This window comes from Acinetobacter sp. SwsAc2, assembly GCF_013391465.1.
Taxonomy (GTDB): Bacteria; Pseudomonadota; Gammaproteobacteria; order Pseudomonadales; family Moraxellaceae; genus Acinetobacter; species Acinetobacter johnsonii.
Map to the genome: position 1 here is coordinate 1 of NZ_JACBEZ010000009.1, position 57,671 is coordinate 57,671.

47 protein-coding genes and 3 pseudogenes (1 of these 50 running past the window's edge) are annotated in these 57,671 nt (G+C 41.2%); 38 read left to right on the forward strand and 12 right to left on the reverse strand.

Translation table 11 applies throughout. The features are described 5' to 3' along the window. The first annotated feature begins 223 nt into the window (after positions 1–223). Complete coding sequence (locus tag HYI04_RS05720) at positions 224–403, forward strand: hypothetical protein (protein ID WP_004693646.1); 180 nt, start codon at positions 224–226, stop codon at positions 401–403. Positions 404–445: 42 nt separating this feature from the next. Here HYI04_RS05720 and HYI04_RS05725 read toward each other — a convergent pair whose 3' ends face one another. The 3 genes from HYI04_RS05725 to HYI04_RS05735 all read right to left on the reverse strand — a co-directional run bounded on the left by HYI04_RS05725 (position 446) and on the right by HYI04_RS05735 (position 3,886). Beyond that, on the reverse strand, positions 446–1,912 hold the full coding sequence (locus tag HYI04_RS05725; RefSeq protein WP_010326449.1) for a sensor domain-containing diguanylate cyclase: 1,467 nt from the start codon (positions 1,910–1,912) through the stop codon (positions 446–448). A 206-nt stretch (positions 1,913–2,118) separates the two neighbouring features. Further along, positions 2,119–2,826: a hypothetical protein gene (locus HYI04_RS05730; protein WP_171056717.1), complete on the reverse strand. Its 708-nt coding sequence runs from the start codon at positions 2,824–2,826 to the stop codon at positions 2,119–2,121. 268 nt (positions 2,827–3,094) lie between these two features. Then, positions 3,095–3,886, reverse strand: coding sequence for a hypothetical protein (locus HYI04_RS05735; RefSeq protein WP_178895987.1), 792 nt, complete (start codon positions 3,884–3,886; stop codon positions 3,095–3,097). Positions 3,887–4,061: 175 nt separating this feature from the next. On the opposite strand from HYI04_RS05735, the gene uvrB reads away from it, so the two are divergent. The 6 genes and pseudogenes from uvrB to HYI04_RS05765 all read left to right on the forward strand — a co-directional run bounded on the left by uvrB (position 4,062) and on the right by HYI04_RS05765 (position 11,328). Further along, the gene (uvrB, locus tag HYI04_RS05740) at positions 4,062–6,083 is read left to right on the forward strand and encodes an excinuclease ABC subunit UvrB (RefSeq protein WP_178895988.1); all 2,022 of its coding nucleotides are present in this window, start codon (positions 4,062–4,064) and stop codon (positions 6,081–6,083) included. 103 nt (positions 6,084–6,186) lie between these two features. Next, positions 6,187–6,771 (forward strand): lipocalin family protein, encoded by a 585-nt coding sequence (locus HYI04_RS05745; protein WP_005399678.1) that lies wholly within the window; start codon positions 6,187–6,189, stop codon positions 6,769–6,771. 149 nt (positions 6,772–6,920) lie between these two features. Continuing rightward, positions 6,921–7,856 (forward strand): EamA family transporter RarD, encoded by a 936-nt coding sequence (gene rarD, locus HYI04_RS05750; protein WP_178895989.1) that lies wholly within the window; start codon positions 6,921–6,923, stop codon positions 7,854–7,856. Positions 7,857–8,179: 323 nt separating this feature from the next. After that, a complete protein-coding gene (locus tag HYI04_RS05755) occupies positions 8,180–9,637 on the forward strand; it encodes a glyceraldehyde-3-phosphate dehydrogenase (RefSeq protein WP_004980374.1) in 1,458 nt (485 codons plus the stop codon). 286 nt (positions 9,638–9,923) lie between these two features. Next, positions 9,924–10,640 (forward strand): MFS transporter, encoded by a 717-nt coding sequence (locus HYI04_RS05760; RefSeq protein ID WP_178895990.1) that lies wholly within the window; start codon positions 9,924–9,926, stop codon positions 10,638–10,640. A gap of 8 nt (positions 10,641–10,648) precedes the next feature. Continuing rightward, positions 10,649–11,328, forward strand: a pseudogene (locus HYI04_RS05765) (hypothetical protein). Positions 11,329–11,380: 52 nt separating this feature from the next. Here HYI04_RS05765 and HYI04_RS05770 read toward each other — a convergent pair. Beyond that, positions 11,381–12,232: an SDR family oxidoreductase gene (locus HYI04_RS05770; RefSeq protein ID WP_178895991.1), complete on the reverse strand. Its 852-nt coding sequence runs from the start codon at positions 12,230–12,232 to the stop codon at positions 11,381–11,383. 112 nt (positions 12,233–12,344) lie between these two features. Here HYI04_RS05770 and HYI04_RS05775 point away from each other — a divergent pair, with 112 nt between their 5' ends. The 15 genes and pseudogenes from HYI04_RS05775 to ssb form a co-directional block, all read left to right on the forward strand. Beyond that, positions 12,345–12,725: a helix-turn-helix domain-containing protein gene (locus HYI04_RS05775; RefSeq protein WP_004980366.1), complete on the forward strand. Its 381-nt coding sequence runs from the start codon at positions 12,345–12,347 to the stop codon at positions 12,723–12,725. 402 nt (positions 12,726–13,127) lie between these two features. Then, complete coding sequence (gene cgtA / locus HYI04_RS05780; RefSeq protein WP_004980365.1) at positions 13,128–14,342, forward strand: Obg family GTPase CgtA; 1,215 nt, start codon at positions 13,128–13,130, stop codon at positions 14,340–14,342. Between the two features lie 26 nt (positions 14,343–14,368). Continuing rightward, positions 14,369–15,502 (forward strand): glutamate 5-kinase, encoded by a 1,134-nt coding sequence (gene proB, locus HYI04_RS05785; protein ID WP_005399671.1) that lies wholly within the window; start codon positions 14,369–14,371, stop codon positions 15,500–15,502. A gap of 192 nt (positions 15,503–15,694) precedes the next feature. After that, on the forward strand, positions 15,695–16,885 hold the full coding sequence (locus HYI04_RS05790) for a site-specific integrase (protein ID WP_178895992.1): 1,191 nt from the start codon (positions 15,695–15,697) through the stop codon (positions 16,883–16,885). A gap of 150 nt (positions 16,886–17,035) precedes the next feature. Next, on the forward strand, positions 17,036–17,767 hold the full coding sequence (locus HYI04_RS05795) for a hypothetical protein (protein WP_178895993.1): 732 nt from the start codon (positions 17,036–17,038) through the stop codon (positions 17,765–17,767). 271 nt (positions 17,768–18,038) lie between these two features. Continuing rightward, a complete protein-coding gene (locus HYI04_RS05800; protein ID WP_256732929.1) occupies positions 18,039–18,233 on the forward strand; it encodes an AlpA family transcriptional regulator in 195 nt (64 codons plus the stop codon). 2 nt (positions 18,234–18,235) lie between these two features. Next, the gene (locus tag HYI04_RS05805) at positions 18,236–18,454 is read left to right on the forward strand and encodes a helix-turn-helix domain-containing protein (RefSeq protein WP_178895995.1); all 219 of its coding nucleotides are present in this window, start codon (positions 18,236–18,238) and stop codon (positions 18,452–18,454) included. Then, complete coding sequence (locus HYI04_RS05810; RefSeq protein ID WP_178895996.1) at positions 18,451–18,648, forward strand: hypothetical protein; 198 nt, start codon at positions 18,451–18,453, stop codon at positions 18,646–18,648. Before HYI04_RS05805 ends, HYI04_RS05810 begins: the two co-directional genes overlap by 4 nt. Positions 18,649–18,650: 2 nt before the next feature. Then, on the forward strand, positions 18,651–18,902 hold the full coding sequence (locus tag HYI04_RS05815; RefSeq protein ID WP_178895997.1) for a hypothetical protein: 252 nt from the start codon (positions 18,651–18,653) through the stop codon (positions 18,900–18,902). After that, positions 18,899–19,267 carry a hypothetical protein gene (locus HYI04_RS05820; protein WP_178895998.1) on the forward strand — a complete coding sequence of 123 codons (369 nt, stop codon included), beginning with the start codon at positions 18,899–18,901 and terminating at the stop codon, positions 19,265–19,267. Before HYI04_RS05815 ends, HYI04_RS05820 begins: the two co-directional genes overlap by 4 nt. Before the next feature lie 8 nt (positions 19,268–19,275). Next, on the forward strand, positions 19,276–19,662 hold the full coding sequence (locus HYI04_RS05825; protein WP_256732930.1) for a hypothetical protein: 387 nt from the start codon (positions 19,276–19,278) through the stop codon (positions 19,660–19,662). Continuing rightward, a complete protein-coding gene (locus HYI04_RS05830) occupies positions 19,655–20,065 on the forward strand; it encodes a hypothetical protein (protein ID WP_178895999.1) in 411 nt (136 codons plus the stop codon). The genes HYI04_RS05825 and HYI04_RS05830 overlap by 8 nt, the downstream gene beginning before the upstream one ends. Continuing rightward, entirely contained in the window at positions 20,049–22,256 is a 2,208-nt protein-coding gene (locus HYI04_RS05835; RefSeq protein ID WP_178896000.1) for a DUF3631 domain-containing protein, read from the forward strand. Before HYI04_RS05830 ends, HYI04_RS05835 begins: the two co-directional genes overlap by 17 nt. Positions 22,257–22,354: 98 nt before the next feature. Continuing rightward, positions 22,355–22,771, forward strand: coding sequence for a hypothetical protein (locus HYI04_RS05840; RefSeq protein ID WP_178896001.1), 417 nt, complete (start codon positions 22,355–22,357; stop codon positions 22,769–22,771). Between the two features lie 10 nt (positions 22,772–22,781). Beyond that, positions 22,782–23,105: pseudogene (gene ssb, locus HYI04_RS05845) on the forward strand (single-stranded DNA-binding protein); the annotation flags it as partial. A gap of 1,793 nt (positions 23,106–24,898) precedes the next feature. Here the strand turns inward: ssb and HYI04_RS05850 are convergent. The 3 genes from HYI04_RS05850 to HYI04_RS05860 form a co-directional block, all read right to left on the reverse strand. Beyond that, positions 24,899–25,495: a phosphatase PAP2 family protein gene (locus HYI04_RS05850; RefSeq protein ID WP_010326458.1), complete on the reverse strand. Its 597-nt coding sequence runs from the start codon at positions 25,493–25,495 to the stop codon at positions 24,899–24,901. 128 nt (positions 25,496–25,623) lie between these two features. After that, a complete protein-coding gene (locus tag HYI04_RS05855; RefSeq protein ID WP_178896003.1) occupies positions 25,624–27,819 on the reverse strand; it encodes a TonB-dependent siderophore receptor in 2,196 nt (731 codons plus the stop codon). Between the two features lie 192 nt (positions 27,820–28,011). Beyond that, positions 28,012–28,713 (reverse strand): SIMPL domain-containing protein, encoded by a 702-nt coding sequence (locus HYI04_RS05860; protein ID WP_010326459.1) that lies wholly within the window; start codon positions 28,711–28,713, stop codon positions 28,012–28,014. A 474-nt stretch (positions 28,714–29,187) separates the two neighbouring features. Here HYI04_RS05860 and HYI04_RS05865 point away from each other — a divergent pair, with 474 nt between their 5' ends. The 7 genes from HYI04_RS05865 (at position 29,188) to sohB (ending at position 39,275) form a co-directional block, all read left to right on the forward strand. Further along, positions 29,188–30,561, forward strand: a complete 1,374-nt coding sequence (locus tag HYI04_RS05865; protein ID WP_010326460.1) for a diaminobutyrate--2-oxoglutarate transaminase — start codon at positions 29,188–29,190, stop codon at positions 30,559–30,561. A gap of 2 nt (positions 30,562–30,563) precedes the next feature. Further along, positions 30,564–32,096 (forward strand): aspartate aminotransferase family protein, encoded by a 1,533-nt coding sequence (locus HYI04_RS05870; RefSeq protein WP_058952076.1) that lies wholly within the window; start codon positions 30,564–30,566, stop codon positions 32,094–32,096. A 1,096-nt stretch (positions 32,097–33,192) separates the two neighbouring features. Next, on the forward strand, positions 33,193–34,218 hold the full coding sequence (locus HYI04_RS05875) for a substrate-binding domain-containing protein (RefSeq protein ID WP_004693599.1): 1,026 nt from the start codon (positions 33,193–33,195) through the stop codon (positions 34,216–34,218). 104 nt (positions 34,219–34,322) lie between these two features. Further along, positions 34,323–35,702 (forward strand): phosphate ABC transporter permease subunit PstC, encoded by a 1,380-nt coding sequence (pstC, locus tag HYI04_RS05880; RefSeq protein WP_058952075.1) that lies wholly within the window; start codon positions 34,323–34,325, stop codon positions 35,700–35,702. After that, a complete protein-coding gene (pstA, locus tag HYI04_RS05885; protein ID WP_178896004.1) occupies positions 35,702–37,090 on the forward strand; it encodes a phosphate ABC transporter permease PstA in 1,389 nt (462 codons plus the stop codon). Before pstC ends, pstA begins: the two co-directional genes overlap by 1 nt. Positions 37,091–37,103: 13 nt before the next feature. Further along, positions 37,104–38,018: a phosphate ABC transporter ATP-binding protein PstB gene (gene pstB / locus HYI04_RS05890; RefSeq protein WP_058952073.1), complete on the forward strand. Its 915-nt coding sequence runs from the start codon at positions 37,104–37,106 to the stop codon at positions 38,016–38,018. A gap of 285 nt (positions 38,019–38,303) precedes the next feature. After that, complete coding sequence (gene sohB, locus HYI04_RS05895) at positions 38,304–39,275, forward strand: protease SohB (RefSeq protein WP_372239161.1); 972 nt, start codon at positions 38,304–38,306, stop codon at positions 39,273–39,275. A 79-nt stretch (positions 39,276–39,354) separates the two neighbouring features. On the opposite strand, the gene HYI04_RS05900 is transcribed toward sohB, so the two are convergent. Continuing rightward, positions 39,355–40,566: an aspartate aminotransferase family protein gene (locus tag HYI04_RS05900; protein WP_178896006.1), complete on the reverse strand. Its 1,212-nt coding sequence runs from the start codon at positions 40,564–40,566 to the stop codon at positions 39,355–39,357. A 162-nt stretch (positions 40,567–40,728) separates the two neighbouring features. Here HYI04_RS05900 and grxD point away from each other — a divergent pair, with 162 nt between their 5' ends. Then, positions 40,729–41,070 carry a Grx4 family monothiol glutaredoxin gene (grxD, locus tag HYI04_RS05905; RefSeq protein ID WP_004693588.1) on the forward strand — a complete coding sequence of 114 codons (342 nt, stop codon included), beginning with the start codon at positions 40,729–40,731 and terminating at the stop codon, positions 41,068–41,070. 55 nt (positions 41,071–41,125) lie between these two features. Here the strand turns inward: grxD and HYI04_RS05910 are convergent, their stop codons facing one another. Next, positions 41,126–43,759: a Lon protease family protein gene (locus tag HYI04_RS05910; protein WP_087528552.1), complete on the reverse strand. Its 2,634-nt coding sequence runs from the start codon at positions 43,757–43,759 to the stop codon at positions 41,126–41,128. 181 nt (positions 43,760–43,940) lie between these two features. On the opposite strand from HYI04_RS05910, the gene HYI04_RS05915 reads away from it, so the two are divergent. The 4 genes from HYI04_RS05915 (at position 43,941) to rpmE (ending at position 48,186) form a co-directional block, all read left to right on the forward strand. Then, positions 43,941–46,082: an MFS transporter gene (locus HYI04_RS05915; RefSeq protein WP_178896007.1), complete on the forward strand. Its 2,142-nt coding sequence runs from the start codon at positions 43,941–43,943 to the stop codon at positions 46,080–46,082. A gap of 121 nt (positions 46,083–46,203) precedes the next feature. Beyond that, positions 46,204–46,605 (forward strand): lactoylglutathione lyase, encoded by a 402-nt coding sequence (gene gloA / locus HYI04_RS05920; RefSeq protein ID WP_010326466.1) that lies wholly within the window; start codon positions 46,204–46,206, stop codon positions 46,603–46,605. Positions 46,606–46,772: 167 nt separating this feature from the next. After that, positions 46,773–47,753 (forward strand): bile acid:sodium symporter family protein, encoded by a 981-nt coding sequence (locus tag HYI04_RS05925; protein WP_010326467.1) that lies wholly within the window; start codon positions 46,773–46,775, stop codon positions 47,751–47,753. A gap of 205 nt (positions 47,754–47,958) precedes the next feature. Further along, a complete protein-coding gene (gene rpmE / locus HYI04_RS05930) occupies positions 47,959–48,186 on the forward strand; it encodes a 50S ribosomal protein L31 (protein ID WP_004693579.1) in 228 nt (75 codons plus the stop codon). A gap of 147 nt (positions 48,187–48,333) precedes the next feature. Here the strand turns inward: rpmE and HYI04_RS05935 are convergent, their stop codons facing one another. From HYI04_RS05935 to epmB, 3 genes are read right to left on the reverse strand one after another with little or no spacing between them, the layout of a single operon-like run. After that, the gene (locus tag HYI04_RS05935) at positions 48,334–50,460 is read right to left on the reverse strand and encodes an EAL domain-containing protein (RefSeq protein WP_058952069.1); all 2,127 of its coding nucleotides are present in this window, start codon (positions 50,458–50,460) and stop codon (positions 48,334–48,336) included. Further along, positions 50,442–52,187 (reverse strand): hypothetical protein, encoded by a 1,746-nt coding sequence (locus tag HYI04_RS05940; protein ID WP_029574994.1) that lies wholly within the window; start codon positions 52,185–52,187, stop codon positions 50,442–50,444. The genes HYI04_RS05935 and HYI04_RS05940 overlap by 19 nt, the downstream gene beginning before the upstream one ends. Positions 52,188–52,204: 17 nt before the next feature. Next, positions 52,205–53,221, reverse strand: a complete 1,017-nt coding sequence (epmB, locus tag HYI04_RS05945; RefSeq protein WP_062034582.1) for an EF-P beta-lysylation protein EpmB — start codon at positions 53,219–53,221, stop codon at positions 52,205–52,207. A gap of 309 nt (positions 53,222–53,530) precedes the next feature. On the opposite strand from epmB, the gene efp reads away from it, so the two are divergent. From efp to HYI04_RS05965, 4 genes and pseudogenes are all read left to right on the forward strand, one after another. Beyond that, the gene (gene efp, locus HYI04_RS05950; protein ID WP_004693574.1) at positions 53,531–54,100 is read left to right on the forward strand and encodes an elongation factor P; all 570 of its coding nucleotides are present in this window, start codon (positions 53,531–53,533) and stop codon (positions 54,098–54,100) included. A 168-nt stretch (positions 54,101–54,268) separates the two neighbouring features. Then, a complete protein-coding gene (locus tag HYI04_RS05955) occupies positions 54,269–56,371 on the forward strand; it encodes a carbon starvation CstA family protein (RefSeq protein ID WP_010326470.1) in 2,103 nt (700 codons plus the stop codon). Between the two features lie 10 nt (positions 56,372–56,381). Next, positions 56,382–56,684, forward strand: coding sequence for a YbdD/YjiX family protein (locus HYI04_RS05960; protein WP_004693572.1), 303 nt, complete (start codon positions 56,382–56,384; stop codon positions 56,682–56,684). Positions 56,685–56,925: 241 nt separating this feature from the next. Further along, positions 56,926–57,671 (forward strand): annotated as a pseudogene (locus tag HYI04_RS05965) (2-dehydropantoate 2-reductase); it runs 273 nt beyond the window's last position.

Sequence of the window (57,671 nt, forward strand, 5' to 3'; positions counted from 1 at the left end):
AGAATAACTTTCAACTTTTGCCAGTGTTGATCTGTCAGCATGGTACGAGGCATAGCGAATAGTAAAATTGGGTTTGGCGATTTGATTTTACTACTTCGCTATTTTTTTAAGCTAAAAGTGTCAACACACCCTAATGATTTCAAAAATGTACAGAATTAGGAAGTTTCTCGCATCTTTATGAAAAAAACTTTAAAATAAGCGCAATTTGATGAGAGTGATGGTCATGAGTAAGCAACAGCCTACTTCAAAAAAACCTTTGGTGAATCTCCCATTCCCAATGCCAAATGCAGAACAAAGTGCTGACGATGTTGCACATAATCAGGTTCGTCCAAAACCTGAACAATATGCAGATCGTACTTGGATGCCACCACGTGGCACCCGTCGTTCAATGGGTAAACGTTAATTCGCCATTGAAATAAAAAAGCGCCCTGGTTAGGGCGCTTTTTTATTGATCATTCGCTGGGTTGTAATTGCTAACCCGTCGATCATTTTGTGCATAGTAGGTTTTTTTGTGTTCATACATCGCAGTGTCGGCACGTTTAAGTATATCTTCAACCCGCTCATTTGGCTGGCTGGTAGCAGTGCCAATCGACACACTAATCGGTTGATGATTATTAAATTGGTTATCTACCATTAAAAGCTCATGCAAACTTTCAATACAATGGTTCAATGCGGCTTCATCGGCGGCAGGTAATAGCACCACGAATTCATCACCACCGATCCTTGAAGCAGAGTATTGGGTATTTTCAATTAACTGATTCAGGGTATTACCCATACGGCGTAATAAGCTATCGCCTTGATCATGACCAAGGTTATCATTGATAGCTTTTAAGCCATTCATATCTAGGAAAATACAAGACACAGGACGTAGGTTGTTGCGCTCAAGTCTGTTGATTTCGGTGCTGTAGAAAGAGCGGTTATAAAGTTTGGTTAAGACATCATGCTTGGCCAAATACTCAAGATAATTTTCGGCTTTTTTGCGCGCAGTAATATCAGTGAGCGCCAGTTGTACCATACCCCAATCGTCTTCGAAGCCTGGAAACACGGCAAAATGCAACAACACATGGCGAATACTTCCATCGAGTGCATAATTGACTGCTTCGCAGTTATGTTGAATATTGCCATCCCACAGTTCGAGCAGCTGATGTCGAAAGGTCTGTTGGGTTGCGTTCTGAAAGACTTTATGCAAATTTTTAAGTAAATGGTCTTTGTCACGTGCAGCAAACAAATCGAGTGTAGCTTGGTTGACATCGGTAACCATGATGTCTCTGAGACATTCATTAATAAAGTCATTGTGGACATCAAGGAAAGTTTTAAAGTCACTGATCCCCAAACGACGTAAATGATCTAAACGTGCTTTGACTCGGCTAAAGTCCTCAACCCAAAGCGAAGTAGGCGAGTATTGAAAACGTGCTTCAGCAATTAAACGACTTTTTTCTTCTAAGCGTTGTGCATTGGCATAAGGCGTGATGTCTTCCGTGCTGATCAGAACCAATGAAAGATCGTGTTCATGACCAGGAAGTACTGTCCCGCGCAGGCGAATGTCAAGGCGATGACCTGTAAGCGTATAGTTTACGGCAGTGTTTTCAAATAAGGTCTCACCATTCCAAAGCGCGACCAGCTCATTTAAATGAGTGCTTGACATATCTGCTTTAAAAATTTGCGCAAGGTTCGCAGTTAAATCTTCAAAACTTTCGGCTTCAAATTGTTTTAAGGTTTGCGGGTTGACATGCAGGACTTTAATTTTATGCGCACAACTTAAAATACGTGATTTGTCTTCCAACAGAAAAGACGCAATATCTTCAACACCTTCACTCCGCCAAAGATCAAATTGTTTTTGTACTTCACTAAAGTCTTCTAACCACATGGCAATGGGAGATAATTCAAAAATAGGAGAGTCCAATAATTGCATTTATATCTCGTTTTTATGTTGGAATTTAAAGCAGTATAAGCGCTAAAAAAACTTTTTAAAATAATGTGATAAAAAAAGTTATTTTTAAAATTTATGTGAGTTTATGGGGGATTTAGTCAAAAAATGCATATTGATTGCGCATAGAAAGTGCATAAGCTCCAATGGTTTTGGAGCTTAAAGAGCGTTTATGCTGATAGCGATAAGCGCTAAATGCTTTGAGGTCGATAGCGAAAAGTTTGTGATTGTTGATATTGATGGTCGCGCCAAAATAAATTGATTACCAATAGGTTTGGAATCAATACCATGAAGAATAAATAAATCAAAAAATTCTTTCGTTGTTGTTGATAGATCTGCATGAAGTCTTGGCTGCTGATGGTTGTGTTGTCTGCTGTGACCGATAACACTAAAACTTCTGGGTAGATAAACTGACGGTTGTCTGTGTAATAACGGATACTAACCTTTTGTTGTTGAAGGTCTTCTAATAGCGGGCAGCTTTTAAAGCGATCCATGAAATTACAAACCAGTCTTAGTGGTTGCTGCTGAGAAGCTTCATTTAATACAATATCTTCATAGTGTGATTTATTACGCCCAGAGCCCACAGTGTAGCTATTTAACCGAATTTGGCCCTCGATGTGTTGTGGGTTAGGTATATGTTTTGCAATACGTACAGCCGAATAGTCAGTAAATTTGCTGAGACTGGAAAGTGCAAAAACATTAATGATGAAGAAGGGTGCCGTCATGAATAAAATATTTAAGAGGAGGTTGTTCTTTTTCGGTTGTTCGTTCTTTGTCTTTTTGAGGAAGGATAAGCATACAATGAAGATAAAGTAGACTGGGGATAGATTTATAAAACTAAAATCCTGAAATTGAGGCAGTTGATAAAATGCAATCAGCATGACAACGGCAATAGCCATACTGAAAAGTGCATGCTTGTTTCTTTTGGATTTTAAGGCTTCAAGTTGTCTATTTGTTTTCATGATTTATTTAAGTTTTTGAAAAGTATGATTATGATTCAGAGTGTAAGTGAACCTTTAAAAGTTAAAAAGGGAAAAGCAGGAACAATACCGTCACATTTTTTGTAGTAGTTGGCGATTGGGGGGTAGGGAAGATTTCAACAACTCTATTATTTTTAACTAAAAAGCCAACTCATAGAGTTGGCTTTTGGGGTTTGAAAGATGGGTTTCAACGAGAGGCTTTCCGCGCACGATGTTCGGGCTTCGGTGGTGCGATTTCTCGTGTGCCTTGCCAAACCTCAATGAAGTCTTGTTCATTGATATTATAAAGTTCCAACAGCGCTAGAATGGCACCACCAAAAAGCATGCGTCCCTCAGCATTGGTCTCAAAATCAAATATTTTCCCAGACAGCGCATGTAAAATATCTTCAATTTCAAACACACGATCACGGCCATTACTGTCGGTTGGATACATGCGTGTGTTGAGAATAATTTTGGCTAAACTTTTTTCATTATCGGTTAAGGCCAAATGTTGAATCAGCATGTCATCATTTTGAGTGCTGAAAATCACGGCATCATTAAAAATGGTATGCAAAAACTTTTTATTTAGACGTGGTAGTGTCCTTTCCACAAATGGGCGAAATGATGCGGGGAAAATAACATTATGAGAAATGCCTTTAAACATAGGAGCAATTTCTTCAACTTTATACCCCGCAATACCGCAGCCAATAGAGGTTAGAAAGTAAGTCATTTTAGGATGATTTTTGGTATAGATTTTAAAGTCATCAATATAGTGTTGAATTTGCGAGAGCGGCATTTGTTGTAAGTGTTCGTTCATAGTGGGAATGGCATAACTTTGCCCTGACCATCCACGTCCGACGCCTTTTATTGCGCCAAAGTGCTCAAGTGCAGTTCGGGCAGCGCCATCCGCATGTTGACCTGCCATGTTACTACCAAACACAAATACGGTATGTTCATCTAGGTTTTTGACGATGCTTTCGTCATGATATTGGTAAGTCATAGGCTCTGATTTTTCGCTCTTCTTCACTTCATGTTGCCCTTGAAATACGGGGGGGTCAAGTGAAAAATCTTTGTAATATTTTCAGTAAATTACATTAAAAATCTAAAAGCAAGAATTGCTCGGGATTGAATCTGTTAAAATAGTCGGTTGAAGAAGCAAATCTTGGGATATGTCTGTGAGTGAGAAACAACCTTTTGATTTAGTCACCAATTACCAACCCGCAGGTGATCAGCCGCAAGCCATCGAAAAGCTTGTTGCTGGAATAGAAAAGGGCTATCACGACCAGTTGTTACTTGGGGTTACGGGTTCAGGTAAAACCTATACCATGGCCAACGTGATTGCGCGGACGCAACGTCCGACCATTGTCATGGCACATAATAAAACCTTAGCCGCACAGCTTTATGGTGAGTTCAAATCTTTCTTTCCGAACAATGCCGTCGAATATTTTGTCAGTTATTATGACTATTACCAACCCGAAGCCTATGTGCCATCTTCAGACACATTTATTGAAAAAGATTCAGCGATCAATGACCACATTGACCAAATGCGTTTATCTGCAACACGGTCGCTCTTAGAACGTCGCGATGCAATTATTGTTGCTTCAGTTTCTGCTATTTATGGTTTGGGTGATCCCAATGCCTATATGAGCATGTTGCTACATATTGTACAGGGTGATCGTATTGCGCGTGATGACATCATTCGTCGTTTGGTGGAAATGCAGTATAGCCGTAATGAGCTTGAGTTTTTACGCGGTACCTATCGTATTCGTGGGGAAATTATTGATATTTTCCCTGCGGAATCGGACCAGCACGCAATTCGGATTGAGTTGTTTGATGATGAAGTCGATTCGATTCGTTGGTTTGATCCACTGACAGGCAAACTGGTACGTAAAGTTCCGCGTGTAACCATTTATCCAAAAAGTCACTATGTAACACCGAAAGATAATTTAGAACGCGCTATTGGGACGATTCGTGAAGAGTTAAAAGATCGTTTAGGATTCTTCCGTGCACATGACAAATTGCTTGAAGCACAGCGAATTGAACAACGTACCCGTTATGATTTGGAAATGATGCAGCAGTTGGGCTATACCAACGGTATTGAAAACTATTCACGTCATTTGTCAGGTCGTCCTGCGGGCGAAGCGCCGCCAACCTTATTTGATTATGTTCCTGACGATGCCTTACTGATTATTGATGAGTCACACGTGACTGTGCCGCAAATTGGCGCGATGTATAAAGGTGACCGTTCGCGTAAAGAAAACTTGGTGAATTATGGTTTCCGTCTCCCTAGTGCTCTAGATAACCGTCCAATGCAGTTTGAAGAGTGGGAGCGGATTACCCCAGCTACAATTTATGTCAGTGCCACACCAGCCAAATACGAGCTTGAAAAAGCCGAACAAGTGGCCGAGCAGGTGGTTCGTCCTACAGGGTTGATTGACCCCGAAATTGAAGTGCGTCCGGTATTGACTCAAGTTGATGATGTCTTGTCTGAGATCAATATCCGTAAAGATCTAGATGAGCGCGTTTTGGTTACCACCTTAACCAAACGTATGGCAGAAGATTTAAGTTCGTACTTAAAAGAATATGGCGTCAAGGTTGCCTATCTGCACTCAGATATTGATACCGTTGAACGGGTGAAAATTATTCATGACTTACGTTCGGGTGTCTATGATGTCCTCGTCGGGATTAACTTACTGCGTGAAGGCTTGGACATGCCTGAAGTGTCTTTGGTGGCGATTTTGGATGCGGACAAAGAGGGTTTCTTGCGTTCTGAGCGCTCTTTGATTCAAACCATTGGTCGTGCAGCGCGTAATGTAAAAGGCAAAGCGATTTTATATGGTGATCGGATTACCGATTCGATGCAAAAAGCCATCGATGAAACTGCCCGCCGTCGTGAAAAACAAATGGCTTTTAATGAGCTGCATGGCATTATTCCGCGTAGCACCATCAGACAAAATAAAAAGGATATTGATACAGGTGAAGTGCTTACAGACGATCAAGTTGAAAGTGGTATCACAGATCAACACCAAACGCTCAGTGCAGATGAGCAGCATTTGCTGTCCGATCCGAAACTTCTTGCCAAGCACTTAAGCAAGCTGGAAAAAGAAATGTTAAAAGCTTCTAAAGAGCTACAGTTTGAGCAAGCTGCACGTCTGCGAGATGAAATTTTGCGCTTAAAAGCACAACTTCTAACCTAAGTTGCATTTACATAACGCTACAGTAATTTGGGCAGAAAGCATTATTTTTTAAAGAGATGTTTATTTTTAGATCATAAATTCTGAAATATTAAAGGTACAGTTTATGTCTGCAAATCTTCCAAAGGCGGGTTTTACGCTTGCCAAAATTGCTGTAGGTGGTGCTGTTTTAGTCGGGTTAGGCATGGCAACCATGGCTTATGCCCAGAGCAAACCCTTAGCCGTGGTGGATAAGGTTGAATTAGACCGTTATTTGGGTGTTTGGTACGAAATTGCACGTAAGCCCATGTACTTCCAAAATAAATGCGGAAGTAATGTCTCGGCTACCTATACCCTGAATGAAAATGGCAATGTGACAGTAGATAACCGCTGTTATGCTCAAGATGGCAAGCTGATGCAGTCCATAGGTGAAGCATTTGTACAAAACCCACCTTTTAATAGTAAGTTGAAAGTGAGTTTTTTACCCGAGGTGGTGCGTTGGTTACCTGTGGCACGCGGGGATTATTGGATTTTAAAAATTGATGATGACTATCAAACGGTTTTAGTGGGTGAGCCACGCCGTAAATATATGTGGGTGCTTTCTCGTTCGCCTCAACCAGACCAAAAAGTCATTAATGAATACTTAGAATATGCAAAGTCAGTGGGTTATGATTTGAATGATCTGATTCATACCAAGCAATTGCAAAAGTAAAATCTATTAAGCCTTGAAAGCCATGCTGAAGCATGGCTTTTTTAGTTTCATATACGTATTTTAAAACTTGAATAATAAAGCTTTATACAGTCGAACGCTTTATAATTGGAGCCTATCAAAAAATCGTGTAAATCAATGTGGAGTGAAGGATGTATAAAGGTGTTGCACTATCGGTTTTAGCATCCGTCACTTTTGGAGTTTTGTATTTTTATACCTTTTTTTTAAAGCCCTTAGATAGTGAGCAAACTTTTGCTTGGCGTATGCTTTCGACCTTACCCTTTTTAACCGCATTCATGTGGTGGAGTGGCGATTTAAAACTCATTTCGGAGTTGTTTAAGCGTATGTTTAAACAACCTTGGATGATTGCTTGGTTATTGTTTAGTTCGGTTTTATGTACCACGCAGTTGTGGCTATTTTTATGGGGGCCCATGAATGGTCGTGGTCTACAAGTATCACTCGGCTATTTTTTACTGCCTTTGGTCATGGTGTTGGTTGGTTGCATCCTTTACAAGGAAAAACTATCCCGCTGGCAAATGGCCGCGGTAGCCTTTGCTGTGCTTGGGGTGGGACATGAAATTTGGCGTATTGGTAGCATGGCATGGGAAACGGTTTATATCGCTTTGGCTTATCCTTTGTATTTCTTCCTGCGCCGTGTTTGTAAAACGGATCATTTGGGTGGCTTCTGGTGGGATCTGTTTTTAATTTTACCTGTCGCGTTTTATTTGGGCTTTGTGCATAGCGATAGTTTGGCTTTGATACAACAGTTTCCACATCTGATTTTGGCGGTCATCGGACTGGGTTTCTTAAGTGCAATGGGACTCGGAAGTTATATACTCGCGAGTCGTTATTTACCTTTTGTGATCTTTGGTTTGCTGAGTTATTTGGAGCCTGTTTTATTAGCAGGAGCATCAGTTGCCATGGGAGAGCGTATAGAGGCAGGTGAGTGGTTTACCTATATTCCAATTTGGTTCGCAGTCTTATTGCTTATTATTGAAGGTGTGTTGCATTTATATAAACAGCAACAAAATAAAAAACAGCTCGAACGAAATATTGAGCATTTTGAAAAAAAGCAACATTCAGACTAATTTGATGATGTTCGGAGCTGTCATTGCGCTGCAATTTGGGCAATAAGCAAGTTCCTGATTTGTTTCTTGCCCTTTTAGAATAGTTGACTGTTTGATAAAAGATCATTTGCGTAACTGTTTATTTTTTATCTAAAAAAATATTTTTTTAATTTTTATACTGCAAAATCATAAGACTAAATGCAATCATTTCTTAAATTAATAATGAATATACGACAAAAAACATCATGCATTTACAGCTTTCGATTCAAACTTGGCGCTAAATCCTTTACAATTGTTGGGTTTTAAAATTTATGCTTAGATTAAATTAATTAGAGGACGTATCTGTGAGCAAAGAGACTATCATCGCCCTACACGCAGAACACCAAGGTCGCTGGAAAAACCGTGAAGAAATCGCGGAACAAATGATCGCTTTGATCGGTCAGCTTTACCGTGAAAAAAATATTGTGGTTTCAGTGTTTGGACGTTCTTTAGTTAACCGTTCAGTTATCCAAATTTTAAAAGCGCACCGTTTCACTCGTATGATGGACGTTGAGCTTTCAGTTGTACACACGTTCCCAATTCTTGAAGCGTTGGCTAAAATTGAAAATATCGGTACTGCTGAAATTGATCTAGGCAAATTAGCCGTTGCATTTAAAGAGCAAGGTGGCGATGTTGATGCATTTGTTGCAGCCGCTGTTAAATCTGTAGAAGGTCGTGCGACTTCAGTAGAAGGTCGTGACGTTGTCCTTTACGGTTTTGGTCGTATCGGTCGTATTCTTGCACGTTTAATGATTGGTCAGTCTGGTCTTGGTCGTGGTTTGAACCTAAAAGCGATTGTGGTTCGTAAGTCATCTGATGGTGATTTGGAAAAACGTGCGTCTTTATTACGCCGTGACTCAATCCATGGTCCATTCTCTGGTACGATTTCTGTTGATGAAGAAAACGAAGCAATCATTGCCAACGGTCAATTCATCAAAGTGATTTATGCGTCGAACCCAACTGAAGTTGATTATACCGATTATGGTATTAGCAATGCGTTAGTGATCGACAACACGGGTAAATGGCGTGATGCTGAAGGTCTTGCTCAACACCTTAAGTGCCCAGGCGCTGCACGTGTGATCTTGACTGCACCAGGTAAAGGCGACATGAAGAACGTGGTGTTTGGTGTGAACCAAGCAGACATTCTTGATGAAGATACCATTATCTCTGCTGCAAGCTGTACAACCAACGCAATTACACCAACACTTAAAGTATTGCATGACAAATACACAGTGTTGAATGGTCACGTTGAAACAGTTCACTCGTTTACAAACGACCAGAACTTAATCGACAACTACCATAAAGCAGACCGTCGTGGTCGTGCTGCAACGTTAAACATGGTAATTACTGAAACTGGTGCGGCGAAAGCAGTTGCGAAAGCACTTCCAGCACTTCAAGGTAAACTGACAGGTAACTCTGTACGTGTTCCAACACCAAACGTTTCACTTGCGATTTTGAACTTAACTTTAGATAAAGAAGTTGATCGTGATGAAGTGAACGAATACATTCGTAAAATTTCAATCAGCTCTAGCCTTCAAGGTCAGATCGGTTATACCAACTCGACTGAAGTTGTATCATCTGATTTTATCGGTTCGCGTACAGCAGGTGTATTTGACGCGCAAGCAACAATCACTTCGGGCAACCGTTTAACTGCATATGTTTGGTACGATAACGAAGTAGGTTATAGCTGCCAAGTTTTACGTATTGCAGAGCAAATGGGCGGCGTAAGCTATCCAAAAATTCCAGCTGAAACAAATGCATAATTTGTAATAGCGACTAAAAAGAGCCTCAATTGAGGCTCTTTTTTTTGCGCTGTTGTTGTGGATGAGGCCAATCAGGTGCGTTGGGGTGACATAAGTATTAGCTTGAGTGCTAAGAGTTGCCAATGTTTAATCCCTACTAATTTACTTAGAATAATTAGAATACTGTGTAGAATAGGGTGATAAAAATTATAGAGTCTGGTTGGTATACCGCCCCCAATGACTTTCTAAGCTGACAACCGGATGATATTTGTCAGATAAAAGAAAATAAAACAAAAGGAATTTGAATTTGCAAGTGAAGCATGTGCTAAGTGGATTGGCATTCATTGTGTTGGCATCTGTATGCGGTGTGCTTATCGCTATTTGGATGTTTAAACACTTTAATATTTATATTCCCTTAGAAAATCAAAAAGTCAGTATTGATCTGCAAGAGCCTTTACAAGCTGAGGTTAAAATTCATGATGCCTTAGATGTTGATATCACAGGGCGCGTCAATGCAGAAATTCCGATCCGTGAAAACCTGAATATTCCACTGACCCAAACGCTAATTCCACGAGTGTATTTTGATAATCAGGTTCCGATTAAAACCACCATTCCAGTGCGTGAAACCTTGAAAATTAATCAGAACATGCCTGTAGATACCAAGGTACAGGTGAAAGTCATGGGGCGAGATGTGACTTTGCCTTTAAAAGGCAATATTCCTATTCAGCTGGATGTGCCGATTCATATCGATGTGCCGCTTGAACAGCAGGTACACCTCAAGTTTGATGCACCTGTGAAAACTGTACTGAAAGAAAACCTACATATTCCAGTAAATACAGTGGTTAAGACCAATATTCCAATACAGGGACATTTAAACGTTCCCATTAAAACGGCGTTGAACGCTTCGGTGGATGTGCAAAATACATTACCAATTGAAATCAAGCAGGGTGAGTTGAAAATTCCACTTAATAGCTTGCAATTACTGCGTGAAAAACCTCTACCTCAAGAACACGTGAAGCCATAGGGGGGAGTATGTGGATATTCCAGTCTGCGAAGCGGCTTGTACTGAGTTTTGTGTGCGTTGTAATTTTAGTGGGTGCGCTGTTTTGGTTGTACCTGAATATTCAAGCAGTATGCAAGTGTCTGCGAGTGAAGCCCAAATTCAACTATCAGACTCCTTACCGACAAAAATCCAAATGGGTAATTATTTAGAAACCCAATCCGTTGGGACTTTAGATACACAACTGAAAATCGATCAGAAAATCAACCTACCTTTGACAGGGAAATATTTGGCAAATTTAGAGTTTGAAGTAGAAGTACCCGTTTCAGTATCTGTTGATTATCAAACCGAGGTACTCATTGATGAGAACATGCCGTTGGAGACAACTACAGATCTAATTTATCAAAATAAACTGTTGCCTAAGTTTCCACTCACTTTGGATATTCCGATTAAACTGGCTGTGCCATTTCATTTAAAGCAAGACTATCAGATTCCGATCAAAATTATGTTTAATGGCTTGGTCTATTTTGAGTTCAATGAGCAAGTACGACTGTATGTGTTGCATCAGTTTGCGCCACAGCTTAATTTGAATGATCCAATGACTATGCGAAAAATAGCAAGCTTCAATGCCACCATGTATAACACGGAGCGGAGTACGACAGCGAACTTGGAGATGAATATGACACTACCTGTGAAGAACATTCATCCATAAAAAACGCCACCAATGATTGGTAGTGTTTGAATGCGGAGATTAAATGAGTGGCTTAAAGTGCTGCTTTGATTGCATCTTGAATGCTGGTGGTCTTATGTCCAATCAATTGTTCTAAGTCTTTACTGTTGCTGTACATCGCGCCTTTGGCGGTCTGCACATCGGCATCCACAATCACATCAATCAAGTGTGCTGGGAGGCTGGCTTGAATTAAGCCTTGACGCAGGTCATCGGCAGACAAATTTTGATAGATGACTGGCTTATGTGTTGCCTGACTGATGAATTGAGCCAAATGAGCTTTAGTCAAACTTTCAGAGCCTGCCAATTCATAGGTTTTATTCTCATGACCTGTTGAAGTTAAGACTTTGGCTGCAGCTTCAGCATAATCTATACGTGATGCTGAGCTAATTCGACCATCTTGAGCTGCGCCAAAAAGCGTCCCAATTTCAATGGTGTGAGCAACACCTGCAAGGTAGTTTTCGCTATACCAGTTATTTCTTAAGAAGGTATAAGTGATTCCACTGTCTTGAATTAGTTTTTCGGTTTCACGGTGTTCTTGGGCTAAGCCGAGCGGGGATGTGTCTGTACGTAGTAAGCTGGTATAAGCAAGATAAGGTACGCCTGCTACTTTCGCAGCATCAATCACTGCTTGGTGTTGAGGTGTACGGCGACCAATTTCATTGGCTGAAATGAGTAATAACTTATCTATTCCCGATAGAGCAGGAACTAATGTTTCAGGGCGGTCATAATCAAACTCACGAAGCTCAAGACCTTTGGCTTTGAAATGTTCAGCTTTATCTACATTACGAACCAGCGCAACAATATTCTGGGCAGCAGTCAACTGCAAAAGTTGCTCTATAACGAGGTTACCAAGTTGTCCTGTTGCGCCTGTGATTGCAATTTTCATAATTCACCTATGTTGGTTGTTTTCTATACTTGATGGTTCTATCTTAATCTGTTAACTTACTAAATGTAAGTACATACCAAAAAGTAAGTAATAAACCAAATGGAGAGAAATGATGCACACCTATGCGACAAGCAAATTGTTAGGTCAAGTTTTATCCACGGAGTGTCCGTCTCGTGAAATTTTGGAGCATCTTACGAGTAAATGGTCGGTACTGGTGTTGCGCTGTTTAAGTGATGGCGTACATCGTTTTAGTGAGCTCAAGCAGCGTATAGAAGGGGTGAGTGAGAAAATGCTTTCTCAGACGCTTAAAACTCTTGAGCATGATGGCTTTATTCTACGGACGGTCTATCCTGTGGTGCCGCCCAAAGTAGAGTACCAATTGACGATCTTGGGTTCTCAAGCCGCTGAGAAAACCATGTATTTGATTGGGTGGATTGAAAAAAGTTTGCCTGAAATTCTAGAAAGCAAGGAGCGAGTAGCAGCTTTAAAATAAAAGATGACAAGTATTGTGGATTGATTGTGATAATCCTTAATTGCGCTTTAATAGTGAATTCCTCAGGAGTGCGGAAGTGGATTAGAGCTGATTCGAATTTCTGGCTGTGAAAAAGTCTTGTGATCAAACAATCTACTTTTTTAGTGCGCTATTTTGATGTGAAAATCCTTTTTGAAAGTAAAAGTTGAGTAGGATTGAATAAAATGAGTCGAAGAGTGACCTAACAACTAAGTGGTCAGCACATTTAAATTAAAAATGAAGAAAATCAGGTGAAAAGTGTCAAAAAATTAGATTTTGGTATTTTTGTGACTAAATTTCATGTTTCGCTGAATAATTCTATTCGAGAAATTTTGTAAAATATGGCAGAATATGCGGTTTTAAAGTATTTAGAGGATTGGCAGCATGCGCTTTGTTGATGAAGCAGTCATTACCGTAGAGGCTGGCGACGGTGGCAATGGCGTAGCCAGTTTTCGCCGTGAAAAATTCGTACCTTTTGGTGGTCCAGACGGTGGTGATGGTGGTCGTGGTGGTAGCGTATTTATCGAAGCTGATGATAATACCAGTACCCTTGTAGACTTTCGTTATACTCGCCGCTTCCGTGCGGAGCGAGCTAAAAATGGTCGTGGCGCGAACTGCGCAGGCCGTGGTGGTGAAGACACCGTATTAAAGGTTCCTGTAGGTACAACCATTGTTGATACTGACTCAGGTGACATTATTGGCGACTTAGTTGAAAGTGGTCAGCGTGTGCTTGTCGCAGCGGGTGGTGATGGTGGTTTGGGTAATACTCACTTTAAATCATCGACGAATCGTTCGCCACGTAAGTGTACCCATGGTTTTAAAGGCGAATTCCGTGAAATTCGCTTAGAGCTAAAAGTACTGGCCGATGTTGGCTTACTAGGTATGCCAAACGCAGGTAAATCGACGTTTATTCGTGCCGTATCAGCAGCAAAACCTAAGGTTGCAGACTATCCGTTTACTACGATGGTTCCAAACCTTGGTGTGGTTGATGCAGACAGTCACCGTTCATTTGTAATGGCGGATATTCCTGGCTTGATCGAAGGGGCTTCTGAAGGTGCGGGTCTTGGTATTCGTTTCTTAAAGCACTTGGCGCGTACGCGTATTTTGCTTCACATTGTGGATGTTCAGCCGATTGATGGTTCTGATCCTGCATACAATGCAAAAGCGATCTTGGGTGAATTAGAGAAATTCTCTCCGACACTTTCAAAGTTACCTATCGTTCTAGTGTTAAACAAAGTTGACCAACTTGCAGACGATACGCGTGATGAATGGTGTCAGCATATCTTAGATGAAATGCAGTGGGATGGCCCTGTATTTAAAACTTCAGGTTTGATGTCTGAAGGGACAAAACCAGTTGTTTATTACCTGATGGATCAAATTGAGCAACAACGTGAACGTGAGCTTGAAGATCCTGACTATGCAGCAGAAGTGAAAGCATTCCGTGAGCAGCTTGAAGCTGAAACACGCGAACAAACTATTGCCGCTAAAGAAGCATATCGTGAAATGCGTCGCCAACAACGTCTTGCAGGCCTGTTGGCTGATGATGATGAAGACGATGATGAAGATGACGGCGAAATGGAAGTGTTTTACGTACGTTAAGCTCGTAATGAGTAACTGAGGACAAGATGATAGAAGTGGTAGATGGGCAACGTAAGCTCGAAGCTTGTAAACGAATCGTTGTTAAAATCGGATCATCTTTACTCACAGCAAATGGGCAAGGTCTAGATATAGATGCAATTTCGCATTGGGCGAAACAAATTGCAGATCTACACAATGCAGGACATGAGATTATTCTGGTGTCGTCAGGAGCTGTGGCTGAAGGTATGGTTCGTATGAAGCTAGACAGCCGACCCACCGATCTACCCAGTCTTCAGGCGTGTGCTGCCATTGGTCAGATGGGCCTTATTCATACGTGGTCAAGTGTGCTTGAAAAACATCATATTCAGACCGCGCAAGTGTTATTAACCCATGATGATTTGGCAGACCGTCGTCGTTATTTGAACTCGTGTGACGCTTTACAGAACTTGATTGAATGGCATGTCATTCCTGTAATCAACGAGAATGACACGGTTTCGACCGATGAAATTCGCTTTGGTGACAATGACACGCTTGCTGCGATGGTTGCAGGTCAAGTCCATGCAGATTTGTTAATTATTTTGACTGATCAGCAAGGTATGTTCGACTCAGATCCACGTTCAAATCCAGACGCTAAACTGTTCCATACTGTGCGTGCTCTAGATGAGAGTTTGTTTGATATGGCTGGCGGTGGCGGCAAGTTTGGTCGTGGTGGTATGTTGACCAAAGTCCGTGCTGCACGCTTAGCTGCAAAGTCTGGCTGTCCAACGCTGATTGCCAGTGGTGAAAGCGACAATGTGCTTGCGCGTTTGATGGATGGTGAAATGCTCGGGACATTGTTTATTACAGATAATGACCGCATTACCGCTCATCAACAGTGGTTGGCGGCTCACTTACAAACTGCGGGTCGTTTAGTGTTGGATGATGGTGCTGTCAAAGCCATTAAAGATAATCATCGTAGTTTACTTCCAGTTGGTGTGAAAGCTGTGGAAGGGCATTTTGAACGCGGTGACGTGGTTGAATGTGTTGATATCCAAGGTGGCCGTGTTGCGGTCGGGCGTGTCAACTTTAGTTCGCGCTCTGCGGAGCTGGTAAAGGGCTTGGCGTCAGATAAAGTTCACCAAGTTCTAGGTGAAGCACGTTCACTTGAGATGATTCATCGCAACCACATGGCAATATACTAGCAAAAACTCACCATAACCAAACATAACGCTAAGGCTTGATTCTGTAAGGGATTGAGCCTTTTTGTTGTATAGTGCAATAACATGCAATAGACTACGATGAGAGGTTAAACGGAGGTTAAATGGGAGGTTAAAAAAATTAATCGCCATAAATTCTAAAGCCTCTTAATTGTATGAATTATTGAGGAAATAATAATGCTGTCTAAATTGCAGATAGATGCTATTAAGCCATCGAGTAAATTACAGAAAATCAATGACAGCGAGATGCTGTACTTGTTTGTTTCCCCAACAGGTCGCAAAACTTGGAAAGTGCTATATACGCTCGATGGAAAGAAAAACACCATCACACTAGGCGAATATCCAAAGGTACTGAATGCTAAAGATGCACGTTTAAGACGTGATGAGATAAAAAAACAAATATCAGAGGGCATTAACCCGACTGAGCAAAAACGACAAGAAAAGATTAAAGATTTATCAGAGATGAGTTTTGCCGACTTGATAAGGCTTTACATGGAAAAGGTCACACCACACAAAAGGGGTGGACGTGTGGAAACCATTATCTTGAGTAACTATATAAAATCATTTCCCCGATTGATGAAAAAACCAGTAAACCAACTGGGGCAGCTAGATATGATTCAATTTAGGGATGAACGGCTGAAAAAGGTTAAGGGCGCAACAGTAGCTAGAGATTTAGGCTTATTGAGTGCTGTATTTAAGTATGCACGACAAGAACTAAGAATTATGACCAACTCCCCACTGGACGACATAGCCAAGCCGAAGCAGTCACCTAGTAGAAACAGACGTATCTCTCAAGATGAAATAGACCAAATTTTGCAGGCATTCAAATATGATGGACGTTCTCAACCAGTCACCAAAAAACAGCAGACCGCATGGGCATTTCTCTTTGCAATTGAAACGGCGATGCGAGCAGGCGAGATAACAGGCTTAAAGTGGGCAGACGTTTACGACAAGCATGTTGAGCTTGAACTCACAAAGAACGGTACAGCTAGAAAAGTCCCTCTATCTAAGCGAGCCATTGAGCTTCTAAGTTATATGCGAGGTATAGATGAAACTGATGTATGTACCGTTAAAAGCAAGGTGGGGGATGGTGAAGTGGGTAGAGGTGGATTGTCAGCATATTTTAATCAAGTGGTGAAAGGTAAATTAAAAATTAATGACTTAACTTTCCATGACACCCGACATGAAGCTATTTCACGGATGGTTAAAAATGCAAAACTCCCAGTAGAGGTACTGGCAAAAATCACAGGTCATAAAACCATTGGTATTTTAATTAATACCTATTACAACCCCGACATTGAAGAACTAGCCGACCACCTACACAAAGAGGATGACCCCGACATTATTTTATTTAAAAAGACAGTGTAAGCGACAAGCTAGGACGTTCAATGATTGGCAGTAACTTGTCATTTCGCTTATATTCAGATTGCTAAGTCTAGGTTAGCTCCCGAAAGTCGGACACCCAATCCGATTGGCTTAGCAGCTTTTTTGGGGATGCTGTGGGAGGTATGAATAACAATGACAACATTAAAAGAATTGCATCATTTAAGAGGAAACCCTGATTTTTCACACTGGAACACTGTTAAATTATTTTCGATTGCTGAGGCTAGCTTACTCACGGCAGGATTAGAGCCTTGCGAATACAACCATCTGCATGATTACCAATTGCGGGAAAAACTGATTAGCGAAAAGCCTATAAATTGGCAACATTCATTAATGCTCATAAGATCAATTATCGAGGCTATATGCACTCAAGAAATAAAATCACCATATATAAAAATTGACCGCAGCGACTATAACAATCAATGGGATGAAGTTGTTGAACAGGCAAGAGTGAGCATAGAAGATGTTGGCTCGATTATTGCGAGTGAAACAAAAATACATAGAGATGAATTGTATAAATGGCTGAAAAAGAATGGCTATCTTGAGCCACATCTGCAAAATATTATTATTGTTGAATCTCAACCAGTCACATACAAACAACATGAATCAGTGCAACAAAACAATGTAGGCTTATTGCCTGAGCCTACCTACACAACGCCTTTGTTGGAAATTGTTGACGCCGTTATTGATAGGTTTTGGAGTGGCTATAAACCTGATGAAAATATGGTATTTGAAAAACAACTAGAAATAGAAAGATGGATTAAAGAAAATTACCCCGATATTGCCAACCCATATATAGCAAAAGCTATTGATCGGATATGCCGTCACCCCACTGCTAAGCTAGGCGGAAATAAGAAAATTAAGTGATATTTATAAACAAAGTAGTTACTGGAATAAAACAATAATAATCAATAGGTTAAAATGGAGTGATGGCAATTAACTTATCTTGCTGTCACTCCTTTTACGTTTGACGGCACTCTATCAGCTTTTGTTCTCATGCACCCAAGCAATAACGCTTTACAACTTGCAAGGGTGCAATATGTCAGCACATGAAAAATACGCTCGAATCAAACAATTAGCGAGCGCACCATCTACCCCCGAAAAAATCTACACCATTAAGACAGGCGAGAACGCAGGCATGAAGCGCAAAGTTAATGCCAAGCCTGAGCGTGTCGGATTGTTACCAGTGACCGAGAAAACAATATGGACTTGGGTGCGTGAGGGGAAATTTCCGAAGCCTCTAAAACTCTCAAGCAACGTCACTGTATGGCGCATGTCAGAGGTTGAGGCATGGATTGAAGAACAAGCCGACATTGCTGTATTGGAGGCTTGACCATGAACAAAGTTACTCAAGACCAAACCATTTTAAACCACCTTAAAAGCGGTAGAAGCATCACCGCCGTTGAAGCTGTGCGTTTGTATAACTGTTACCGTCTAAGTGCGAATATCGAGCGTTTACGCAGACAAGGGCATGACATTGTGACCCATCACGAAAAGAACAGTCGCAGCACTGGCAGACATGCACGTTATGAACTTAAAGGGGTGGCAGCATGAGCGAAATTATAGATTTTAAATCTGCAAGCGGTGTGGATGACCTCCCTTTTACAGATGATGAATTACGGCTTGCCAACATTTACGACATTGCAGTTGGCTTAATTATTGACATTGAGGAGGGCAAAACTTTTTCAATGTCAGAACTCAAGGCACGTATGGCGGAAGTCCTAGAGATTATTCAGGATGAGCTATAAGCATGAAAGATTTATATACCTACGTCCTTGCTTCATTCTCCCCAACAGATCAAGCCGACATTGAAGCAGATTTAATCCTGAATGATGAACCTATGAAATTCTTAAAAGTCACTGGCATGGACGGCGATATTTCAGACGTTATCGAGGCAAGAAAGCAGCTTTTAAGTGATGGAAATGCAAAGGATGTTTTGATTCTACATTTAGGCAGCCTTGCCACCTTGAATGATGCACTTTTTAAGGAGGTGGCAGCATGACTGAATATGTAAACCCTGAATTTCACAAAGCCTTTGACCACTACAAAGCAATGGTGAAGCAATACGGAGATGACCACCCCATCACCGAGCAGGCACTCATTTTAACAATGCACTACACGCCTGAGCATATCAAAGAGGAGATGCACCAAAAGGCTAAGGAATTAAACCTATTGCCACCGCCAAGCGGTTACACGGATGACGGCGAGCCTATGTACCGCCTAGAGGACATCGCAAAGCATTTTGGCATTAGCTTTGAAGAAGCAGAGCAGCATTTATTGCAGATGATGGATAACCGCCAAAAGGTCGGGTTATCGAATGATGGGGTTTTGATTAATCCCAACACCAATTTTAACCGTGTGCAGTAGGTAGCAGCATGAAAGAGCTATTTTTTGAAATGTTTAAAGGACTACTTTTAGGCATGTGCTTTGTTTTGTTTTGCTTTGTTATTGCAAGTCTAAGCCGTTCCGCTTATGCTGTAGACCTCTCGAAAATTCAAAGCGTCACCCCACAGCGTCATTGTGGTTTTATTGTGCCCAAGTTTTGCAAAGCCTCTCAAGCTGCGCAGAAAACAAGCGCAAGCGTTTCAGCTACGCCAACAAGGCTGCAATCCCTCTATGAGGGGATGACACAACAAAATAAGTCAGCAATGGCGAATATGTTGGGCGGTTACTTTGAAGCCGAGAGTGAATCCCCTCACCAGTTTTATATTGGTGAAACTTCTCAAAACTCAAAAATTCAAGGAGGCAATCATCATGCCTAAATCTATCTCAAATAAAACCGCTCAAAACTTTTTAGAAAATTCTCAAGTGATTATTGAATCACTGGAGGGCACATTGCTTCGCTTATATGTGAGCTATGACCAACACGACATATCAGATGCCAAAGCAAAGGCGATGCTTGAAGTATGCGAAACACTAGCAAATGCGGCTTTAGAAGATATTGAAAGTGCGAGCGCAAAAACAACCCTAGACATCTCAATGATTGTTAATCTTGCTACTGGCATCCTATACACGCTTGAAGAACTTGCGCATTTAAACCTAGCAAAAGGGCATACAGCAGCAGCTATATACGGACTAACCCTAGCTTGTAGCTCATTAGATAAATTATTAGAAGTTGCGGTGGATTATGTAATGAAAGGGGGTGAACATGACACTACACCATGACACCCCCGAGCTACTCAAGCCTTTGGATATTCTAGCGCATTGCACGGAGCTTATGCCAACAGATAAGGCATACATTGAGCATGAGCTTGTGCAGCGTTTTGGCAGTCCTGAACAGTCGATTCATGTTGATGACAGCATTGTCACCATTAACGGCGTTAGCTATGACAGTCCTATTATTTTGCCTATCTACAATGGACAAATGGAGCTTGTTCAATGTGCTGTGATGCAGGATAACAAGACAGTCGCAGTCATTCCCGATGGACTAGCCAAAGGCTTTGCAAGGTATGGTCATTTTGACCATGCCAAGCCAGTTATTGTGACCTACAACCTAGAGGCATTTTTTAAGATTGCTCAAACAGGTTACGCCGTTGCTTTGGTGCTACTCCCGACATTGTGCAACTCAACTCTACCAGTGTTAAAGCCGTTTGATTTTGAACAAATGCAATTTGTGATTAATCAATTAACACAGGCAGGCTATCAGCAGCTTTATATGCCAGTCCGACCTGAACACCTAGAAGCATTTAAACCACTGGAAGAAAACACCGCCGTCAGGTTATTGAATCAATATCAAGATGACCTAGCATGTGACCTTTCACAGTATGAAAGCGTGGAGGATGTGCAGGCGTTTTTAAATGATGCGATTGAGCTATTGCCACCACTGGAGGAAGCAGAAGCCGACCCACTGGACAATGACATTTTGCGATTGGCTAACCTTACAGAGTTGCAATATGAGCAGACACGTACAGCAGAAGCCGAGCAGCTAGGCATACGTGCAAGCGTCCTAGATAAACTTGTTAAAGCCAAACGAAAAGAGATAGCCGAAAACAAGCATCGGGATGATTTTTTTGAGCATGTGGAAGCGTGGCACACGTCTGTTAGCGGTCATGATTTACTGAATAGTATTGAGCAGATCGTGAATGACCATATTGCTTGTGAGCCTCAGACCCGAATAGCAGCAGCGTTATGGATTCTCTACACGTGGGCGATTGATGCCATGCAGATTGCACCAATCGCATGTATTACCGCACCTGAAAAACGATGCGGCAAAACTCAACTTTTAACGCTGATTGGCGAGCTTTGTTATAAGCCATTGCCTACCTCTAATATCTCATCACCTGCGATGTACCGAGCTATTGAGGAATGGAAACCCACATTGCTGATTGATGAAGCGGATACGTTCCTAAAAGAAAATGAGGACTTGCGAGGTGTGATTAATGCAGGTCACAGCCGAAAAAATGCGTTTGTTGTTCGTTGTGATGGGGATGATAACAAGCCTAAACGATTCAATGTCTACTGTGCTAAAGCGATTAGCGGTATTGGTCATCTACCTGAAACCATCAAAGACCGCTCAATTATTTTGGAGTTACGGAGAAAACTCCCTAGTGAACAAAAGCAGCGTTTACGACATGCAGATCAAGCCGAGTGGCACAACGTCAGACGTAAATGCCTACGTTGGGTAAATGATAATTTTGAAGCTATCAAGACCACACGCCCACAACTACCCGAGCAACTGCATGACCGAGCGCAGGACAACTGGGAAAGTCTTTTTATTATTGCTCAACTTGCTAGTGATGAATGGCTTGCAAAAGCAAATCATGCAGCGTTACAGATTGATGGGGCAGAGATTGCAAGCCTCAGCGTAAACGAGCAACTACTCACAGATATAAAGCAAATTTTTGGGCAGCATGGTCATAAAAATATGTTTAGCGGTGGATTGGTTGATGCGCTCAATGCAGACGAGGAAAACACTTGGGCAACTTGGAATAGAGGAAAGCCAATAACACAAAATCAGCTTGCAACTCGGTTGAAGTATTTTGGCATTAAATCCAAAAAAGTGCGTATCGGCACAGTTGTCAAAAGCGGGTATGAGTTAAGCCAATTTGATGATGCGTTTAAGCGTTACATCCCTGATGCAGGGATTCAAAACGTAACAACGTTACAACCCACGCTACACAAGGCTTACAGCGAAAATCAAAGCGTTACACAAAAGAATGATGTAACGTTTCAAAAACCGCTCAAACCCACGCCACACAAGGATTGTAACGATGTAACGTTTCAAAATGGGGTAACAGGGTGTGAACAGCATTGTAACGAGGTAACAACACCAAAAAAACAGGTAAAGGCTAAAGCATCACCGCCTAAAGAAGTGATAGACACAAAGACGCTTGATATGTTCGGGGGTGGCGTATGAACATGCAAAAAGCACTACACATAATTCAGTTGGCGAAGTCGTACCAGTGCAGATTATTTATCGCTCCCCCTAATCAGTTGAGATGGGAAAGCCCAATCATGCCACCTGATGAACTACTGGAGGAATTGAGAGCCAACAAACCCATTTTGATTGAGTACCTGAAACATACAAGCCGTGACCTATCAATGTTGGTTAAACGTGCGCTAGATGGCTACCATTGGCTGCTAGACCGCAAGCGCACCCATTTCCGCTATAACGGCGTACCTATCGTGACCGCACGTATAGCAGCAAGCGAATGGAGAGAAACAGTTAAGGGTGTGTTAAAGGTCAATGATGCTGAATTGCATATCATCGAAAGATTGCTCATTCAAAGCGAGCAGCTTGTATATTTTGACCATGCAAAAACATTGCTCACTACCCCCGACCAACTAGAGCAGGACTATATGCCCGATGACAACACAGGGGCAGCATTTAATGCTTGGCTATCTATGCCATGCGAATTTATACACAGTTGAGAATTGAACAATGCCAAACGTGAACAAAGCAATCGTAATGGGTGTATTAGGTCGTGACCCTGAAACTAAGAACTTTCCAAACGGCGGTAGCGTTACCAATTTTAGCGTGGCGACTACTGAACACTGGAAAGACAAGTCCACTGGAGAGCGCAAAGAGGCTACAGAATGGCACAGAATCAGCACCAACAACCGATTGGCAGAGATTGCTAGCAAGTACCTCAAGAAAGGCAGCAAGGTTTATATTGAGGGCAGCTTGAGAACAAGGAAGTGGAAAGACCAAAGCGGTGCAGATCGGGAGGTCACAGAGATAAAGGCGGATGTTCTGCAATTGCTATGATGCACTTCACTTTCCGACCAACTGCAAAGCAAGTGAGCAGTAAACTGTTTTATAATTGATGTAGAAAAATCGCTGTAGTTTTTAGTTTTGCCCATACTCCCCAGTATGGGTATTTTTTTGGCTGTAATTCAGTATTCAAGTATTACTTGATAACTGGGCATCTTAGACCGCATTAGATCGGCAAAGTCTAATTAGACAAAACCTAGACCTTGATTGCCAACCTAAATCATTAGTGAAATTTCATATTGAAAAACACTGTAAAATGACTGAAACACAGAGTACATAAGGCATTGAGCCTGATTTAATACTTGCGAATTGAGGTAAAGTTATTTATGCAAAAAACACACAGTCAGGTTGAGGATTGTTTGAGCTTAGACAGCCGCACTATGGCTCGATATAAAGTATTTAATGGTGGCGGTAGTGGTTCATGGGTGTGGCGAAAAGGCAGCAATCAAGAAGTATTTTCCTCTATCTCATATTTATATAGTAACAATGGCTTGATGCTGCAATATACATGCAGTGACCAACAGTACAGCTATACGGTGGATATTGTCACAACACCATGCAACTACGGTGGCAAGCGGTATTGGTTCAATTGCCCAAAGTGTTCTAAGCGAGTTGCAAAGCTATACCTACGCAATTCAATGTTTTTCTGTAGAACTTGCCACAAACTGAACTACAGCACACAGCAGAGTTGCAAGCTAGAAAGCACCCGAGTTGGTATGTATAAAATCAGGGATAAACTTAACTGGCAGTATGACACCGCATTCATGAAGTCGTGGCATAAGTTGAAGCCTAAAGGGATGCACCATTCAACCTATAACAGATTGGTGCAGAGGCATGACAAACTAGAACGAAAGTCAGAGCAATATTGCATTGCAAACTTTCATGCCTTTATGAATAGACATGGTTTAAAACCATCATGGGATTAAACAGGACTTGCACAGTGCTTCACCCTTACAGATACGATAGCAGCAGGCTTGCATCTCTTTTTATAGAGTGCAAGTGTTGATTGTTCTATCAATAAATTATTGTTTTCTAAGGTGAGCGCAAAATTGCGTTGGCTAACCAGTGGGGGGATGGTGAATAGCTGTACCATGATTCAAAAACCTAGACCGCAGCCAATCGCACGTATAAAAAAATTTCTGTTTTTGTTAAAAAGTTAACTTTTTGTTAACTGCTACGGCGTTCCAAATGTGAGGTTTTGAACTTAGGATTACTTAGGATTTACGCCGTTCTGAATCTCATGTTTTATCAGGTTTTCTCTTTTAAAGCAGTCCGAAAAAACTAACATTTACTAACAGTATGACAGCGCAATTTTGCATTTCGCAACAACTACGCGCGCGCACGCGAGGGAGCGAGTACCTCAAAGTCACTCACAAAGGATAAGATTCTAAATCTGAGCCACCAGTAAGGGGAGCAGCTTTAAATACTCTATTCCGCTTCAATTGAATGGTGGGAGCGAAAAAACACAGCAAACAATTGTTGAAGTGCTAGAGAATCAAGAAAACGCGCGCGCGCGCGAGGCAGACTGAAAACCTCAACTTACACCAATGCGTAAAATTGAAAATAATTAATCAATCAGAAAAATAATTTATTGCTCAAAATAGGGGGGTACAGAACTCATACGGAGGTTAAATGGGAGGTTAAATATTTTGACCTCATAAAATAATATAATTAAAACAGTATCTTATGCGTTTTATATATCGCTACCACATGGCGATCTACTGATTTAAATGCATTAAAAAAAATCCCGCTTTCGAGCGGGATTTTTTGTTTTAAAGCAAAAGTTATTTGATATAGCCTTTTTGAATGAGGGGCTTAAATAAGTAAAAGTGAAGGGTGAGTGCCCATTGCATGATTTTCTCTTTATAGAGATTCCAAAGCTTTAATCCAAAGAAGTTTAAGGCAAAAGCCAATAGAAAAGCGCCGAGCATATCTAAAGGAAAATGTACACCAAGATAGACACGTGACCATGCAACCAGCCAAGCCATGACCAAGAGAAAAATTCCCAGTTTACGCTGCGCAGAGAATAGATAAGAAAAGGCGATACTGCTAAAAATCAGCATATGGTCACTTGGAAAAGAGCCATTGGGTGCATGGTAAATGAGAGTGCGTCCGACCTCCATGACAAAAGGCCGTGGGTGATAATACACATGAGAAATACATTGGCTGATCAAAATGGCGATACTGGTAAAAATAAACGCCTTCAATATCTGTTTTTTAGTGTCATAGTTACCACGTAGCCAAAACCAAGCAAACAGTAAAATCATACAATAGAGCAGGTCATTGGCGATAAAAATGGCAAAATGAATACTGGTATTAGTGGCTTCAGGAGAAGCATTAATCCATGAAAAAAGCGATAAATTAAGTTCTGAAAGAGTCATGAAAGTGGATTGTGTTTATAAAGTACGGAAGAGAGTCATAATTTTGTCATATTGTTAAAATAAAAAAGACCACAAAAATGTAGTCTTTTTTAACAGTTCAATGTAGTTGAACTAATTAGCTTTCAGTTTTAGAAATCAAATGACGTTTGAAGGTAGAAGGTACGTGGTTGCCCTACATATTTTCCGCCTGTTGAGTCAGTAGAACGTGTGAAATATTGTTTATCAAACACGTTTTTAACGCCACCCGCGATTTTTAAACCGTGAAATTGCTCACCAAAGTCATATGCTGTACGCACGGCAAAAGTGGAATAACCTGGAATATCACCTAATTTTCCATCAGCCGATTCGTCAGTTTGATAGGTATCACCCGAACCTGGAGAATGCTGCTTAGATTGGGCAAACATATCTGCATTGACTCTCCATTGATTCACTTTATAGCCTAAACCAACATTTGCTGTGTGACGTGAGTAGAATGGAAGATCTTTGTCTTCAAAGTCGCCTGCTTCAGCCACAGCTTTGGTGAAGGTGTAGTTGCTATAGAGTTTTAAGCCCTCAAGCGCATCGGTTAAATAGGCAAAGTCATAAGCCAGACCAAGTTCTACACCTTTGTGGCTGGTTGCGCCTAAGTCTGTCCAAATGCCATTGTTCTGGGCATCGCGTTCTAAAATTAACTCTTTTTTGAAGTCTAAATAAAACGCGGTTAATTCTGCATTTAGACCATTGCCTAAATATTTCGTCCCAATTTCATAGTTATTGGACTTTTCAGGATGCAAGCCATCAGTTGTGCTTTGTGCAACACCACCTTCTAAACGTGCCAATTGGTTATATTGCTGTGGGCCGAATGAAACGCCCGCATTGGCAAAAATGTTCCAATTGTCTGTTGCTTTATACATGACCGATAGGCTGGGTAAAAACTCATGTGAATCAATTTTTGGAGAAACGGTATTAACTGCTACGCCTTGGTTATAGGCAGTAAAATTGTTATGCGTTTCAATTGATTCAAAACGTAGTCCCGGTGTGATGACCCAGTTACCTAAATCGAAGCGGTTATCTGCATAAATCGCATGTGCTTTAGTGCCACCTTCACTCGTGGTACGTGCTTTAATTTCGGTCACAGGTGCATTCAATGCATATGTCGATGAGCGACCTGAGAACTCAGAGCTATCTTCATCTAAATAACGATAGCCGATAGTGAATTCGCTATTTGAGTTGCCTAATTGGTATGCATGAGACCAGCGCGGTTCAATCGCAAAAACTTTGTAGTCGCGTGGAGAGATGTCCAAACGCGAAGTCGTTGCACTAACATCTGTCTCTAAGTCGCTCGTGCGAAATGAGTCAATATAATAGGTCAGCAATTCAAAGTTATTTTTTTCATCTTGATGTGTATAGCGGAATGACACATCTGAGCGGCGACCAGAGAAATAATTACGTGACTTATTTGACTGATAAGGGTTTTGTGCATATTTTTCGGCAGTTAAGCCTTCAGGCATTTCACCATAACCTTCATAGTGATGTAGGTTTAAGGCAATCGCATCAGCATCTGTAATTTGATAGGCCGTTTTTAACATGACATCATCAATGTCAGTTTTATTATTGGCTTCACGGTAGCCATCACCTTTTGTGCCAGAATACAGTAAAGCAAGGCCTAAACCATTATCGAAGGTTCCGCCTACAAATAGGTTCGGGCTGTATTTAACTTGATCTGTACCCGAAGCATATTCGGTCGTTAGGCTGACATTACCTGCAAACTCTTTAGGAATCGCGCGAGTTGCAAAGTTAATGATACCGCCCACGTTCTGCGGCCCAAAACGTACAGAGCCTGCACCACGAACCACATCTACAGATTCAATATTGCCTAATGATACTGGTGCTAGAGAAAGCTGAGGCTGTCCATAAGGCGCAAATGATAGCGGGACACCATCAAGCAGTACTGTAGAACGAGGAGATAAACGAGAGGCTAAACCACGGACCCCAATATTGAGTGAAACATCACTGCCACCAGTACCATTATTTTCTTGGACTTGAACACCAGGCACTTGCTTCAGGGCATCTTTAATTGAAGTCGCAGCAACCTCATCTAAGCGATTGCGAGTAATAATCGTACGAGCGCCTGCATGCTTTTGCACTTTCTCTGCATTGGCATCTTCTAACCAGTTGCCTTGTGCTTCAAGTTTGATGGTCGGAAGCACATTGTTGCTCGTTGCTTCAGTGAGTTCTTCTGCTTGTGCATAGGTCAAGCAGCTCATAGAAAGCCCAATCGCAATGCTGAGTTGTTTGGCTTTGAATAATCTGCGATCCTGCAGATGAAGACGTGATGAAATCATTCTTTTGTGCGCAATCCATAATAAAGAGCGCGGCTATCATATGCTGAACTTTGTTGAAATTAAATAATAATCATTATCACTTATTGCAATTAAAACACTAAAATTAATAGGCGAATTAAAGTTTTATTGATGGATACACAATAAAAAAGCCACGTTTAACATGGCTTTTGAGATGAATTTGAATGAAATCTATTATTTAAGTTGAACAGTACCATTTGCATTCACAGTGATTTTAGATTCACCGCCTGCAACATCTTGCATTGGCGCATCAGCTGCTGCAAATTTTGCACTTTCTGCACGCATCATGACTGGGCGAGGGTAGTAGTTGCTGGTATTAATGTTTAAGTTAACCAAGTTATAACCTGACTTACTCCATGCTTGTGCTAATGATTGCGCACGCTGTTGAAAGTTTTTCGATGCTTCAACAATCAGCTCATTTTCCACTTTCTTACGTTGTGTGTCGGACACACTGAAGCCGATTGACTGTGTTTGGAAGTTTTGCTGTAGCTCACCAATCAATTGGCTCGCCGCTTTAAAATCGGTACTTTCTAAATTAATTTCAGCACGACCACGCCATTCTTTTAACTTTTGGTTGTCATCGTTGTAAATTGGGTAGGTGGTTTGAGAACCTGTTTCGACTTTTACGCTTGGATATTTACGAGCTAAAGCTGTGGCTTGATTCATCAGCTGCGTAATTTGTGTAGCGAGCTCGGCAGGTTGTTTGTTACTACGTTCAACGTAAAGCGTTGCATTCATTAAATCGTTGGATACTTGGCGTGTTGCCTCGGCCTGAACATTGACAATATTGTAGTTTAATTGGTTCTCAGACTGAGCAAAAACTGCTGAGCTAAATAAAGCACTAAGCGCGATTGCTGGGATGAAGAATTGACGCATTTTTATTCCTTTTTTATTTAGGAGGAGTTTTGCAACATTTGTAAAAAGCTTAAAGCCAATTTGTGGTGAATTTGCGAAAATATTGTGGTTCGATTGTAAAAAAAAGGTATAAAATATTTTTCAGAAAAACCTAGATAAATCTATTTATTTCAAAAACTTATTTTTCAACCAAGGTGAGTATTTTGAATTTTTGTGGCGAAGTTGAAAAATAAATAAATTCATCGGCTTTTCTTTACGTTGTCACACTATAAGAGGATAATTTAAGCTATGGTTTGGCATGATATATTTTTTTAGTAAATTTCTGGCAGATAATGTGCAAAAGCTGTTTATTTTATTGAAAATTTCTGTATCATCCGCCTCCTAGTTATGAAGTATCCAAACTCTATCTGACTAGAATTTATAAAGCGCCGAGTCAAAGGACCAAAAGTCACCCGACTTATTTCTTTCAACCCATATCAGAGATGGTAATTCGATATGAGCGTTTCTTCTGTAAACCCTGCCACTAATACTACTAACGAATACTATTTGACTCGCCAAAGTCAGATGGAATCCAATGTTCGTAGCTATCCACGGAAATTACCGTTAGCGATAGCCAAAGCATTAGGCTGCTGGGTTACTGATGTTGAAGGTACAGAGTACCTCGATTGTTTAGCTGGGGCAGGAACATTGGCTTTGGGCCATAATCATCCTGCGGTAATTCAAAGTATTCAAGATACACTTGCAAGTGGCCTTCCTTTACATACTTTGGATTTAACGACACCTTTAAAAGATGCATTTACTGAAGCATTGCTTGAACAATTACCAGGCGGTAAGGAAGAGTATTGTTTACAGTTCTGTGGTCCATCTGGTGCAGATGGCACGGAAGCAGCAATTAAATTAGCGAAGACGTATACCGGTCGTAGCACAGTGATTAGTTTCTCTGGTGGCTACCATGGTATGACGCACGGCGCTCTTGCAATGACAGGTAATCTGTCTGCGAAAAATGCTGTAAATGGTTTAATGCCAGGCGTTCAATTTATGCCGTATCCGCATGAATACCGTTGCCCACTTGGTTTAGGTGGCGAAGCGGGTGTGGATGCTTTGACATATTTCTTTGAAAACTTCATTGAAGATGTTGAAAGTGGTGTAACCAAGCCAGCTGCTGTCATTCTTGAAGCAATTCAAGGTGAAGGCGGTGTGGTAACAGCGCCAACCAAATGGTTGAAAAAAATCCGCGAAGTGACTGAAAAACACAACATTGTGTTGATTCTTGACGAAGTTCAAGCAGGCTTTGCACGTTCAGGCAAAATGTTCGCATTTGAACATGCGGGTATTGAACCTGACGTAGTAGTAATGTCTAAAGCCGTTGGTGGTAGCTTACCACTTGCTGTATTGGGTATTAAACGTAAGTTTGATGCTTGGCAGCCAGCAGGTCACACGGGTACTTTCCGTGGTAACCAATTGGCAATGGGTACTGGTCTTGCAACGATCAAAACTATCAAAGAACAAAAGCTTGCGCAAAATGCACAAGAACGTGGTGATTTCTTACAAGCTGAATTTAAAAAGCTTGCTCAAGAGTTCCTATGTATCGGTAACGTGCGTGGTCGTGGTTTGATGATTGGTGTTGAAATTGTTGATGAGCGTAAACCAGCGGATCATATGGGGTCTTTACCTGCAGATGGTCAACTGGCAGCAGCGATTCAAGCGGCATGCTTTAACAACAAGTTATTGTTAGAAAAAGGCGGTCGTAACGGTACAGTGATTCGTTTACTTTGCCCACTTATTATCACTCAAGCTGAATGTGAAGAAGTAATTGTTCGCTTTAAGAAAGCAATTGCTGAAGCACTTGTTGCAACTCGAGGCGCGTAATCATGGTTGATTTTGCAGAACACCGTAAGGCGTTACTCTGCAATGATGCTGCATCCATTGCTGACTATTCGTCAGCAATGGACCAAGCGACTAAAGCAGTTGCAGCATGGTTGCAAAATGATAAAATGTACACAGGCGGTAGCATTAAAGAGCTACGCAGCGCGATTGCATTTAATCCTTCTAAAGAAGGTTTGGGTGTACAAAAGTCACTTGAACGTATGATTGAGCTTTTCTTAAACAAAAGCTTAAAAGTCCATCACCCGCACTCGCTCGCGCATTTGCACTGCCCAACTATGGTGACTAGTCAAATTGCTGAAGTGCTGATTAATGCAACGAATCAATCAATGGATTCTTGGGACCAAAGTCCTGCAGGTTCATTGATGGAAGTTCAGTTGATTGACTGGCTTCGTCAAAAAGTGGGTTATGGTGCAGGTCAAGCTGGTGTGTTCACTTCTGGTGGTACACAGTCAAACTTGATGGGTGTACTGCTTGCACGTGATGCATGTATTGCGAAAAACTGGAAAGACGAAAACGGTAATCCGTGGTCTGTACAGCGTGATGGCGTGCCGGGCGATGCGATGCGCAACGTCAAAGTTATTTGTTCTGAAAATGCACACTTCTCTGTGCAAAAGAACATGGCGATGATGGGCATGGGTTTCCAATCAGTCGTAACCGTTCCTGTGAACGAAAACGCTCAGATGGATGTGGATGCACTTGAAAAAACCATGGCTCACCTTCAAGCTGAAGGTAAAATCGTGGCATGTGTGGTTGCAACTGCGGGCACAACCGATGCAGGTGCGATTGATCCACTGAAGCAAATTCGTGAAATCACCAACAAATATGGCGCGTGGATGCACATTGATGCGGCGTGGGGCGGTGCTTTAATCCTATCGAACAATCACCGTGATATGTTGGATGGGATCGAGCTTTCTGACTCTATTACGCTTGATTTCCATAAGCATTACTTCCAAACCATCTCTTGTGGTGCGTTCTTGTTAAAAGATGAAGCGAACTATCGTTTCATGCACTACGAAGCTGAGTATTTAAACTCAGCTTATGATGAAGAGCATGGCGTGCCAAACTTGGTGTCTAAGTCACTTCAAACAACCCGTCGTTTTGATGCGTTGAAGCTTTGGATGACTGTTGAAGCACTTGGTGAAGAGCTCTATGGTTCTATGATTGACCACGGCGTTACTTTAACTCGTGACGTTGCTGATTATATCAATGCAACTGCTGGTTTAGAGATGTTGGTTGATCCACAATTTGCATCTGTATTGTTCCGTGTGGTTCCAGCAGGCTATCCAGTAGAATTGCTTGATACCTTAAACCAAAACGTTGCAGATGAATTGTTTGCACGTGGTGAAGCGAATATTGGTGTAACTAAAGTAGGCCAAAATCAATCATTGAAAATGACGACTTTAAGTCCAGTTGCGACTTTAGATAACGTGAAGAACCTGCTTAGTCTTGTCCTTGCAGAAGCGGATCGTATCAAAGGTCCAATCGCAGATGGAACCTATACACCTGCAATTGCTTAATCGATTGTTTGTGTTAAAAAAGGAGCTGATATCAGCTCCTTTTTTATGTGTTCTAAATATTAAAGAACATAACATCACTGGCTAAGTTTCTAATTTTAATTATGTTGGAGATGCTTTATTTTTCTATGAAGTAGTTGTCGATATCTGCTTCAACTATGATTTTCAGGAAAATGAGCTTCAATAGTTAAGACTAAAGCTAAATATTCGGGCTTTTGATTTTCAACAGGCAAATGATTTCCTTCACGAATTTTCAAGTTAAAGGTATGACCTGCACGACAGGCAAGTCCTTATCATAATCCCGAAAAATTGGGGGGTAAATAAACGTGTTTGGCTAGCTGTCATGGGAAATGTCGCACTCATATGACTTGTCACGCTTATTACGAAAAATGAATGGTTAAGGCGGCAGTAAGGGGAGGAGAAACCCAAAATCTCCTTCTTTGAGCTATCTTTTAGAAAAAAGATAAAGCGGTGTCGTCAGAAATACCCATTATTCGGACAAATATTTCTAAAAATAAGAAAAGTACCTGAGTCTGAAAGTCATAAATTTGCTCTCGTATTTGAGATGAGCATGCTATTTTTCAGTAATAAATAAGGGATAAAAGGTAAAAATTAAGACCTAAATGATGCTCAATTTTCTAAATATGACACCACTCATTTGTCATTTATAGGTTATGAAATTCTGACAAATGGCGAAAATTTATATGGATTTTGCATATAGGTATACGCAAAGTTTTATAGATTAGAAGGGATATTCAATGTTAAATAAATCAAAGTCTATGGAGTTCTTTTTTGCTTTATGTATTGATTCTAAATGTGTTTTATTTTTTATAAAAGCGTAAAAGATGTTTATGTAAAATGAATTACGCACTCTCGGTATATCGAAATAAGAAAAATTCTTTACGTGTTTAGACTGGGTGAAATTGAACAAAGTGTAACGAATCATGGAAAAATAAAAATAAAAATAAACATCATGAAAGTGTCACAATGCTGTAACTTGCTTGTCATATTCTGAAATCAAAATGCAGTTATCCAAAAAAGTACAAGACTGAATAAAAAGTGGCGTACTTCAAAATGTTTAATATGTGAGATAACAAATATGCGCTTAAACCATATCGCACTTGCAGTAGTAGTTTCTGGGGCAGCTGTAGCAACCACGGCAAACGCAGCTCGTGACACAATCCAAATTGCGGGTTCTTCAACAGTTTTACCATATGCAAGTATTGTTGCTGAAGAATTTGGCAATACTTTCCCACAATTTAAAGCACCAGTTGTTGGTTCTGGCGGTTCTTCAGGTGGCTTAAAACAGTTCTGTAATGGTGTGGGTGATAACACAATTGATATCGCAAACGCATCTCGTAAAATTAAAGATACAGAATTAGCTGCTTGTAAGAAAGCTGGTGTGAACCAAGTGATCGAAATCAAAATTGGCTATGACGGTATTGTATTCGCTTCAAATGCAAGCAAAGCAGCATATAAATTACGTCCACAGCACGTCTATGCAGCTTTAGCAGCGCAGTTACCATCTAACGGTAAAATGGTTGCAAACCCATATACACGTTGGAACCAAATTGACAAAAGCCTTCCAAACGAACCAATCACTTTAGTGATTCCAGCATCAAACCACGGTACACGTGAAGTGTTCCAAGAAAAAATGGTTGATGCAGGCTGCGAAACTTATGCAGCAATCAAAGCAATGGATAAAGATGCACAAAAGAAAGCATGTTCAACTTTCCGTAAAGACGGCAAAGTGATTGAGATTGCGGGTGACTACACTGAAACTTTAGCGCGCTTAAAAACCTCGCCTAGCGCAGTAGGTGTGTTTGGTTTGGGTTTCTACGACCAAAACCGTGACAAGTTACGCGTAGCTACAGTGAACAATGTTGCACCATCTGAAAAGACGATTTTGAATGGTTCATACCCAGTTTCTCGCCCACTATTCTTTTACGTGAAGGGTGAGCACTTGAAATCAATCAAAGGCTTAAAAGAATACACGGAATACTTCATCAGCAAGAAAGTATCAGGTAAAGGTTCTAAGCTTGAGCGTGCTGGTTTGATCTCAATGTCAGACAAAGAGCGTGCAGCAGTTCTTGCGAACTTCAAAGCAGGCAAAGCGGTTAAGTAATTAAGCGTAGAAACAGTCAACGGTAGGCAAGTCCTACCTTTGACGTTTTTTACTAGGATTAAGTTTTTTCAAATAATGAAAATTGAAAGAACCGTGGAGAATACATGAATCTGCTACTTATAGGTGTGTTATTGGCACTGATTGCCATAGCCTATCAAATGGGCTTAAGTCAGAGCCGTAACTTAGCAGGTAAGGGAAATAATTCTGCAAAATTACACTCACGTCCGGGGTATTACGGTGCGTTAGTGGCTTTGTGGTGTGGTATCCCTGCTTTTTTAATTTTGATTGTTTGGAATATTGTTGAACCAAATGTTTTGAATCATGTGGTGTTAAATCACGTGCCAGCACAAGTCGCTGCAACCTTAGATGCTGCTAGTACGGATGTGTTGATTAACCGTGTAGAAGCGATTGCCTCAGGTTTTGGTGTCACAGATACACCAGCCGCGTATGAGCTTGCTGCTGCGGAGCAACTGGCGAAGTTTCAAAGCATTGGAACATTTGCAAAAATTGCAGTGGTGATTTGTGCTGCACTGGCAGGTTTAGTCGCTGCGAAAAAGCGCATTGCAACTCAATTCCGCGCGCGTAACCAAGTTGAAAAAACCATTAATGTTGCACTTGCGCTCTGTTCTGGTGTCGCGATTCTAACCACGATTGGTATCGTGATGTCGATGTTCAGCGAAGCGATGCGATTCTTCCACTTCGTGAGTCCACTCGACTTTTTCTTCGGTACAGAATGGAACCCAGGTTTTAGTACTTCAGGTAGTGCAGAGGGCAGTTATGGTTTGCTTCCTCTACTTTGGGGCACCTTAATGGTCAGTGGTATTGCACTCTTGGTTGCAGTCCCTGTGGGTTTAATGATCGCGATCTATCTTGCTGAATATGCATCTTCTGGTTTCCGCTCATGGGCAAAACCAACCATTGAAGTGCTCGCAGGGATTCCAACCATTGTTTACGGTGTATTTGCACTGATGATCATTGGCCCATTCTTTAAAATGCTTGGCGAATCCGTTGGTTTACACATCAACGCAACCAGCGCACTCACTGCTGGTTTCGTCATGGGGATCATGATTATTCCTTTCGTATCATCGCTGTCTGATGACATTATCACGCAGGTGCCACGTGCATTACGTGATGGCTCATTAGGTTTGGGTGCGACAAAGTCTGAAACCATTCGTCAGGTGGTGATACCTGCAGCACTTCCGGGCATTATCGGCGCGTTCTTGCTTGCAGCGTCACGTGCCATCGGTGAGACCATGATTGTGGTGCTTGCAGCAGGGAATAGTCCTTTATTGCATGCCAATCCACTTGAAGCCATTTCAACTGTGACCATTACCATCGTAAACCAATTGACCGGTGATACTGACTTTGCAAGCCCGCAAGCTTTGGTGGCATTTGCACTAGGTCTGACCCTCTTTGTAATTACGCTTGGTTTGAACATTGTTGCACTGTACATCGTGCGTAAATATCGTGAGCAATACGACTAATGACGACTTCTAATAGCACAGCAGATCAAGTATTTGATCCACAACATGCGGCAGAATTACGAGAAAAGCGTAAGCAAACGATCAGTAATTCATTGGCAAAACGTCACCGTAAAGAAAAAAGCTTTCGTTTCTTTGGTTTCTCAGCAGTGATTGCAGGTTTATTCTTTGTCGCGCTACTTTTTGGCAGTATTTTATCGAAAGGCTTACCTGCTTTTTGGCAAAGTAGCATGAGTTTACCCGTGTACTTTGACCCTGCCATTATTACGACAGGTGCAAAACCTGTACAGCGTGCAGGTGAATCTCCAGCACAGTTTGAAGAGCGTTTTATTGCTTGGCAAACTGAAATGGGTATGGTGGATTGGGATGCTTTAATCGTGAATGCCATGATTGCAAAAGATCCAGCACTTGCTTCTAAACGAGATGACTTGGCTTCTTTGTACACTAGTTCTGAAGCATATCGCTTACGTGATATGGTGATGAAAGATCCATCATTGGTCGGTAAGAAAGAAGACATTAAAGTGCTTGCTGATGCAAACGTTGATGTGTGGCTCGCAGGAAATATTGACCGTAGTTTGCCTGATGAACAGCAACAGTTGAGCCCAGAAGTTCGTCAACTTGCCGATGAAATGAAAGCTTCAGGGGTAATGGAAAATACTTTCAATACCAACATCTTTGTCAGTCCAGACTCGCGTAGTTCTCCTGCAACTTCAGGTTTAGCAGGGGCATTCATGGGGTCGCTGTTCATGATGCTGATCGTGATCATTATTTCGATTCCAATTGGCGTGGCATCTGCAATTTATCTTGAAGAATTTGCGCCTAAAAACTGGATCACTGATGTCATTGAAGTCAATATTAACAACCTTGCAGCTGTACCATCAATTGTCTTTGGTTTGCTCGGTGCTGCGATCTTTATTGGCTGGATGCATTTACCGCTTTCTGCGCCATTGGTCGGTGGTTTGGTGCTGAGCTTAATGACTTTACCAACGGTGATTATTACGACACGTGCATCGTTGAAAGCTGTACCACCTTCAATTCGTCAGGCCGCTTTAGGGCTAGGTGCTTCACGTGTACAAACCGTATTCCATCACGTTTTACCACTTGCACTACCAGGGATTCTAACAGGTGCAATTATTGGTGTAGCGCAAGCATTAGGTGAGACTGCACCGCTGTTATTAATTGGTATGAGTGCATTTGTTGCAAGTGTACCTACAACTCCATTTGATCAATCGAGTGCTTTACCTGTACAGATTTTCTTGTGGCAAGGTAATGAGCTGCGTAACTTCTTCGAAGGACGTACAGCAGCTGCGATTATTGTTCTGCTTGCAATGATGATTGGACTCAACAGTATTGCAATTTGGTTACGTAAGAAATTTGAAGTCCGTTGGTAAGTGAGGGCAAAATATGAATACCGTTGTTAAAAATTCCTTAGATCAGGATCAAACAGTGAATCAAGAACACACTCAATTTACAAACCCAAATACGACCTCAGGTCAGCAGGGTACTTCTTTTGTGTCGCAGTTTGATACACAGACTTCTACTAAGAAAGATCAGGCACAAGGACAAGTCAAACTCAGCACTTCAGATGTACATGTTTACTATGGCGAAGCTGAAGCGATTAAAGGGATTGATCTGAATATCTACGAAAATGAAGTGATTGCATTTATTGGGCCATCAGGCTGTGGTAAATCGACCTTCTTACGTACTTTGAACCGTATGAACGACACCATTGATAGCTGTCGTGTGACGGGTAAAGTGATGTTGGATAATCAAGATATTTATGACCCAAACCTAGATGTGGTACTGCTTCGCGCTCAAGTAGGTATGGTATTCCAGAAACCAAACCCATTCCCAAAGTCAATTTTTGATAACGTGGCTTATGGCCCTAAACTCCATGGTTTGGCCCGTGATAAGTATGACTTAGAAGAAATTGTAGAAAACAGCTTACGTAAAGCGGGTCTTTGGGATGAAGTCAAAGACCGTTTAAACCAACCGGGCACAGGCTTGTCGGGTGGTCAGCAGCAGCGTTTATGTATTGCGCGTACCATTGCGGTAAGCCCAGAAGTGATTCTGATGGATGAGCCATGTTCAGCGCTTGACCCGATTGCAACAGCGAAAGTGGAAGAGCTTATTTCTGAGCTTTCAACGCAGTATACGATTGCGATTGTGACGCACTCAATGCAGCAGGCTGCACGTGTATCAGACCGTACCGCTTACTTCCATTTAGGTGACTTGATTGAAGTGAACTCAACCGAGAAAGTCTTCACTCAGCCAGATCATCAGCTAACTGAAGCTTATATTACAGGTCGTTTCGGTTAATACGCATAACTTGAAATATTTGAAAAAACAGAGCCTAAATGCTCTGTTTTTTTGTTATAAGCAGATATTAAGTCTGGTGACTAAAACAGCCATGATGATGGACATTGCGTATTAGCGTCACATTGAACAAAAGATGCGAAGATGTGCCGTCTGAGATATAGACTCATCTTGTAAATGATTAAATGTGAAAGGTAACGCATTACAGAATAAAACAAAAAATGGCTATTGAAAAAAAATGCCATTGACCTAATCTAGGTCATATACCGACGTATTATTTTAGAGAATATAATTTCTATGTTATTTCATTTACCGAAACTTCCCGCTGAAATTCGAATTACACATTTAAATGCGCGTATTAATGAACAACGTAAAAAAATTACGCAAACTACAGCATCTAAATTGGAGTTATTGCAACTGACTCAGCAGTTAGCGAAAGAGTCTCGTCACCGTAAAAAGGCTAATCAAAAAGTTTATATTCTAGATTTTAAAGGTGATACTGCGGCAACAGCGGTAGAAAGCTTACGTGAAGAAATCACCTTGATTTTAGCGACAGCCAAAGCAGGGCGTGATCGCGTTGTGGTGCGTTTAGAAAGCCCAGGCGGTATGGTACATGGTTATGGTTTGGCTGCTGCCCAATTGGTGCGTTTACGTGATGCAGGTTTCAATCTCACTATTTGTGTCGATAAAGTTGCAGCGAGTGGCGGTTATATGATGGCATGTATCGCCAATCAGATTATTGCTGCACCTTTTGCGGTTGTTGGTTCAATTGGTGTGGTCGCGCAAGTTCCTAACTTTAATCGTCTGCTAAAAGAACACAATATCGATTTTGAACTGTACACAGCAGGCCAATATAAACGTACTGTGACGATGTTTGGTGAAAATACAGCAGAAGGTAAGGCGAAGTTTGAAGAAGAGCTACAACAGACGCATGTGCTGTTTAAACACTTTGTTGAAAAATATCGCCCACAACTCAATGTTGAAAAAGTGGCGACGGGTGAGCATTGGTATGGTCAAGATGCCTTAGATTTGAATTTGGTCGATCAGTTACAAACTTCAGATGCTTATTTACTTAATTTACTGACCGATCATGATGTTTATGTCATCTCAACGCGTAAGAAACCGACTTTAGGTGAGAAGTTGGGCTTACAAGCTGTGCAAATTGCAGATGCCTTGGTACCAGCAGTCATGAATAAAGTGATAGAAACCTTAACTAAAACCAATGCAAGTTTGGTGCAAATGCGTGATCCAAAACTTTAATATTTAGTTGGCCGATTCATTTCAAAAAGTCTGGTTCCGAAATATGCAAAAAGCAATTTTAGAACCAGACTTTTTTGTCTTAAGCCAAGTACGCTTTAATCATTTTCACTAGACGTTCAATCAGTTGATTCGCCTGTTCTTTGGTAATATTCAACGTCGGTAGTAAACGCACCACAGAACCCGCAGTGACGTTAATAATGGTGTGGTATTCATCACGAGCGATGTTGACCAAGTCACCACATGCTTTGGGTAATTCAATACCAATCATTAAACCAAAGCCACGGACAATCACATTTTGATCGGCAAGCTGGTTGCGCAGTTGTTCTACGATGTACGCACCTTGTTCAGCCGCATTTTGAACGATGTTTTCTTTCTGCATAATGTCGATGATGGTATACACCACACGAGAACCCAATGCTGAGCCACTATATGTTGAACCGTGGTTACCCGCAGTCAGCACGCCTACACCACGACCTTGAGTCATCACCGCACCAATGGGGAAGCCATTGCCTAAACCTTTGGCAGTGGTCAGTACATCAGGAATGATGTTGGTGTGTTGGTAGGCAAAGTATTCACCTGTACGGCCATTACCAGTTTGAACTTCATCCAGCATCATCAGCCAGTTGTGTTGATTACAGATCTGACGAATCTCTTCCAAATAGCTAAAACCTTGTGGAGCAGTATTGACTCCACCTTCGCCCTGAATTGGCTCGACAAAGATCGCGACAATGTCTGGATGATGAATTGCGGCTTCTTCAATGGCTTCAATGTCGCCGAATGGGACACGAATAAAACCTTCAACCAATGGGCCAAAGCCTTCTTGGACTTTTTTATTGCCCGTTGCTGATAGGGTCGCCATAGTACGGCCATGGAATGAGTGCTCTGCAACAATGATTTTTGGATTGGCAATGCCTTGCATGTAGCCAAATTTACGGGCAATTTTGATTGCACCCTCATTGGATTCTGCACCACTGTTTGAAAAGAATACTTCCTCCATGCCTGCAACTTCAGCAAGTTTCTGTGCGGCTGCTGTTTGCCAAGGCACTTCAAACAAATTACTGGTATGAATGAGCGTTGCAGCTTGTTCTGCAATTGCTTCTGCAATAACAGGATGTGCGTGACCTAAACCACAAACCGCAATGCCTGTTAGTGCATCGAAGTATTCAGTACCATCCGCTGTATAAAGATAAGACCCTCGGCCTCGGACAAAGCTGATCGGCTGACGGCCAAATACTGGCATCAAATGAGAGGGTTGATCAGTTTGTACAGGAGCAAGGGTAATGTTATTCATGACTAACTCTTATCTGTTAGAGGGTAAGTGAAAGTTAATATTAAGCAATTATGCTTGTAGTTTTAAAGCCTAAATTTAAATAAAAGTCGAAATATTGCTTTAGGCATACTGTTTTTCTACGTTTTGGGTATAATGCGGGTTAGATTAGTTGAGGATTGATCAATGACTGAACAAGCACGCGATACCGAAGCGTTAATTCGTGACCAAATTGCAAAACACGCTGTACTTCTTTATATGAAAGGCACCCCACAGTTTCCACAATGTGGTTTCTCTGCACGTGCTGTAGAAGCGCTTAGTCAAATTGGTCGTCCGTTTGCTTATGTGAATATTCTTGAAAATCCAGATATTCGTGCTTTGTTACCACAAATTGCAAACTGGCCTACATTCCCACAGTTATGGATCAACGGTGAGTTGATTGGTGGTAGTGACATTATTCTAGACATGTTCCAAAAAGGTGAATTACAACCTTTAGTTGAACAGCATAGTCCAGCACCTGAAGCTTAATCTTCAGTTGCAAAAAAAGCGCCGTTGAGGCGCTTTTTTTATTTGAGGGAAAGGTTTAATCCACTGTAGATACTGTGCTTATGGCTTCAGGAGTTTGTTCCGTTGCATTTTCAGTTGCAACGGTCTTCTTTTCAGATTTGTCCTTTTTTTTGTCCTTCTTCTTTTTTTTCTTTTTCTTCGGCTCTTCTTCAAACTCAGCACCATCTTCAATGGCTTGCCAATAATCTAGCTGATCCATCACCGCCGCATAAATAGACTTCTTGGTGTAGCGTCCTTTTTTGTCTAAAGTGCCGACTGGTCGAGCCATAAGTAGTTCAAGCGCTTGATCAATCGTGTCTATAGCATGAATGTGGAACTGGTCATTTGAAACCGCTTCAATCACATCTTTACGTAACATGAGATGCTGCATATTTTGACGTGGAATAATCACACCTTGTTTGCCAGTTAAGCCTTGCAGTTTGCATGCATCGAAGAAGCCTTCAATTTTTGCATTGACACCACCAATCGGTTGAACTTGACCTAATTGGTTCATTGAGCCTGTAATCGCCCAAGACTGATCAATCGGGAGCTGGCTAATCGCTGAGATTAAAGCAGAGAGTTCTGCAACCGTAGCACTGTCACCATCGACTTGACCATAACTTTGTTCAAAGGCAAGTGCTGCAGAGAAATGCAGAGTTTGTTCACGACCGAAATGTGCTTTTAAGAATGATGACATCAGTAGCACACCTTTCGCATGCAGAGAGCCACCGAGCTCGACACTACGTTCGATATCTAGAATATCGCCGCCACCTTGATACACAGATGCTGTTAGACGTGATGGTAAGCCAAATTCAACATCTGCATAGTGAATGACCGAAAGTGCATTAATTTGACCGAGGCGGTGTCCGCGTGTTTCGATGAGCTGCGTACCACGGGACAAATCTTGCCAATAGAGCTCACGTAAATAGCCTAAGCGGTATTTGCGATGATCTAATGCCATATTAATGTGTTGATCCGAGACCATCTTATCGCCTGATTGGAAGGCATGATGATGCGCTTCACGAATCAAATCACCCAACGTCAGGGCATGTAGGGATAAGGAGCTTTGATCTTCGGCTTGACGGCTAGAATCAGTCAAAAGTGCAGAAAGCGCAGATCGGTCGAATGGAAGCAGTTTATCGGCCTGTACATAGTCTGCAATCAGTTGCATATAGGCTTGTTCATTTACTTCATTACGCTGCAACGTATCAGTAAAGTCAGCACGGATTTTAAAGACACTGCCAAGTTCAGGTTCTACTTCGAGTATTTCATAGTAAATTTCAGGCTCAGCCAGTAAAACCACTTTTAAATTCAGCGGGATTGCTTCAGGTTCAATTGAGATACTTCCTGTCAGTGTCAACATATGCTCAAGTGAAGAAAGTTTTAACTGACCTGACTTTAACGCACGTTTTAAACCCTGCCATGCATAAGGCTGTTCAAGCAGTTGTTCTGCTTCTAACATTAAAAAACCACCATTGGCTTTATGCAATGTCCCTGGGCGGATTAAGGTAAAGTCTGTAGTAATGGTGCCATGTTGAGTCAGTTGCTCTACATGCCCAAGCAAGTTGTAATGTGTTGGGAAATCTTCAAAAATAACCGGTGCGCCAGCATTAGGCTTATGCGACACAATGACATTGGCTTGGTAACGTGAGGGAATACGGCTGAATAGACCTGGGCTAAAATCGTCTTCCTCTTGTTCTAAGACTATTTCAACATTGTTAATAATATCTTCGGCATAATGTTTTAAATAGTCTTTTAAGCCTTCAACTTCAGCAAACTTAGTGAGTAACTGTTCGACTTTAGGCAATAAAACTTGCTTGGCAATATCACGGTTCAATACTTGAACTTTATCGCGGGCATCATCTTCCAAGTCACCTAAATGCATGCCTAAACGTTCAAGCTTTTTATCCATATGGCGGATATTGGCATTAATTTCAGAGCGTTCTTTAGAGCTGAGTGCGTTAATGTCAGCTTGTGTCATTTCTAAGACTTTATCGTCTACATATTGGACGGGAATAAAGCAGTGCTCATCATTTCGAGACACCAGTTTCAGATCTAGCTCTTCGCCTTCCTGAGTCAATTCAATCAAGGCTTGCTGTTGAACGTCACCCGTTTGTTGGCGAATGGCTTCTATACGGTTGTGGTAGGTTTCAGCAGTAAAGCGACGCTCGAGCTGCTTTAAAGTGGCTTGCCATGTTTGATGTAACATGGTTTGAAATTTTACCGCCTGACCCGCAGGCAACTCTAAAGCAATCGGTTGACGAGGGCTTTTAAAATTATAAACGTAAACCCAATCATTCGGTGTCGGCATATTTTTGGCGTGTTGCTGTAGTAAACGCTTGACCATGGTGCGCTTGCCCAAGCCAGCTGTGCCTACGGCAAAGATGTTATAGCCAGAATACGGCAAGGAAATACCTGCTTCAACCGAAGCACGTGCGCGGTCTTGCCCTAAAAAATTATTGAGCGGTTTAATACGACGCGTTGAGGCTGGAATTTTATCCAGAGCAGGGGTGTGCGTCAGTTGTTCTGCTTGAAGTTGTGTCTTTGCTAAGGTCGTTTGAATTTCGGGTTGGTCAAATGCTGAACTAAGGTTGTTTTCTGGATTTTCTTGACTATTTAATGCAGGTGGTACAGATAAAGAAGAGCTCATTTGATCGTGTTTTTGGGTCACTTTGAAATCCGAAACTAAAGATTGCGTTAGAAACTTAAAGGTATACAGGTTTAATGCAAAAGATCAAGCAAAGTCGAAGTGTTTATCGACAAAAATAGAACATTGATTTTACAAATCAGGTTGAAACAAATTGTATTAAGGGTTTGAATAGCAACATTGGTTTTAAGACAACAAAAATGTAATGACAACACAATCTTCAGGATGGAAATCCGCTTTTACTGCATTTTTAGATCGCCGTGCGTTGATCATGCTGTTTTTGGGTTTCTCCGCAGGTATTCCAATCCTGTTAATTTTCTCGAGCTTATCTTTATGGCTAGGAGAAGCAGGTATCGATAAGAGCGCTGTGACTTTTTTTAGTTGGGCTGCTCTGGGATATTCATTCAAATTTGTTTGGGCCCCTTTGATAGATGAGTTACCCGTACCAGGGCTGACCAAACTGTTAGGACGTCGACGTGCATGGTTATTAATCGCACAAATTTTAATTATTTGTGCGATTTGTATTATGGCATTTTCAGATCCATCTCTTGGTCAGAGCTATCTTTACCAAATGGCTGCGGGTGCTGTGCTTTTAGGTTTTTCTGCTGCAACACAAGATATTGTGATTGATGCCTATCGTATTGAGCTGGCAGAAACGCAAATGCAAACGGTATTGGCTTCAACTTATAACGCAGGCTACCGCATCGGCATGATCGTTGCGGGCGCGGGTGCATTATTTTTAGCGGCTTATTTGGGTACAGCCAAAGGCAACTATATTTATGAGGCGTGGAAGTGGACCTATTTAGCAATGGCGGCGGTCATGTTGGTCGGAATTACAACCACTTTATGTATACGTGAACCACAAGTGGATCGGGTGCGTAAAGAATATAAACGGGTAGATTATTATCGTTTGGTGGCAGTTTTCTTTGTGTCTGTGGTGAGCTTTGTACTGAGCTATATTTATTCAGGCAACTTAACTGAAATGCTGATTCAGCTCTGGTCGATCAAAGATAGTTTTGCACTGTTTTGTTTTGAGGCTTTACGTTTTATTGGCTCTGGTGCTGTTGCATTTTTAGTGGGTTCAAGCCTAGTCAAAATGGGTGCTGTGAACAAACAAATGGCCTATGAAACATGGGTGAATCCTGTTGCAGACTTCTTTAAGCGTTATGGCGTGAAATTGGCGTTGGTATTGCTGTTGTTGATTGGATTTTACCGTATTTCCGACATTATTGCAGGTGTGATCTCCAATGTGTTTTATCAAGACTTAAACTTTACCAAAGAACAGATTGCTGAAGCGGTGAAAGTTTATGGGGTGATTTTTAGTTTGGTTGGTGGTTTTTTAGGAGGACTACTGGCGCAGCGTATGAACATCATGAAATTGATGTTTGTCGGAGCAATCTTGGCCAGTTCAACCAATCTCATCTTTATTGGCTTGGTCAAATCAGGACAACCTTTAAATGATGTTGTGATCAATGTCGGTGAGCAAAGTTTCAAAACTCAAGCGGATGAGACAGGTGCATGGACAATTAAGGTTCCTGTTAAGCAGCTTCAGGCAAATGAAAGTCTAACTGCAACGGCCAGTTTTCAAAATGATACTTCACAGCCTGTCTCGGTCACATTGCCTTATATCAGTCAAACGGGTGCATCTAGGGTATTGCTGTTGCTTCCGATCACGGCTGATAATGTGATTAATCAACGAGAGTCTGAAGGAAGCATCGTGGTAAGAGGTCAATACCTTGCTACACTGGCTGAAAACCAAAGTATTAAATTGAGCTTAGATGGTCAAAGCTTTGATACAAAGTTAGACAAAGAAGGTGTATTTAGTGCGGCAATCCCTGTGAAACAGCTCCTTGATTCAAACTCTAAAAAGCTGAATGCTGTATTGATGCAAAATGAGCGTGCGCAACAACACACTGCACTGAATTATCAGGTGGATCCTGCAGCTGAAAAATCTGCAACTCTAGATGTTGATCTTCAGCCAATCAACTTGAATAAAGCAGTTGATGGACAGTTAGAAGTTAAAGGGAAGGTGATTAAGGAATATAGTTCAAACTGGCTGTATTTTGCGATTATTGTCGATAACTTGGCATCAGGTTTAGCCGGTGCTGCATTTATTGCATTTCTATCAAGTTTGACCAGCGTATCTTTCACTGCTGTTCAGTATGCGATTTTTAGTTCATTGATGACGTTAACACCTAAAATTCTAGGTGGATATTCGGGGACAATTGTGTCCAATATTGGCTATCCAAATTTCTTCTTGCTGACCACACTCATTGGAATCCCAATTTTAATCTTAGTGGTCTGGGTGGCGAAACTTCTACGAGAGCATGCCGCTGAACAAAGTTAAAGCATCGACTTGTCTCGAATTAAAAAAGTAGCTCTTGTGGCTACTTTTTTATGGTTGAGGTTTGAAATATAGGACGGTTTTGCCTATATTGGTGGCTGAGAATAAATCATGAGGAAATTCCATGCGCATGCTACATACCATGCTACGTGTAGGCAATTTAGAACAATCTTTGGCGTTCTATACTGAAGTGCTTGGTATGACTTTACTTCGTAAGCGTGATTACGAAGAAGGTCGTTTTACTTTGGCATTTGTGGGTTATGGTGATGAAGAAAATCATACGGTTTTAGAGCTGACACATAACTGGGATACGGACAGTTATGAATTGGGCAATGCTTATGGTCATATTGCTATTGCGGTAGACGATGCATATAAAGCTTGTGAGGAAATCAAAGCGCGCGGTGGTAATGTCGTGCGTGAAGCTGGACCAATGAAGGGTGGTGTAACGGTTATTGCCTTTGTAGAAGATCCGGATGGTTATAAAATTGAACTGATTCAACAAGATAGTAATGCACGTAATAACTAAGCCGTTATTAGGTCATATGCAGTGTGTATGCACAGTATTAATTAAAAAAATATTGAACATATCCTGTAAAAGCTAGCTTTACTTATATAGCTCAGTAAGATGAATTTACCCAAAGGTAAATGAGTCACTGGGCTTTTTCATTTTTAGAGGAATGACAGGATGTTGGTATGTTGAAATTATTGGCACTCGATCGGTTTACGTTATTGCTATTTGTTATGGTGCTCTTAGCCAGCTTAGTCCCTGTTTCAGGCCAAGCCGCCAGTGTATTTGGTGTATTGACGACGGTCGCGATTGCTATATTATTCTTTTTGCATGGCGCTAAACTATCCCGTGAAGCGGTGATTCAGGGCATGATGCATTGGAAACTCCATGCTTTGGTTTTTGCATTTACCTTCATCCTTTTTCCCGTTTTAGGTTTGCTTGCTAAACCTGTATTGGTACCACTACTTGGGCAGGAGTTGTATTGGGGCTTTTTGTTTATGTGCTTTTTGCCATCGACAGTACAGTCTTCAATTGCGTTTACTTCGGTCGCGCAAGGCAATGTGGCTGGGGCGGTATGTAGTGCTTCATTCTCAAATTTGATTGGGATGTTTATTACCCCTGTGATGGTGGCTTTTTTTATTTTGGGGCAATCAGAGCATGGTTTTGATCCAACCTCGTCTATACTTCAAATTACCTTATTGCTGCTAGTTCCGTTTGTCCTTGGGCAGTTACTTCGACCATATGTATTTCCGTATATGCAGAAAATGCCAAGCATCGTCAAAGCATTCGATCAGGGTTCGATATTAATGGTGGTGTACGGTGCTTTCAGCAGTGCTGTGGTAGCGGGCCTATGGCAAGAGGTGAGTGTTGGTACGTTAATCCTATTGATTATTGTGTGTTCAGTCTTATTGACGATTATTATGTTGCTTGGGTTGTTTTTACCACGTTGGTTAGGCTTTAACCGTGCCGATCAGAAAACCATTTTTTTCTGTGGTTCAAAAAAGACTTTGGCTAGTGGTGTTCCAATGGCACAGATTCTTTTTATTGGACAACCTTTGGGGATGATTGTTTTACCGATTATGATTTTTCATCAAATCCAGCTGATGGTGTGTGGGATTATTGCTAACTATTGGGCCAAGCAATCTGAAATTGAAACGAAAGAATAATTGGCTATCTGATACTATATCTCGTATAATATTTGCCACTTGTTGTGCTTAGCTCTGACGGTATCCGTCTCGGTGGGCCAAAAGAATGGTCTGTTATGGTGTTGATCTGCAACTTAATTTAATTAAGTGGTCCTTTCCTCAATTTTGAGAGTGATCAATTGCGATGACAGCAAAACCTTCTTTAATTTTTATGGAGTAATCGACGATGCGCGCCGATATTCACCCAAAATACCAAACTTTAGTTGCTACATGTTCTTGCGGTAACGTAATCGAAACTCGTTCAGCACTTGGTAAAGAAACTGTTTACCTAGACGTATGTTCAGCTTGCCACCCATTCTACACTGGTAAGCAAAAGAACGTTGACACTGGCGGTCGTATCGACAAGTTCAAACAACGTTTTGCTGGCATGTCACGTTCTATCAAACGCGACTAATAGCAAAAGAAAAAAACGGGCATTTGCCCGTTTTTTTATGCCTATGATATTTGAATACAGAGTCATAGGGCTGCTAGTTAGACCATATAATAAAAGACCCCGTATAGGGGTCTTGAAATTTAGAGGTTAGTATCCAAGGTCAAAGCTTTACTGATCCTGCACATCAATCAGATGATCGAGTTTCTTTTGGAAATAATCGCCTTGAATGAAGCGGGCATCGACATTCCATGCATTGGCAAATGACGTCATATCATTCAGATCACGTAACATAATTTGAATGTTTTTCAATTGATGATATACCGCAACTTTTTCTTGCAACTCTTCCGTGTTGGCGTCGCTACTGAGCATGCGAGTTAAGTTTTCATGTAAGGTGAGATTGTTGATATCGAGCTGACGTAGAATAGATTCACTATAAATGCTATTACCAAAGTCACGAATCGAAACTTCAGCACCATATTGGCGAAGCTGGGCAATGTATTTTTGCGCTTCAGCAATGTTCTGGCTGATATCATCCTCAGAGAACTGAAGGGTAATTGGGTGACTTAACTTACTGCGTACAATGGTAATCAGTTTGGCGATAAATTCAGGGAAAGAGCGGTCATTCAACAGTACGGCTTTGTTTAAATTTACAATCAACTTTGCTTCAGGATACTGAGTGATAAAATTGTGTAGCTGTTTACACGACTCAACTAAAATCCAGCGGTCAAGTTTAATAGACAGTTCGTGGTCTTCACTTAACTCTTTGAGGCTCGATATATTTTTCCACGTATTACCATAAATAAAGCCACTAGTAACTTCATAGGTGTATAAATTAGTGTCTTCTTTGTCGTAAAGCTGTTGATATTTAAGATGAATCTCGCCACGCTCTAATGCAAGATGTAAGGCTTTAAGCACCGTAGGTTCATTTGCTGTTTTTTGAGTGTCTAAAGTATCGCTGACAGTAGGGTTGATCAACTCAATCACAGGCATGTCAATACTGGCTTTTTGCTCAATTTCGCAATCGTCTTGATTGGTCGGTAAAGCGGTTTTAAAGGCTGAGCACAATAAGTTTTCAAACTGATCTTGATTTGAAATTTCACCTTTCAATAAAGTATAGCCAATGCGCAAATTTACTGGATAGCTATTGTTTTCTACGGTAATGAGTTGTGGTTTGGTGAGCGCATTTAACGCAATCAGCTTAGATTCAAGTTTGGCCTGTGATTCTGCTTGGAATAAACCAACGATGGTTTGCCCACCCGCCTTAAACAGAGGAATATGAGTTTGTTCATTTAAAAAGCTGTAAATATTGTTAAAATAATCACGCGTGGTTGCCCAGTTGGCTTTAAAAATTTCATCTGGACAAGAGCTGAGTGCAAAGCTAACTAAGGCATTCAGATCAGAAGGTTGTTTGGTCATAGCACGGTTAATTTGTTGATACGTATTAGGTTGTATCGCATGATTTTCAGTGTTGACTGATGGAGCAGCAGAGCGTTCAGATTCGGCTTCAATCGTCAGTTGGAGCGCATCATCTTCAGGCGCAGTTAAAAACTCAACTTTTAAAGGATTGTGAGTTTGGGCATTGCTATTGAGAGTAGCAACTTCAAAAGCACCTAAATCAAACTGACCTTGTGAAATTTTCTTAAAACGGATTTTAAAATCGTTTACATCTTTCGGCTGGAGAATATCAAGCAAAGGTTGACCGATAATATCATCTTCAGAGCTTAAGCCGAACAGTTGTAAGTATTCAGCATTGGCTGAAACATGAATCCCTTCTTGAATTAAAGCAATGGCTTTATTACTTTCTTCAACTAAAGCCTGTGCTTGGTTTTGCGCTGTTTCAAGCTCATTCATGAGTTGTTGTTGGCTTTGCAATAAACGACTTAATGACAGTGCACGCAGTAGACCTAAGTAAAAGTTATCCGCTTCTTCTAAGTCCAAAATATCATAGACCCCTTTACGAATAAAACTTGCGTATTGGGTTGATTGATATTCATCGGGCTTTAATAAAATTAGTGGTAAATTGACTTGGTTAGAGTTGCGAATCAAAGTTAGTGCTTGTTCATACTTTAGGTCATAGGCGCGACCAAAAATTACCACGTCCCAAGGCAGATGAAGCTGTTTTTCAAAGTTTTGTAAGTCATCCAGTAAGGTGGCATGGACTTGATGATCGCTAGAAGTTAAAAGGTCACGAATTTGGTTATAACGGATCTGATTATCATCAATAATGAGTAAACGTGTTTCCGTACGTTTTAACTTTTTAGATAATAATGGATTTCTCACTTCAATGCTTCCCATAAATCGTGATTCTTAATAGCATTCATTTGCTTTTGAATAAAACTTTGAACCAATGGCTCTTGTTGGTCATTCAACAATTCATAATCAAAACGAATAAAACTTTGCGTAATTAAATGTGCTTTTACTAAATAAATTTTAAGATCTTCATCACCTAGGCGTAAGTGAATGGTTTGTTTTTCTCTGTACATATTCGAACCTGGCACAATGAGGCTGGTTTGTACTTCGTCTAGTTGGGACGTTTGTACCAATAATGCAGGCTGATAGTTCTGAGTAGTTCGGTCTGTTTTTACCATAACAGCACATGGGAAAAGATCTTGCGCTAAGATTTCTAAACCCAGTTCCAAGCTTTTCTCACTTGATTGTTTAATCCAGCGAATCACACCACCGCGCCATTGGCTATGTGCATTTTCTTGAACCAAAATAAACTCACCTGTTTTTAAATGCGCAGGTGTTGGTCCAGTCCAGCGAATACGGTAACCATTCACACTAATATCTAAAACTTCGGCAGGGTAGATTTGTTTCGACTCACGATCAATCATACGAGCAGAACTTGTTTCCACAGGAATATTACTGTTCATGGAGTTGATCAGGTGACTTTCATTTTGAAAGTTGTAGTTACCTTCTAGCTCTAAAGTTTCATTAAAGTTCTTGCCTTTAGACAAATAGAAATGTGCGACTGACAGGCCAAAACAAATTTGTAATTGGGCCGAGTATTCATATCGTTCATGCTTACGTTCAATATTATTGGTCAATAAGTTATGAATGTGAAAATGCAAAGCAGGGGTAAGGAAAATCTTCTCATCACGCGACAGTGGCTCAGCGCGTTTGGTTTGCATCTCCGAGAGATGATCAAGCAGAGCTTGTGTCGATATAAAAATATTCGGCTGAATATGACTATTTTTTTGAGAATTATAGGTCGGCGGGTAGTCTTTTGATGCATCGACAATATAGCGAGATAAGGTGGTTTCTTTAGGTAATATTTGAATCAGCTTAGCCCAATCAAAACTACACAAAAATAGTCCTTGAATTTCACCTGGACGGATTTGATGGGTATTAAAAATATCCAATAGAATGAGCTGCGCATAGGCTTGGCTAATATTGTTGAGCTGATGCTGCGTGCCTTGTATTTGATTAATGTTGGTCAAATAGAAGTTATTTTGGATAGCAGAATCTAAGAGCTGATGAGCTGCTAGCCACTGCCCCGGAATAGGAGAACTATAGAGCAAGTGTTGTTGGTACAACAACAGTGACAGTTGTTGTAAAGCATAATAACTCGATACGGTTCGAGCCGTTTGTAGGTTCTTTTTTTGATTAAAAGCAAATAGAGAAAACTTATTTTGAGTGATTTGCTGAGAAACACGTTTTGCAATGTCGATATAGACTTTAGCAAAATGACTACGCATTAATAAGGCAAGCTCAATAATATGGTCATTTCGGTCAGTGGTGATGAGGCCTTGATTAAAAAAATGTTTCTCTAAACTGGTAAGCACATTTTCCAAATTTGGATGCAGTACTTGAACTAAATCAAAGCGAAGTGTTTCGCTGACTTGAAGTTCGGAGACTTCAAGTAATGCTTGAAATAAGGAACGAGAAGAGTCACCCAATTGTAAAATGGATAAGTTTGCTAACCATTCTTGTAAGCCTTTGACTGTGCTTGGGCAAAAACTAAGCTTATCCAACTTTAATTCGGTTGGTTTTTGGAAGATATCTGAAGTACTCGTCGTCATCATCGTTATTATTTAACTCAAAAAGTTGAAACCCCGAAAAGTGGTGTCTTATTCTTTTCTCCCGCAATTTCTCTGACCAGCTTGGGAACCAGATAGCCGGGTAGATTCGCCAATAATCCTTGATACAGCAAATCAATGTCTTGCGAGTTTAAATCAAAATGGTGAGCCCCTTTTACTTTATCTAAAACATGTAAATAGTATGGCAATACACCTGCATCGAATAAACGGTAGCTCAAATCTGTCAAAATTTGAACGTGATCATTGACCCCTTTCAACAAAACCGCCTGATTGAAAACGGTGATTTTTTCTGCGACTAATTGCTGTAATTGACGGCAGGTAAAATCATCCAATTCCGATGCATGATTTGAGTGTACCACTAGAATAATGCGCAGCCTACTGTTTTTTAAGATGGAAATTAGCTCATCATCGACACGGTTAGGCATTACGATAGGAACTCGTGAGTGAATTCTCAAAAATTTAAGTTGAGGAATACTTTCTAAGCGTTCAATCCATAATTTTATTTTACGATTGGACAGCGTTAAGGGGTCTCCGCCACTCAAAATGACTTCATTAATGTCAGGTTTCGACTGAATATAGTGTTGAATATTGATCCAATCTTCTGACTTTGGCAGGTTCTCTTGATAGGGGAAATGTCGACGAAAACAGTAACGACAATGAACGGCACATGCCCCAGTCAGCGTAAGTAAGAAACGAGTTTTATATTTGTGCAAAACACCGGGTTGTTGGTTGGCTTGTTCCTCACCCAAGGGGTCGGTCACGAAGTCGGGATGTTCTTCCAGCTCAAGATGATGGGGCAGGACTTGAAGGAGTAAAGGATCAAGCGGATTACCTTTTTGCATTCTTGTCACAAAAGCACGGGGAACACGGAGTTTAAATTGGGTTGATGCAAGCAGTGCGCCTGACAGCAGTTGCTCAGGAGAAAGCTCTAGAATGTTAAGTAATTCTAAAGGGTCAGTAATTAAATCACTGAGTTGAGCTTGCCAATTTTGCTCTTGGTACAAATAATGAGTCATGCAATAAGGGGTCAAATACTAGGTCAAAAGAAAGTTAGGTCATCAAATCGGGTGATGTCGAAACGAGTTGTTCGGATGTGCGTGGTCTAAAAAGGCTTTTTCAATACACAAAAACACGCGGAACAGGGCTATTTTATCAAGATCTTCGGCTTATAGGCAGTGGATTTTCATTGCTTCATAACACCTTGCTCATTTACAATACGAGGCATCAAAAAAGATGCCCTATCTTTATGGCCCTGCTTTACAAAGCTTTGGTGTCTAAGATAAAGACATAAATATTTAAGTTAGTTAGTTTGGAGTGCGCCAGTCATGGCCTATTATTCTACGAATGATTTCAAGTCAGGCCTTAAGGTTATGCTTGATGGTAACCCATGTTCAATCATGGAAAATGAATATGTAAAGCCAGGTAAAGGTCAAGCATTTAACCGCGTAAAACTACGTAATTTACGTTCTGGTAAAGTTTTAGAAAAAACATTTAAGTCTGGTGATTCTTTAGAAGCGGCTGACATTGTAGAAGTGGAAATGGAATACTTGTACAACGACGGCGAAATGTGGAACTTCATGGATCCTGTATCATTTGAACAGATCGCTGCTGACAAAACAGCAATGGGCGATGCTGCAAAATGGTTAAAAGATGATTCAAATGAAAAATGTACTATTATGCTGTTCAATGGCGTGCCATTAACAGTAAACCCACCAAACTTCGTGGTTTTGAAAATTGTTGAAACTGATCCGGGTGTACGTGGTGATACTTCTGGCGGTGGTGGTAAACCTGCAAAATTGGAAACAGGTGCTGTAGTACGTGTTCCATTATTTGTACAGCAAGAAGAAAGCGTTCGTGTAGATACTCGTACTGGCGATTATTTAGAACGTGCATAATGGTTTAAAAATAGACTATTATCGGAAGGGATGATGAAAATCATCCCTTTTTTTATGCCAAAGTATTAGATCAAAACAAGGAGATGCAGAGTAAAGTCGCAAAGGAAAACAGCAGTACCTCGAATAATTAAAGACGCTGATTGAATGCAACAAATATGAGGGATTGAAATGGAATCTGTTCAGCCGAAGTCAACCCTGACTTCAAAAATCATCTGGCTACTGGTAGCCATCGTCGGTGCAGTCTCTTTTGGGATATTGGCACTGAGTCGTGGTGAGCATGTCAATGCCATCTGGCTCGTACTTGCTGCGGGCTGTATTTATAGTATTGCTTATCGCTTCTATAGTTTATTTATTGCAAATAAAGTTTTTGAGCTTGATGAACGTCGCTTAACTCCCGCGCATCGTTTAAATGATGGTCTGGACTATGTTCCAACCAACAAAAGTGTTCTATTTGGACATCACTTTGCAGCGATTGCAGGTGCAGGTCCATTAGTAGGGCCTATTTTAGCAGCGCAAATGGGCTATTTACCTGGCACGATTTGGTTACTTGTCGGTGTCGTGCTTGCAGGTGCAGTACAAGACTTTTTGGTGTTGTTTATTTCTACCCGTCGTGATGGACGTTCACTCGGTGAAATGGCAAAGCAAGAGCTTGGAACTTTTGCAGGGATTGTGGTTATGCTTGGTGCGTTGGGGGTAATGATTATTATCCTTGCAGTTTTGGCACTGGTCGTGGTCAAAGCACTTGCACACAGCCCGTGGGGCGTATTTAGTATTGCGGCAACGATTCCAATTGCGCTCTTTATGGGGATTTACATGCGTTTTATCCGCCCGGGTAAAATTGCAGAAGTATCTATTATTGGTTTCGTTTTGATGATGCTCGGTATTGTCTACGGTGAAAATATTGCACAGCATCCATATTGGGGTGCGTTCTTTACACTGTCGGGCACTCAGTTGACTTGGGCGCTGATTATTTATGGTTTCGTGGCTTCAGCACTACCTGTGTGGTTATTGCTTGCACCACGCGATTACTTATCAACCTTCCTAAAGATTGGTGTTATTGCAGGTTTGGCAGTCGGTATTATTTTCGCAATGCCAGAAATGAAGCTGCCAGCATTCACGCAATTTATTGATGGTACAGGCCCTGTGTTTGCAGGTTCAATGTTCCCATTCTTATTTATTACCATTGCCTGTGGCGCAATTTCAGGTTTCCACGCATTAGTGTCGTCTGGAACCACGCCGAAACTTGTGAACAATGAGCGTGATATTCGTATGATCGGATATGGCGGTATGCTCATGGAGTCATTTGTTGCAATCATGGCTCTGATCTGTGCCGCAGTGCTTGATCCAGGTGTGTATTTTGCGATTAACTCTCCAGCCGCTTTACTGGGTACAAGTGTAGACACCGCAGCTGAAGCTGTTCGTAACTTAGGTTTTGTTGTTACTCCAGAAACATTAACTTTACTGGCTCAAGAAGTGGGTGAAAGTACCATTCTTTCACGTACTGGCGGTGCGCCAACTTTTGCTATTGGTATGGCTCACATCATTACGGAAATTTTCAATAGCCGTGAAATGATGGCGTTTTGGTATCACTTTGCCATTTTATTCGAAGCACTTTTCATCTTAACAGCTGTTGATGCGGGTACGCGTGCATGTCGTTTCATGGTGCAAGACACAGTTGGGATTGTGATTCCTGCGGTGAAAAACTCACATAACTTTTTCGGAAACTTGTTGGGTACAGCAGTTGCGGTTTCAGGGTGGGGCTTCTTTGTTTACCAAGGTGTCGTCGATCCGCTCGGGGGCATCAATAGCTTATGGCCACTGTTTGGTGTGGGTAACCAAATGCTTGCGGCAATGGCATTGATCTTAGGTACGGTTATCCTCTTCAAAATGAAGAAAGAGAAATATGTATGGGTCACGATTGTCCCGACAGTATTCTTGTTGGTAACCTGTATGACCGCGGGCTGGCAGAAAATTTTCCACGAAAATCCAAAAATTGGTTTCTTGGCACAAGCTGAACGCTTTAACAATGCAATTGCAAACAATGAAATTTTAGCACCAGCAAAAACGGTTGCTGAAATGCAAACTGTTGCGATGTCGAATCAGATCAATGCTGCACTGTGTGGATTCTTTATGATTGTGGCGATCGTGATGCTCTTTGCTGCGATTAGAGTAATTCGTCGTGCATTGGCAAGCCCAGTTCCGACTGTGCATGAAGCAGAAGCCATTTATCGTGATCCTGAAGACATTCAGCCATCAAAAGCTGGACATTAAGGAGAGTCAGATGAATCTAAAATTTGCTAAAAGTGGAAAAACGATGATTTATAAAATCATTAAAATGACCGTGATGTCGCAGAAAGATTTGATTCTGAACCCTAAAAATTGGTCTCGAATTGCGACGCTGTGGCAACGTTTGCAGCAAAGTTTCCGCTTGATGGTGGGGGTGCCTGACTATCCAAACTATTTGGAGCATATGAAAAAGCACCATCCTGATTTAGAAGCGATGGATGCTAAAACTTTTTATCGTCATTGTGTGGATGCGCGTTATCCATCTGCAACGAATGGCATGAAAAAGTGCCCATGTTAATATAATTAATCAATTCAAAGACGGCACTTCGGTGCCGTTTTTTTTGTGAAAATACTCAATTACATGCGGTTGCTCGTGTTAGATTCGACAGTGTACTTTTTGCATGAAGCAAGTTGTTACATCACGGCTTAAATCATAACGCAACACGGAGTGTGAGGCATAAAAGGTTCATGTTGTATATTTGACAGCTTTTGATTGTTATAGTTCTTAAAATACTGGAATGTTTGCAAAGGGAAATTGAATGAAAATATATATTTATGGTGCTGGAAGCATTGGGTGTTATTTAGGCGGAAGGTTGGTTGCTGCAGGTAATGATGTTACTTTTATCACGCGTCCACGTATTCATGCAGAGCTTCCCAATGGGGCTTAGTCTTAACTGATTATTTAGGCAAAAAGATCAAACTTGCACCTCATCAACTCAAACTAACGACCGATCCTGCTCAGGTTGTGAATGCTGATGTTGTTTTTATTTGTGTGAAATCGGCAGCAACGGAACAAGTTGCGCATGAACTTAAAGAATATTTAGGAACTAAAATACCGCTGATCATCAGCTTTCATAATGGTTTAAGCAATGTCCCTATTTTAAAAAGGGTTTTGCAAGAGCAAATGATTTTAGAGGGAATGGTTCCTTTTAACGTCGCCACGCAAGAAGCTGGGCATTATCATCAAGGTACCTCTGGTGCATTAAGTGTTAAGCAATATCCGAATCAAAATTTGCTTGAGAATGCATTTCAAAAAGCAGGGTTAGAGATTGTTTTTGAAAAAGACATGCCGGCTGTGCAGTGGGCCAAGCTTTTACTTAATTTAAATAATTCAATCAATGTATTGTCAAAAAAACCGTTAAAGGAACAATTGTCGATTCATAAATATCGCCCATGTGTGGCAATGGCGCAGCAGGAAGCCTTAGCACTGCTTGATTATGCACAAATTAAACCTGCAAAGTTAACCGCAGTTCCGACCCATTTGATTCCAAAATTACTGAGTTTA

Bases quoted from the DNA above. Each gene is read 5' to 3' on its own strand.
- grxD (WP_004693588.1), top strand. From the start codon at position 40,729: ATGACTGAACAAGCACGCGATACCGAAGCGTTAATTCGTGACCAAATT.
- HYI04_RS05770 (WP_178895991.1), bottom strand. From the start codon at position 12,232: ATGAAAATTGCAATCACAGGCGCAACAGGACAACTTGGTAACCTCGTT.
- HYI04_RS05735 (WP_178895987.1), bottom strand. From the start codon at position 3,886: ATGACTTACCAATATCATGACGAAAGCATCGTCAAAAACCTAGATGAA.
- HYI04_RS05815 (WP_178895997.1), top strand. From the start codon at position 18,651: ATGAAAGATTTATATACCTACGTCCTTGCTTCATTCTCCCCAACAGAT.
- HYI04_RS05805 (WP_178895995.1), top strand. From the start codon at position 18,236: ATGAACAAAGTTACTCAAGACCAAACCATTTTAAACCACCTTAAAAGC.
- HYI04_RS05850 (WP_010326458.1), bottom strand. From the start codon at position 25,495: ATGACTCTTTCAGAACTTAATTTATCGCTTTTTTCATGGATTAATGCT.
- HYI04_RS05830 (WP_178895999.1), top strand. From the start codon at position 19,655: ATGCCTAAATCTATCTCAAATAAAACCGCTCAAAACTTTTTAGAAAAT.
- pstA (WP_178896004.1), top strand. From the start codon at position 35,702: ATGACGACTTCTAATAGCACAGCAGATCAAGTATTTGATCCACAACAT.
- gloA (WP_010326466.1), top strand. From the start codon at position 46,204: ATGCGCATGCTACATACCATGCTACGTGTAGGCAATTTAGAACAATCT.
- efp (WP_004693574.1), top strand. From the start codon at position 53,531: ATGGCCTATTATTCTACGAATGATTTCAAGTCAGGCCTTAAGGTTATG.
- HYI04_RS05835 (WP_178896000.1), top strand. From the start codon at position 20,049: ATGACACTACACCATGACACCCCCGAGCTACTCAAGCCTTTGGATATT.
- HYI04_RS05955 (WP_010326470.1), top strand. From the start codon at position 54,269: ATGGAATCTGTTCAGCCGAAGTCAACCCTGACTTCAAAAATCATCTGG.
- HYI04_RS05840 (WP_178896001.1), top strand. From the start codon at position 22,355: ATGCCACCTGATGAACTACTGGAGGAATTGAGAGCCAACAAACCCATT.
- HYI04_RS05925 (WP_010326467.1), top strand. From the start codon at position 46,773: ATGTTGAAATTATTGGCACTCGATCGGTTTACGTTATTGCTATTTGTT.
- HYI04_RS05720 (WP_004693646.1), top strand. From the start codon at position 224: ATGAGTAAGCAACAGCCTACTTCAAAAAAACCTTTGGTGAATCTCCCA.
- HYI04_RS05800 (WP_256732929.1), top strand. From the start codon at position 18,039: ATGAAGCGCAAAGTTAATGCCAAGCCTGAGCGTGTCGGATTGTTACCA.
- HYI04_RS05795 (WP_178895993.1), top strand. From the start codon at position 17,036: ATGACAACATTAAAAGAATTGCATCATTTAAGAGGAAACCCTGATTTT.
- HYI04_RS05810 (WP_178895996.1), top strand. From the start codon at position 18,451: ATGAGCGAAATTATAGATTTTAAATCTGCAAGCGGTGTGGATGACCTC.
- HYI04_RS05725 (WP_010326449.1), bottom strand. From the start codon at position 1,912: ATGCAATTATTGGACTCTCCTATTTTTGAATTATCTCCCATTGCCATG.
- HYI04_RS05860 (WP_010326459.1), bottom strand. From the start codon at position 28,713: ATGCGTCAATTCTTCATCCCAGCAATCGCGCTTAGTGCTTTATTTAGC.
- HYI04_RS05775 (WP_004980366.1), top strand. From the start codon at position 12,345: ATGCACACCTATGCGACAAGCAAATTGTTAGGTCAAGTTTTATCCACG.
- HYI04_RS05900 (WP_178896006.1), bottom strand. From the start codon at position 40,566: ATGAATAACATTACCCTTGCTCCTGTACAAACTGATCAACCCTCTCAT.
- rpmE (WP_004693579.1), top strand. From the start codon at position 47,959: ATGCGCGCCGATATTCACCCAAAATACCAAACTTTAGTTGCTACATGT.
- HYI04_RS05870 (WP_058952076.1), top strand. From the start codon at position 30,564: ATGGTTGATTTTGCAGAACACCGTAAGGCGTTACTCTGCAATGATGCT.
- HYI04_RS05825 (WP_256732930.1), top strand. From the start codon at position 19,276: ATGAAAGAGCTATTTTTTGAAATGTTTAAAGGACTACTTTTAGGCATG.
- HYI04_RS05790 (WP_178895992.1), top strand. From the start codon at position 15,695: ATGCTGTCTAAATTGCAGATAGATGCTATTAAGCCATCGAGTAAATTA.
- rarD (WP_178895989.1), top strand. From the start codon at position 6,921: ATGTATAAAGGTGTTGCACTATCGGTTTTAGCATCCGTCACTTTTGGA.
- pstC (WP_058952075.1), top strand. From the start codon at position 34,323: ATGAATCTGCTACTTATAGGTGTGTTATTGGCACTGATTGCCATAGCC.
- HYI04_RS05820 (WP_178895998.1), top strand. From the start codon at position 18,899: ATGACTGAATATGTAAACCCTGAATTTCACAAAGCCTTTGACCACTAC.
- HYI04_RS05745 (WP_005399678.1), top strand. From the start codon at position 6,187: ATGTCTGCAAATCTTCCAAAGGCGGGTTTTACGCTTGCCAAAATTGCT.
- HYI04_RS05935 (WP_058952069.1), bottom strand. From the start codon at position 50,460: ATGGGAAGCATTGAAGTGAGAAATCCATTATTATCTAAAAAGTTAAAA.
- pstB (WP_058952073.1), top strand. From the start codon at position 37,104: ATGAATACCGTTGTTAAAAATTCCTTAGATCAGGATCAAACAGTGAAT.
- HYI04_RS05875 (WP_004693599.1), top strand. From the start codon at position 33,193: ATGCGCTTAAACCATATCGCACTTGCAGTAGTAGTTTCTGGGGCAGCT.
- HYI04_RS05730 (WP_171056717.1), bottom strand. From the start codon at position 2,826: ATGGCTATTGCCGTTGTCATGCTGATTGCATTTTATCAACTGCCTCAA.
- HYI04_RS05915 (WP_178896007.1), top strand. From the start codon at position 43,941: ATGACAACACAATCTTCAGGATGGAAATCCGCTTTTACTGCATTTTTA.
- HYI04_RS05960 (WP_004693572.1), top strand. From the start codon at position 56,382: ATGAATCTAAAATTTGCTAAAAGTGGAAAAACGATGATTTATAAAATC.
- HYI04_RS05855 (WP_178896003.1), bottom strand. From the start codon at position 27,819: ATGATTTCATCACGTCTTCATCTGCAGGATCGCAGATTATTCAAAGCC.
- HYI04_RS05940 (WP_029574994.1), bottom strand. From the start codon at position 52,187: ATGACGACGAGTACTTCAGATATCTTCCAAAAACCAACCGAATTAAAG.
- HYI04_RS05865 (WP_010326460.1), top strand. From the start codon at position 29,188: ATGAGCGTTTCTTCTGTAAACCCTGCCACTAATACTACTAACGAATAC.
- epmB (WP_062034582.1), bottom strand. From the start codon at position 53,221: ATGACTCATTATTTGTACCAAGAGCAAAATTGGCAAGCTCAACTCAGT.
- cgtA (WP_004980365.1), top strand. From the start codon at position 13,128: ATGCGCTTTGTTGATGAAGCAGTCATTACCGTAGAGGCTGGCGACGGT.
- proB (WP_005399671.1), top strand. From the start codon at position 14,369: ATGATAGAAGTGGTAGATGGGCAACGTAAGCTCGAAGCTTGTAAACGA.